General features: G+C 42.7%; 44 protein-coding genes, 2 tRNA genes and 2 pseudogenes. 18 read left to right on the top strand and 30 right to left on the bottom strand.

Annotation, left to right across the window (positions count from 1 at the left end):
• Nucleotides 1-65: 65 nt before the first annotated feature.
• Both PY364_RS27810 and PY364_RS27805 read right to left on the bottom strand, forming a co-directional pair.
• The gene (locus PY364_RS27810; RefSeq protein WP_275570937.1) at nucleotides 66-362 is read right to left on the bottom strand and encodes a DUF3288 family protein; all 297 of its coding nucleotides are present in this window, start codon (nucleotides 360-362) and stop codon (nucleotides 66-68) included.
• Between the two features lie 2 nt (nucleotides 363-364).
• Nucleotides 365-487 carry a hypothetical protein gene (locus PY364_RS27805; RefSeq protein WP_275570936.1) on the bottom strand — a complete coding sequence of 41 codons (123 nt, stop codon included), beginning with the start codon at nucleotides 485-487 and terminating at the stop codon, nucleotides 365-367.
• A gap of 47 nt (nucleotides 488-534) precedes the next feature.
• Here PY364_RS27805 and PY364_RS27800 point away from each other — a divergent pair, with 47 nt between their 5' ends.
• The gene (locus PY364_RS27800; protein ID WP_275570935.1) at nucleotides 535-1,743 is read left to right on the top strand and encodes an AI-2E family transporter; all 1,209 of its coding nucleotides are present in this window, start codon (nucleotides 535-537) and stop codon (nucleotides 1,741-1,743) included.
• A gap of 172 nt (nucleotides 1,744-1,915) precedes the next feature.
• Here PY364_RS27800 and PY364_RS27795 read toward each other — a convergent pair whose 3' ends face one another.
• Entirely contained in the window at nucleotides 1,916-2,176 is a 261-nt protein-coding gene (locus PY364_RS27795) for a translation initiation factor (protein WP_275570934.1), read from the bottom strand.
• Between the two features lie 81 nt (nucleotides 2,177-2,257).
• The gene (locus tag PY364_RS27790; protein ID WP_275570933.1) at nucleotides 2,258-2,746 is read right to left on the bottom strand and encodes a hypothetical protein; all 489 of its coding nucleotides are present in this window, start codon (nucleotides 2,744-2,746) and stop codon (nucleotides 2,258-2,260) included.
• Nucleotides 2,747-3,104: 358 nt separating this feature from the next.
• On the opposite strand from PY364_RS27790, the gene PY364_RS27785 reads away from it, so the two are divergent.
• From PY364_RS27785 to PY364_RS27770, 4 genes are all read left to right on the top strand, one after another.
• Complete coding sequence (locus PY364_RS27785; RefSeq protein WP_275570932.1) at nucleotides 3,105-3,323, top strand: hypothetical protein; 219 nt, start codon at nucleotides 3,105-3,107, stop codon at nucleotides 3,321-3,323.
• A 375-nt stretch (nucleotides 3,324-3,698) separates the two neighbouring features.
• Entirely contained in the window at nucleotides 3,699-4,916 is a 1,218-nt protein-coding gene (locus tag PY364_RS27780; RefSeq protein ID WP_275570931.1) for a HAMP domain-containing sensor histidine kinase, read from the top strand.
• 168 nt (nucleotides 4,917-5,084) lie between these two features.
• Nucleotides 5,085-7,208, top strand: a complete 2,124-nt coding sequence (locus PY364_RS27775; protein WP_275570930.1) for a VWA domain-containing protein — start codon at nucleotides 5,085-5,087, stop codon at nucleotides 7,206-7,208.
• 113 nt (nucleotides 7,209-7,321) lie between these two features.
• A complete protein-coding gene (locus PY364_RS27770; RefSeq protein WP_275570929.1) occupies nucleotides 7,322-7,567 on the top strand; it encodes a DUF2283 domain-containing protein in 246 nt (81 codons plus the stop codon).
• 27 nt (nucleotides 7,568-7,594) lie between these two features.
• Here the strand turns inward: PY364_RS27770 and PY364_RS27765 are convergent, their stop codons facing one another.
• The 10 genes from PY364_RS27765 to PY364_RS27720 all read right to left on the bottom strand — a co-directional run bounded on the left by PY364_RS27765 (nucleotide 7,595) and on the right by PY364_RS27720 (nucleotide 15,548).
• Nucleotides 7,595-8,959, bottom strand: coding sequence for a glycosyltransferase family 39 protein (locus PY364_RS27765; RefSeq protein WP_275570928.1), 1,365 nt, complete (start codon nucleotides 8,957-8,959; stop codon nucleotides 7,595-7,597).
• A gap of 49 nt (nucleotides 8,960-9,008) precedes the next feature.
• Nucleotides 9,009-9,572, bottom strand: a complete 564-nt coding sequence (locus PY364_RS27760) for a hypothetical protein (protein ID WP_275570927.1) — start codon at nucleotides 9,570-9,572, stop codon at nucleotides 9,009-9,011.
• Nucleotides 9,573-9,585: 13 nt separating this feature from the next.
• Nucleotides 9,586-10,425: an FAD-dependent oxidoreductase gene (locus PY364_RS27755; protein WP_275570926.1), complete on the bottom strand. Its 840-nt coding sequence runs from the start codon at nucleotides 10,423-10,425 to the stop codon at nucleotides 9,586-9,588.
• Between the two features lie 82 nt (nucleotides 10,426-10,507).
• Nucleotides 10,508-10,807, bottom strand: coding sequence for a PEP-CTERM sorting domain-containing protein (locus tag PY364_RS27750; RefSeq protein ID WP_275570925.1), 300 nt, complete (start codon nucleotides 10,805-10,807; stop codon nucleotides 10,508-10,510).
• A gap of 555 nt (nucleotides 10,808-11,362) precedes the next feature.
• A tRNA-Thr gene (locus PY364_RS27745) sits at nucleotides 11,363-11,434 on the bottom strand.
• Between the two features lie 65 nt (nucleotides 11,435-11,499).
• Nucleotides 11,500-11,584 (bottom strand) — tRNA-Tyr (locus tag PY364_RS27740).
• A 371-nt stretch (nucleotides 11,585-11,955) separates the two neighbouring features.
• The gene (locus tag PY364_RS27735) at nucleotides 11,956-13,782 is read right to left on the bottom strand and encodes an ABC transporter ATP-binding protein (RefSeq protein WP_275570924.1); all 1,827 of its coding nucleotides are present in this window, start codon (nucleotides 13,780-13,782) and stop codon (nucleotides 11,956-11,958) included.
• Between the two features lie 190 nt (nucleotides 13,783-13,972).
• Nucleotides 13,973-14,113, bottom strand: coding sequence for a hypothetical protein (locus PY364_RS27730; protein ID WP_275570923.1), 141 nt, complete (start codon nucleotides 14,111-14,113; stop codon nucleotides 13,973-13,975).
• 184 nt (nucleotides 14,114-14,297) lie between these two features.
• Entirely contained in the window at nucleotides 14,298-14,609 is a 312-nt protein-coding gene (locus PY364_RS27725; protein WP_275570922.1) for a DUF4351 domain-containing protein, read from the bottom strand.
• Nucleotides 14,610-14,657: 48 nt separating this feature from the next.
• A complete protein-coding gene (locus PY364_RS27720) occupies nucleotides 14,658-15,548 on the bottom strand; it encodes a DUF4351 domain-containing protein (protein ID WP_275570940.1) in 891 nt (296 codons plus the stop codon).
• 128 nt (nucleotides 15,549-15,676) lie between these two features.
• On the opposite strand from PY364_RS27720, the gene rimO reads away from it, so the two are divergent.
• On the top strand, nucleotides 15,677-16,990 hold the full coding sequence (gene rimO, locus PY364_RS27715; RefSeq protein ID WP_275570921.1) for a 30S ribosomal protein S12 methylthiotransferase RimO: 1,314 nt from the start codon (nucleotides 15,677-15,679) through the stop codon (nucleotides 16,988-16,990).
• Between the two features lie 46 nt (nucleotides 16,991-17,036).
• Here the strand turns inward: rimO and PY364_RS27710 are convergent, their stop codons facing one another.
• The 6 genes from PY364_RS27710 to PY364_RS27685 form a co-directional block, all read right to left on the bottom strand.
• The gene (locus PY364_RS27710; RefSeq protein WP_275570920.1) at nucleotides 17,037-18,659 is read right to left on the bottom strand and encodes an ATP-binding protein; all 1,623 of its coding nucleotides are present in this window, start codon (nucleotides 18,657-18,659) and stop codon (nucleotides 17,037-17,039) included.
• A gap of 519 nt (nucleotides 18,660-19,178) precedes the next feature.
• Nucleotides 19,179-19,373: a hypothetical protein gene (locus PY364_RS27705; protein ID WP_275570919.1), complete on the bottom strand. Its 195-nt coding sequence runs from the start codon at nucleotides 19,371-19,373 to the stop codon at nucleotides 19,179-19,181.
• Nucleotides 19,370-19,630 (bottom strand): hypothetical protein, encoded by a 261-nt coding sequence (locus PY364_RS27700; protein ID WP_275570918.1) that lies wholly within the window; start codon nucleotides 19,628-19,630, stop codon nucleotides 19,370-19,372. Before PY364_RS27700 ends, PY364_RS27705 begins: the two co-directional genes overlap by 4 nt.
• 112 nt (nucleotides 19,631-19,742) lie before the next feature.
• Nucleotides 19,743-19,973: a type II toxin-antitoxin system HigB family toxin gene (locus tag PY364_RS27695; RefSeq protein WP_275570939.1), complete on the bottom strand. Its 231-nt coding sequence runs from the start codon at nucleotides 19,971-19,973 to the stop codon at nucleotides 19,743-19,745.
• Nucleotides 19,974-20,196: 223 nt separating this feature from the next.
• A complete protein-coding gene (locus tag PY364_RS27690; RefSeq protein ID WP_275570917.1) occupies nucleotides 20,197-21,792 on the bottom strand; it encodes a hypothetical protein in 1,596 nt (531 codons plus the stop codon).
• 4 nt (nucleotides 21,793-21,796) lie between these two features.
• Nucleotides 21,797-22,750, bottom strand: a complete 954-nt coding sequence (locus PY364_RS27685; RefSeq protein ID WP_275570916.1) for a glycosyltransferase family 2 protein — start codon at nucleotides 22,748-22,750, stop codon at nucleotides 21,797-21,799.
• Nucleotides 22,751-22,890: 140 nt separating this feature from the next.
• On the opposite strand from PY364_RS27685, the gene PY364_RS27680 reads away from it, so the two are divergent.
• The 7 genes from PY364_RS27680 to PY364_RS27650 all read left to right on the top strand — a co-directional run bounded on the left by PY364_RS27680 (nucleotide 22,891) and on the right by PY364_RS27650 (nucleotide 29,307).
• Nucleotides 22,891-25,074 (top strand): ATP-binding domain-containing protein, encoded by a 2,184-nt coding sequence (locus PY364_RS27680; RefSeq protein ID WP_275570915.1) that lies wholly within the window; start codon nucleotides 22,891-22,893, stop codon nucleotides 25,072-25,074.
• Nucleotides 25,075-25,262: 188 nt separating this feature from the next.
• Nucleotides 25,263-25,400 carry a hypothetical protein gene (locus PY364_RS27675; RefSeq protein ID WP_275570914.1) on the top strand — a complete coding sequence of 46 codons (138 nt, stop codon included), beginning with the start codon at nucleotides 25,263-25,265 and terminating at the stop codon, nucleotides 25,398-25,400.
• A 26-nt stretch (nucleotides 25,401-25,426) separates the two neighbouring features.
• Complete coding sequence (locus PY364_RS27670; protein WP_275570913.1) at nucleotides 25,427-25,711, top strand: hypothetical protein; 285 nt, start codon at nucleotides 25,427-25,429, stop codon at nucleotides 25,709-25,711.
• Between the two features lie 146 nt (nucleotides 25,712-25,857).
• The gene (locus PY364_RS27665) at nucleotides 25,858-26,100 is read left to right on the top strand and encodes an addiction module protein (RefSeq protein WP_275570912.1); all 243 of its coding nucleotides are present in this window, start codon (nucleotides 25,858-25,860) and stop codon (nucleotides 26,098-26,100) included.
• Between the two features lie 23 nt (nucleotides 26,101-26,123).
• Nucleotides 26,124-28,355 (top strand): P-loop NTPase fold protein, encoded by a 2,232-nt coding sequence (locus tag PY364_RS27660; protein WP_275570911.1) that lies wholly within the window; start codon nucleotides 26,124-26,126, stop codon nucleotides 28,353-28,355.
• Between the two features lie 68 nt (nucleotides 28,356-28,423).
• A complete protein-coding gene (locus PY364_RS27655; protein ID WP_275570910.1) occupies nucleotides 28,424-28,645 on the top strand; it encodes a hypothetical protein in 222 nt (73 codons plus the stop codon).
• Between the two features lie 5 nt (nucleotides 28,646-28,650).
• On the top strand, nucleotides 28,651-29,307 hold the full coding sequence (locus tag PY364_RS27650; RefSeq protein ID WP_275570909.1) for a hypothetical protein: 657 nt from the start codon (nucleotides 28,651-28,653) through the stop codon (nucleotides 29,305-29,307).
• Between the two features lie 5 nt (nucleotides 29,308-29,312).
• On the opposite strand, the gene PY364_RS27645 is transcribed toward PY364_RS27650, so the two are convergent.
• Nucleotides 29,313-29,447: a hypothetical protein gene (locus PY364_RS27645; RefSeq protein ID WP_275570908.1), complete on the bottom strand. Its 135-nt coding sequence runs from the start codon at nucleotides 29,445-29,447 to the stop codon at nucleotides 29,313-29,315.
• A gap of 31 nt (nucleotides 29,448-29,478) precedes the next feature.
• Here PY364_RS27645 and PY364_RS27640 point away from each other — a divergent pair, with 31 nt between their 5' ends.
• On the top strand, nucleotides 29,479-31,056 hold the full coding sequence (locus PY364_RS27640) for an NAD(P)H-hydrate dehydratase (RefSeq protein ID WP_275570938.1): 1,578 nt from the start codon (nucleotides 29,479-29,481) through the stop codon (nucleotides 31,054-31,056).
• A 213-nt stretch (nucleotides 31,057-31,269) separates the two neighbouring features.
• On the opposite strand, the gene PY364_RS27635 is transcribed toward PY364_RS27640, so the two are convergent.
• The 6 genes from PY364_RS27635 to PY364_RS27610 form a co-directional block, all read right to left on the bottom strand.
• Nucleotides 31,270-31,836 carry a DUF2059 domain-containing protein gene (locus PY364_RS27635; RefSeq protein ID WP_275570907.1) on the bottom strand — a complete coding sequence of 189 codons (567 nt, stop codon included), beginning with the start codon at nucleotides 31,834-31,836 and terminating at the stop codon, nucleotides 31,270-31,272.
• A 270-nt stretch (nucleotides 31,837-32,106) separates the two neighbouring features.
• Nucleotides 32,107-32,637: a hypothetical protein gene (locus tag PY364_RS27630; RefSeq protein ID WP_275570906.1), complete on the bottom strand. Its 531-nt coding sequence runs from the start codon at nucleotides 32,635-32,637 to the stop codon at nucleotides 32,107-32,109.
• Between the two features lie 141 nt (nucleotides 32,638-32,778).
• Nucleotides 32,779-33,480, bottom strand: a complete 702-nt coding sequence (locus PY364_RS27625) for a CsgG/HfaB family protein (RefSeq protein WP_275570905.1) — start codon at nucleotides 33,478-33,480, stop codon at nucleotides 32,779-32,781.
• A 275-nt stretch (nucleotides 33,481-33,755) separates the two neighbouring features.
• Nucleotides 33,756-34,346 (bottom strand): zf-HC2 domain-containing protein, encoded by a 591-nt coding sequence (locus PY364_RS27620; protein ID WP_275570904.1) that lies wholly within the window; start codon nucleotides 34,344-34,346, stop codon nucleotides 33,756-33,758.
• A 140-nt stretch (nucleotides 34,347-34,486) separates the two neighbouring features.
• Nucleotides 34,487-35,146, bottom strand: coding sequence for a sigma-70 family RNA polymerase sigma factor (locus tag PY364_RS27615; protein WP_275570903.1), 660 nt, complete (start codon nucleotides 35,144-35,146; stop codon nucleotides 34,487-34,489).
• 122 nt (nucleotides 35,147-35,268) lie between these two features.
• Entirely contained in the window at nucleotides 35,269-35,757 is a 489-nt protein-coding gene (locus PY364_RS27610; protein WP_275570902.1) for a molybdenum cofactor biosynthesis protein MoaE, read from the bottom strand.
• Between the two features lie 329 nt (nucleotides 35,758-36,086).
• Between PY364_RS27610 and PY364_RS27605 the strand changes: the two genes are divergently transcribed.
• Both PY364_RS27605 and PY364_RS27600 read left to right on the top strand, forming a co-directional pair.
• Nucleotides 36,087-36,488 (top strand): SH3 domain-containing protein, encoded by a 402-nt coding sequence (locus PY364_RS27605; protein ID WP_275570901.1) that lies wholly within the window; start codon nucleotides 36,087-36,089, stop codon nucleotides 36,486-36,488.
• Nucleotides 36,489-36,617: 129 nt separating this feature from the next.
• A pseudogene (locus tag PY364_RS27600) lies at nucleotides 36,618-36,953 on the top strand (hypothetical protein); the annotation flags it as partial.
• Between the two features lie 107 nt (nucleotides 36,954-37,060).
• Here the strand turns inward: PY364_RS27600 and PY364_RS27595 are convergent.
• Nucleotides 37,061-38,050: an aspartate carbamoyltransferase catalytic subunit gene (locus PY364_RS27595; RefSeq protein WP_275570900.1), complete on the bottom strand. Its 990-nt coding sequence runs from the start codon at nucleotides 38,048-38,050 to the stop codon at nucleotides 37,061-37,063.
• A gap of 97 nt (nucleotides 38,051-38,147) precedes the next feature.
• Between PY364_RS27595 and PY364_RS27590 the strand changes: the two genes are divergently transcribed.
• Together PY364_RS27590 and PY364_RS27585 are read left to right on the top strand one after the other, a co-directional pair.
• Nucleotides 38,148-38,687 carry a hypothetical protein gene (locus PY364_RS27590; protein WP_275570899.1) on the top strand — a complete coding sequence of 180 codons (540 nt, stop codon included), beginning with the start codon at nucleotides 38,148-38,150 and terminating at the stop codon, nucleotides 38,685-38,687.
• 314 nt (nucleotides 38,688-39,001) lie between these two features.
• Nucleotides 39,002-39,220 carry a DUF4327 family protein gene (locus PY364_RS27585; RefSeq protein WP_275570898.1) on the top strand — a complete coding sequence of 73 codons (219 nt, stop codon included), beginning with the start codon at nucleotides 39,002-39,004 and terminating at the stop codon, nucleotides 39,218-39,220.
• A 9-nt stretch (nucleotides 39,221-39,229) separates the two neighbouring features.
• Here PY364_RS27585 and PY364_RS27580 read toward each other — a convergent pair whose 3' ends face one another.
• Both PY364_RS27580 and PY364_RS27575 read right to left on the bottom strand, forming a co-directional pair.
• Entirely contained in the window at nucleotides 39,230-40,483 is a 1,254-nt protein-coding gene (locus PY364_RS27580) for an FHA domain-containing serine/threonine-protein kinase (protein WP_275570897.1), read from the bottom strand.
• Between the two features lie 243 nt (nucleotides 40,484-40,726).
• Nucleotides 40,727-41,196 (bottom strand): annotated as a pseudogene (locus tag PY364_RS27575) (hypothetical protein); the annotation flags it as partial.

The raw sequence follows: 41,196 nt of genomic DNA, 5'->3' as shown, positions 1-41,196 counted from the left end.
AAGATGGCGGCGTTACGTGAGGGTTGCATAAGTCCTATTTGGTATGAGAAAGTACGATCGCGCTCTTAAATCCAATCTTCCTCCTCAGTTTTTTGGCGCTTATAAACCTGACCAGCAGCATGAATCTGGCGGGTTTTTTCGTAAAGCGCTTCCTCATCAGGATAACCCCATTTCTGCATTACTCTATCTAAATCTCTCTGGATATCCCTAGCACCGGGAAAGCCGCGATAGCGAATTTTTAGCCGCCCTAATTCAGCTAAATTGTAGTCAGTTGATTCTCCTGCTAATAGATTAGTAACAATGACGCGATCGCTCTTATATTGAGGATGCTGCTGTTCCTGATTTGTCTGTGCTGATTTCATGTTTATTCCATCCGTGCTAGAGATCCGTTAGCAGTTGAGCTAGGGGAGTGCGATCGCGGCCCTTGACATTTCCCAGCAGGCGATCGCATAAAAATCATACCTATTGAAGGTACAGCTCTAGCCAAAGCTGAGGATAATAACCAATATGAGTCTTAAAAGTTGACAGGATTTCATGGTTAATTCTTGGCCAAAAGCACCCAAAAGTCGTCTGCTGAGCTGGTGGGAATCCCTTACTCCCATGAGTCGCCTGCTAGCGATCGCCCTAGCATCACCACTCACCGTACTCAATGCTTGGGCATTCTCTCAAATTTTTGGTTATTTTCAATCGCTCTTTGTCATCCTCTTAGTCGCCTCCCTGTTGTCCTTCCTGCTCAACTATCCCGTCAGATTGTTCGAGCAACACGGAGTACAACGAGAGCAAGCCGCAATTCTAGTCTTTTTAACAGCCCTGTTGATCCTCCTGGCCCTAGCGCTGACACTGTTCCCCCTCGCCTTCACTCAAGCACAGCAGCTCGTCGCTCGCTTACCAGAATGGATTGATTCTGGACAGCGCCAGCTCCTAATCTTCGACGATAAAATCAATGCTCTCGGCTTACCCGTTAACCTCGACGGCTTCATTGCTCAGATTAATACCCGACTCAAAGGCGAACTACAGCTCGTCGCAGGACGAGCTTTAAATATCACCTTAAACCTGACTGTTTTAACTGTTGTCAGATTATTGGATTTACTACTAACAGTAGTTTTAACCTTTTATTTGCTCCTGCATAGTAGTGATATCTGGGAAAGCTTAATTGAGTGGTTGCCCCCTCGATTTCAAAAGCCCTTTTCCGAGACACTAAGACTAAGTTTTCAAAACTACTTTACAGGGCAGCTCATAATTGCAACTTGTATGGCTTTTGGACTAACTTCAGCCTTTGTTTTCCTAAAAGTTCCCTTTGGTCTACTATTTGGCTTAACAATTGGTCTAATGGCATTAGTGCCTTTTGGTGGCTCTGTCGGCATTGCCCTTGTAACTGTACTTGTGGCGCTACAAAACATTGGATTAGGGCTGCAAGTTCTAGCCGTTGAATTAATTGTACAGCAAATAGTAGAAAATTTAATTGCTCCCAGAGTTCTTGGTTCCGTGACCGGTTTAAATCCATTTTGGGTATTTGTTTCTATCTTGACAGGAGCGCGAGTCGGAGGCTTTTTGGGAGTTGTAATCGCAGTACCAGCAGCAGTAGTTATAAAGGAGGCATTAGCTGCGGTGAGATCGGAAAAAGTTACAGATGAATCAGCCCACGATCTCTCTACCAATGAACCTTCAGAAGTTATTCATCTTAACCCCGATCTAGAAACAAAATTGACACTTCCACCTCTAAAAGGAGATGGGATTCTCTAATGGCTAATAAACCTCTCAGAAATCAAAATTGCTAAGCGATCGCTTTGCTCAGTTAAAGTAAAATCAAATAACCAAAAAATGAGTTTCAAACAGCCAGAAACACCTCACGTCAATGGCTTGGGCATTGTCGGAGATGTCTTTTTAGTCAAACTGCTTTACTTGCTTAAACCCGCTACCGATCGGCGGGATCGCCGTAGGGATCTTCGCTGGCTGGGCGAACATTGCCGAATTGTGGATAATCGGCGGGATCGCCGTAGGGATCTTCGCTAGCAGGGCGGACGTTGCCAGATTGTCCATAATCGGCGGGATCGCCGTAGGGATCTTCGCTAGCAGGGCGGACATTGCGATCGTCATAGTTGCCATTAGGATCTATTCGCCCGCCGCTAGGCCCCAGGATTGCCTCTTTCAACTGTCGTAATAACCCGTCGAACACGATCTTTCTCCTTTTTTTATAGCTGAGGAAACGGCTGTATCAAAAGCATTTGCCTATTGCACGCCGTTGTTATCTTTGTGGTTACTGTACCGGGGCTGCGGTTCTGGCTTCTTCAACGCTGGTGAGATCTCTGCCGGTAGGACTATTGTTGTAACCCTGGAATTCACGATATTGCTGTGCTTCGGACTCTGGAACTTTAATTCCTTCAGGGGGCGGTGTTACCCAGTGAGCGCGGTGCTCAGCATCGCGGTAGTAAACCCGACCATTTTTGGAAAGGTAGTATTGCCCCTGTGACCCCTGTTCTTGTTTGTTTTTATGCTGGTTGTAGATATAGTAAAGTGCCGCTGCTCCAGCTAAAATTGCTACTTTCTGAGTATTTGACAATCCCTTTTTCACTTCCGGGGAACGGTTGGGATCTGAGACTGTCTGTCCAGCACGAGTGTCATCAACTGGGGGCGGCACTGAAGATTGTTTTGAGCCACAGGCTGTCATTAAGGGAAATGTTAGCAGCACTGTTAGTAGCAGAGACATCCAGTAAGATTTTCTTCGATATGGATTGATTTTATTCATCACACACATCTCCTTTGTTTCTTTCAATGTTGATAGTTTTTGTAAATATATACATCAGTATTTAGATATAAAAATATTTGTTATTTCATACCAATGGCATATACAAATAGATTGATTCTAATAAATTAGAAGATTCGTAGATGATGTCTAGTAGTTAGTCTAGTAGTTAATAGCAATAGGGTAAGTTTTCTCCCAGTCTTCCTTTCTTCCCCCTTATTCTGTGACCCTGCTCACACAATCTTAGAGGTTTCAGTCACACTATGCCCTAAGTAGAATCACTGATACTAACCTCGTTTCATCACAGGTTGGAACAAAAAAATGGATAATACTGTAAGTATAGAGTTCAAACTAACTAGCCATGCAAGCTCCCATCTACTTGATTCACTCTGCTATCAGCGAATTATTCGCCCAAGCTAATGCCACCAACACCATTACTCTAGCCGATCGCTACGGACTCATGGCCGCCGTTTTTGATGAATCTCTCGGTGACGATGAAAGGCGCTCCATCAATAGACTGCTTCGCTCGGTACGTCGGGGACGGATTAAATTGGTTGCAGAACTTTCGGCAGTTCAGTAGATTTACCTATTTTGAGTTTGATTTTTAATTTAATTTTTAATTTTTAATTTTTAAATTAACATTTATTTTAATAGGACTTACGCACTTACTAGATTTTAGATTTTGGATTACAAAATAAATCCAAAATCCAAAATCCAAAATTTAATGTGCAGGTACAGCCGCCTCAAGCATCAATTGATTTACAGTTTCTTCACTGTAAAAACCCTCGTGGGAATAAAGCATGGAGGGAATACCTAACACTGAGCAAGGGAAATCATAACCTAATCTGTTTCTTTTGGGGGTAGATATTGCTCAAGTTTTGATTTGCCAGTTTGCGGTAGGTCAACTACAATAATCCAAAGGGAATATCTGCCCTACCCCACCCCCACCCTAACCATGCTGGACTGTAGCAAACTGCTAACTGATAAAACTGAAGCAATCCTCACCAATTGGATTGAAGCCGTTCGGCAAGACAGACAGATCGAAAGTGCCGACACTTTACCGCCTTCAGCGGTAAAAGATCATATTCCGCACGTATTAGTAGCAATGACAACCGTACTTTCCAAAACTCAAGAAAGTGAAATTAGACTGATAGTAAGTGCAAGTTTAGAACACGGCTTGTTGCGGGCTGAGCAAGGATACGATCCCTCAGAAGTAGCCCAGGAATACCGTTTATTGCGGCAAGTGATATTTACTCATTTAGAAACAGATTTGCTAACGGCCACCGTACCAGAAGTAATGCGAACTGTACGTCTAATTGATGCTGTATTAGACGAAGCGATCGCACAATGCTTTAAAAGTTATGTTGACGAGCGACTGCGAGAATTGCAGCAGATTCAAAGTCAATTAACATTGACAAATCAAGAACTTAATCGTTTAGCTCACGCCAATCAAGAAACCCTCGCCCATTTAGCTCACGAACTCAAAACACCTCTCAACTCAATTATCGGTTATTCCGAGCTATTCTTACGTAAAGAAAAACGAGTAACAGAGGTGAGAGACACTCGCGGCCAGATCGAACATATTGAGCGAGTATTGCGGAATGGCAGACAGTTACTCCGGTTAGTAAACGATGCCTTAGAACTGTCCCGCGCCGAAGCCGGAAAAATCAAATTGCGGTTGATATCAATCAATGTCATCTCTGCAATTAATGCCGTGATAGACACTATGCAGCCCTTAGCGGACGACAAGGGATTAAAAATCACATTAAAAAGCGATCGCGCACCTGATACAATTATTACAGACCCCCAACGATTCCAGCAAATTATCACGAATCTCATCAGCAATGCCATTCGCTACACAGAAGTTGGCAGCATCGACTTAAATTGCGAAATATTGCCTGATGAACGCTGGGCAATCGCAGTAAAAGACACCGGAATAGGCATTGCAACCGAACATATAGAACGAATTTTTGAACCTTTCTTCCAAGTTGGAGAAACTAATCGCTACCAATTTCCTCCCGACAGCACCGGACTCGGGTTAGCAATAGTTTCTCGGTTAGTAACACTTTTACAAGGTAAAATAAAGTTAGTCTCTCAGGTAGGTGTCGGTTCCACTTTTACTGTAATTTTACCATTAGAAATTAAGAAAAATGAACTCGTAAGTGTTAATTGATATATCGCAGTCGCCACGATCGACAGAGCAAGTTACATTTCTTTGCAGAACTACGTAACGCCGCCCTCTGGGCGGTATTTACCGCCGGGAGGAAGCAGGGAGTTTGTGCGTGGTCGCGTTTTCCTTTAAAGTGGTAATAGGCTAAACTAATTAAAAATAATAGAAATAATGACTCAATTTACATCTACAATGACAGCTTTTCCCCTCACCGCCGTTGTGGGGCAAGAAGCAATTAAATTAGCACTACTTTTAGCAGCAATTGACCCCGGATTAGGAGGCGTGGCGATCGCGGGCCGTCGAGGTACGGCTAAATCCGTCATGGCAAGAGCTTTACACTGTTTATTACCTCCCATTGAAATTGTTAAAGATTCTATCTGTAACGAGGAACCAATTGACGGGGAAGAAATAGCAACTAAAATCATTCCCGCCCCCTTTGTCCAAATTCCTTTAGGAGTTACAGAAGACCGACTTTTAGGTTCAGTTGATGTTGAGCAATCTGTCAAATTAGGTGAAACCGCATTTCAACCAGGATTGTTAGCCCAAGCGAATCGCGGCGTGCTTTATGTCGATGAAATTAATCTGCTCGATAATAATATTTCTAACCAATTATTGACAGTTTTAACAGAAGGAAGAAACCGCATTGAACGAGAAGGAATTAGTTTTGAACATCCCTGCAAAGCCCTATTTATTGCTACCTATAATCCCGAAGAAGGCCCGCTGAGAGAACACTTATTAGATCGAATTGCCATCGCTCTTTCTGCCGATGCTATTTTAGGATTAGATGAAAGAGTGCAAGCTGTAGAATCTGCCCTTTCCTATTCTATTTCTCCCCAAGCTTTCCTCAGTCAATATACAGAAGATATTGATAACCTTAAAACCCAAATTTTACTAGCGCGAGAATGGTTAAAAGATGTACGTATTCAACGCGAACAAATTGCCTATTTAGTAGAAGAAGCAATTCGCGGCGGTGTACAGGGACATCGAGCCGAACTATTCGCCGTGCGTGTAGCTAAAGCGGCGGCGGCTTTAGAAGGGCGTACCGATGTCACGGCTGACGATTTGCGCCGCGCCGTAGAATTGGTAATTGTCCCCCGCGCGACGATTGTGCAAACTCCCCCAGACGAGTTACCCCCGCCACCGCCACCGCCGCCACCCCCTCAAGATCAATCGGAGGAGGAGCAAGATGAGGATGAGGATGAGGAGGAAGATCAAGAGCCGCCAGAAGAGGAAGAAATGAGCATTCCTGAAGAATTTTTGTTCGATCCAGAGGGGGTAGTGCTCGATCCGACGGTGCTTTTATTTGCTCAAATGGCCAACCGTCAGGGGAAATCGGGGAGTCGTAGCGTGATTTTTTCGGAGGATAGAGGCCGCTATGTTAAGCCGATGTTGCCTAAAGGCCCCGTGCGACGGATTGCCGTTGACGCAACGCTGAGAGCGGCTGCACCTTATCAGAAGGCGCGGCGGGAAAGGGATGCAGCGAACCCCCCCCAACCCCCCCTTGGTAAGGGGGGGAGTTCATTGCAGGTAAATTCTCAATCTTCCCTTGGTAAGGAGATAAATCCTCAATCTCCTCCCCTTGGTAAGGAGATAAATCCTCAATCTCCCCCCCTTACCAAGGGGGGGCAAGGGGGGGGTAAGCGCGTATTTGTGGAATCTGGAGATATTCGGGCAAAACGCTTAGCCAGAAAAGCGGGGGCTTTAGTCGTGTTTGTAGTGGATGCTTCCGGCTCGATGGCTTTGAATCGGATGCAGTCAGCGAAGGGTGCAGTTATGCAGCTTTTGACGGAAGCCTATCAAAGTCGGGATCAAGTGGCTTTAATTCCGTTTCGGGGCGAGCAGGCTGAGGTTTTATTACCCCCCACTCGTTCGATCGCTTTGGCCCGTAACCGTTTGGAAAGATTACCCTGTGGGGGCGGTTCACCTTTGGCTCACGGCTTGACTCAGGCGGTACGAGTAGGTGTAAATGCTCAGAAGTCGGGGGATGTCGGCCAAGTTGCGATCGTGGCGATTACTGATGGCCGGGGGAATATTCCTTTGGCTCGATCTTTGGGGGAACCGATGTTAGATGGGGAAAAGCCGGATATTAAGGCGGAATTGTTAGAAATTGCGGCGAAAATTCGGGGTTTGGGGATGCAGTTGTTGGTGATTGATACGGAGAATAAGTTTGTTTCGACGGGGTTTGCTAAGGAGTTGGCGAAGAATGCGGGAGGGAAATATTATCATTTGCCGAAGGCGACGGATCAGGCGATCGCTGCAATGGCGAGGGGTGCGATCGCATCTTTGAAATCTTAATCAAGCTTGTAGGGTGCGTCAGACGAAATGATTGATTGATATAATCAGGATTTTAGCGCCTGACGCACCCTACTCTATGTGCCAGTTGCATAACTCCTATTAATATCTTATTAATGTTAAAGGCATTAGGTGATTTTTTGAATAATGCTAAAATGGCGTATTTTGAAAAAGAGGATATTCTTCATTTAACCCTTTCTGATGAACGGGAATCCCAAAGTGTCGAAATCAGCCCTAATATTACGGTAGAAGTCAATGAAGCGGGAGAATTAATTGGGATAGAAATTATTAAGGCTAGTTCTTTTATTCTAGATTCAATTTTAGAATCTGTGCAAGCGAGATTATTAACAGTCATGCGTTAAAAAAACGATCGCATCTCTGTAACTATTTCAATTGTTGGCTGATGGCGAGAATTGATGCTTGATTCGGTTAATAATTAGAGATAAGCCATAGCCGGCCAGCAGACAAATAATTGGCGTAATGGCCAGGCGAAACCTATGGCTGCCAACATCACCACCTGATACAGTCAGGAAATAGACAGCGACGCTAACAAGCGTAATCATTGACAGATTATTCAGGAATCTCTTTGATAGTAAGGCTGTGGTAACACCTAAAAGATACACGCCTAATAATAATGATAGGTTTAAATTAGTCCAAAATACGATATCTTTGTATTGATATAGATTTTTATACGAAGGAGTGATTGATGGCTCAAACATCCCCATTAATAGTAGTACATACCGATTTGTAGGTGTCTGAATTAGAGTCCTAAACATCCCTTCTAAATGAACTATTGAGTAGGTTAAAGGATCGCTCATAATAATCTTTTTTCCTTCTTTGCCCATGTAACGGTAGATTTGACTCTGACTCCATTGGCGTTGTTCTGGATAAATCTGAAAATACTTTTCCCTATCAGTACATCCTAACTGTTCATGGACTTCTTCGGAGGAAACTTTTTTTTGTCTGGCAATTAAAGAAGCACCATTATAGCAATACAAATTGTAATCAGAAACAGCAGCAATCCCTGAATATCCTGCTTTTACATAGTTTCTGATTTGCCAAATACCAACGCTACCCATTGCTACTACCAAAAAAATACAGGTGTGAATAATTAAAAATTTCCTTGCTTGCATCTTTTTAAAGTTCCAGACTAGAAGAATAGCAGTTATCAGCAAGGGCAAATAATATCCGATAGGTCTGACATAAATAGATGCTGCTAAAGTAATAGCTGCCAAAGCTAGGTTTTTTCCTGAATTATTCTTGAAGTATTCTAACAGAAGCTTCAAAAACAAAGTTAATAAAGTTGTATGTAAAGTCTCAGACATTAAAAAACTCGATCTGAGTATTGGCAAAGGTTCAATAGCATATAGTAAAGCACATACAATGGCAATTTCATCTCTTTTAAAGAGGAGTAAAGCAATTTTGTAGATTAGATATACAGTTAAACAATCTAATATTATCTGAATAAAAATGGTCACAATTTCCACATTACCTGCTAATAGTCCGGGAATTAGTAGTAAAGGATAGCCAGGAGTGCGAAATAGTTCTGGTTGATTGTCAATGTTTAAAAACTGACCTAATTCTATTAGCTTTTTTGCCGGAATTGTATATGATAATGTATCTCCTCTATTAAACAGTTCTAAATCTTGGGTAATAATCAAAGCTAAAACAGGCAGTAATAACCTCATCAATAAAGCTACTAACAGCACTGCCACAATGGTAATATTAGCTGTATTTTTTTTTGTGTTTTTCATATTAATTATTTCAAAGATGCACAATAAAATTACGCTACCGGAAAACAGGTTATCGCTCAGCCTTAGCTTCCTCCAGATACTCACTATCAGAATTAACTCCCCAAAGGTCATGCTTCCCAGGGTTCAACACATTCTCAGCCGCTAAAATCCCCATCAGCAAACTGTGGTCTTGATTGTTATACTTAAAAGCACCATAACGACCCACAACTTGCAAATTCTCAAACTGCTTGATATAACTTTGAATCTCTGCTAAAATATGCTTATAATCCCCCGCATAAATTGGGTAAGTACGCGGCAAACGCACGACAAAACCTGCCGCAATCTTTTCATTGCAAAGCAACCCAATTTTTCTCAATTCTTCTTCGGCCAAACTCAAAAGATCAACTTCCGGCAACTGCCACATCGGTTCGTCAAAGTTGCACCAATATTCGCAGCATAAAGGCGTTTGATGCTGATTCGATAGCATCTCTGGCGACCAATTAGCAAAATTAGTCACCCTTCCTAGCCTTACACTGGGTTCATTGATATAAAGCCAGTTGTCCGGGAATAACTGACTACCTTCAACTATTAAATAAACGAGAACTGTGTTGCGAAACTGAAGCGATCGCGCCAATGATAAGATTTGCTTACGGGGGGGGTGAAATCATTTGTTCTACTAATATATTCAGCGGCACTGAGGAAATCACGGCACTACAGTCAACCGTTAACTCTACCCCGGTTTGGCGATTTTTCAAGGTGAGTTGAGTGACGCGGTTATTATGCTCATGCAGCCGCACTACTTCTGTATTCAGGAGAACTTTCTGATTTTTGCCCAGTAGATAATCGCTGATTTTGTCGTATAATTGCCCTGAGCCTAAGCGCGGAAATTGAAACTGACCAATCATGCTTTTAACCTTGCCATCGCTACCTAAAAAAGCCGTGCGAATTGCTTTCAGCAGCGACAGTCCTTTAATCCGTTGGGCGGCCCATTCAGCACTAATTTCAGTACAGGGAATCCCCCAAAGTTTTTCCGTATAACCTTCAAAAAATATCTCAGATAAACGCTTGCCAAATTTAGCAACCACCCATTCTGAAAAATTTTTCGGGTGGCGGTTAGGTAGCATCTTTGCTACTAAATAAGAAAAAAAGATGCGGATATTTTCCACAATTCCCAAGGCAAATAAGACTTCAAAAGCTTTGAGGGGATAGCTAAAGTATTTGCCACTATAATAAATCCGGGTGAGACGAGTAACCGTAACTTGATCTTTGCCCAAAACTTCGTTCCAGAGTTGGATTACGGGAGCAATTTTAGTATAAAAGCGGTGGGGGCCGAGGTCGAGAATAAACCCTTGGTACTCAATGCTCTTAGCAAGTCCGCCAACTTTTGAGTCTCGCTCAACTACAACAACTGTTTGACCTTGCTGTGTGAGTGTATAAGCAGCCGCTAGACCCGCAGGCCCGGCTCCAAGTATGTATATTGGCGGCACGTTTTGGTGTTAATGAGGTTTTTATAACTAACGCTTGACTATACCACAACCTGTCAATGCAACAACCCATCTATGTGAAATTTTACAGTTCTTTTTTCTCTGGACGGCGGCGAGTCAAAGCAAAAGAACCCGCAACTAAACCTAAACCAACTACCATTGCTGGCTCTGGGACTCTAGCTGGGCTTGGGTTTGTGGGTAATTGCTTATCAAGCAATGGCGGTGCATCTGAAGCTGGCTGAATCTGGCCTAGAAAAGAGTTTCCAGAATGCCACACTCTAGCTAATGAACTTGTTTGTAAGTTGGCAGCGAAGGCAGTTTCTCCCCAAGCAATAGCTGTTGCTATACATAAGACCCCCGCACCAGAAGTCAATAATTTGTTCATACAAAATTCTACCATTAATTATTATTATTTTTTGTTTTGGGCAATTGGCGAGTAACAAAATCTGTGCATTGCGATCGTCTTAACCTCTTTTGTCTAAGCTACCTCAACTAATTTACTTAAGTTTGTGGAAGAGAAAAGATAAAAGTTAAGATTTTCTAGGCACTAGATGACACCCAACTTATTTAGCTATAGGGCAGCTCTGCGGTGTTAGGCAATGCTTAGAGGCGATCGCTCAAGTATGCAGACATCTGATTTCTATTATACGCAAACATTCTGAACATTTGAATAAGTTGCCCTAGGTTCTTTACACAATCTTTAAGATTGTCGATTTTACTACAGTATATTGTAAAGGTTGTGTAAATATGATTACGTAAGGTAACAAATAGCACTCAGCAGAAATACGGTGGCACAGAATACCAAGATCCAATGTCGATAAGCTTTTACGAATTTAACGTAAGTTCGATGGAGTGCGATGCCGACCGCTGGCTTCGCCTACGCCACGAAACAAGCTAGGATTAGAAGGCGATCGCCAAGAAACAAGCGACTATTAATTAAAGCCCTTGATGAGGATTGAACTCATGACCTCACCCTTACCAAGGGTGTGCTCTACCACTGAGCTACAAGGGCAGTTAAAATTAAAAGTTAAAAAGTTTAAATCTTGAATTTTTAATTTTTAATTTTCTATAAAAATGTGGTGGGCCGGGCTAGATTTGAACTAGCGTAGGCGTAGCCAGCGGATTTACAGTCCGCCCCCATTAACCGCTCGGGCACCGACCCATTTGCACCCACAATCATTAATAGTAGCAGCACTACCTCTACTTGTGCAAGGGGGTAAACGAGATTTTTGGCAAAATTAACAAAACTTCACATATAGCAACCGCTTTCAGCGGTTAGGGGCTAGGGGCTAGGGGCTAGGGGCTAGGGGGAAAGATGGGGGAGATGGGGAAAGAAGGGAAAGGGGGGAAAGAAGGGAATAGAATCAGGGAGTTTCAGTAACTCAGAACGTCCTAACTACCAAGAAGGTTGCTATAACGAGATTTTCTCCCAGACTCAACAGGCAAAAGTGCTATCTTTACCGGATAGCACTCTAGCTCAACTGCATCCTATACTCTTGTAGGCATACAGCCTCCAAATCCAGCGAGAAAAACCTAAGCAATTAGTTCGCCTGTTTCTTGCAGGGAGTGCAATCGTCGGTAAATCCCCCCTTGGGTTAATAATTCATCATGGCTACCAACTTCCACAATCTGGCCTTGGTCAAGAACTACAATCTGATCTGCTTCCCGAATCGTACTCAATCGGTGGGCAATAATAATCGTCGTCCGCGTGCCTAAGATATTCTTCATTGCTAGCTGAATCGATCGCTCTGACTCATAATCCAGACTAGAAGTAGCTTCATCAAAGATTAGCACATCTGGATCGACCAATAGCGCCCTCGCAATTCCCAACCGTTGCCGTTGGCCACCCGACAACCGCACACCGCGTTCACCGACAAATGTATGATAACCTTGGGGCAATTGATGGATAAACTCGTCTACTTTCGCAATCCGACAAGCATCCTCAACTTGTTCAAAGGTAGCTTTCCGATTACCATAAATCAAGTTATCCAACAAAGTACCATTGAAAACATCAACTTCCTGATGAACGATCGCCAAACGCTGGCGGTAAGCAGTTACATTTAACGTGCGAATGTCATCGCCATCGATCAGAATCCGGCCTCCTTTCGGTTCAAAATACCGAAATAGTAGCTTCACCAAAGTAGACTTACCGGAACCCGATTTACCTACTAATGCCACAGTTTGACAGGGATGAATCAATAAATCAATATCTTGTAAAACAGGTTTTTCCGGGTCATATCCAAATGTCAGGTGAGAAAACTCAACCTTGCCAGTAAATTTGTAGGATGGACGTATTGACTCCTTTGGAAACGCCGTTTCTAGCATTACCTTATCATCACCATCTGGTAACTGCATAAACTCGTGAAACCGCATCATTGAAGCATAGCGGCGAGCAAATACTTCCGCAAGATTAGTAATCGGAGTTAGTTCTGAATAAGCCATACTCGCCAGTGTATAAGTCGTGACGAAGTATCCTAGAGAAATTTGACCGCCAGCCGTTGCTGCTACACTAAAACCCAGCACCAAAAATAGACAAAACTGAATAACGGTCTTCTGGGACATTCCCAATGTTACATATCTTCGGTGGATACGGTGAAGTCCAATTTTTAACTCGCGGTTTAGGCGTGTTGTTTGCCTTTCAAATTCTAAATTTTCGGTGGCAAACGCTTTGACAGTTTTGATATTGGTGATAATTTCTGAATTGTGGCTTTCTGTATTTTCGATGTATTCATCCAAAATTTCTTCTCTGTCAATTAGATGTTTGAGTTCTTTCAGAGTGAAGCTGAGGATAAATAGGAAGGAAACCAGGATTAATAAGCCGATTCGCCATTCGATTAGCCAAATTACGACAAAAATACCAAGTAAACGCACGACTTCGGGAATTAGTTCGCCTGCAATTTCTGGGTATGTCCAACTGTGGTTTGCTAGTCCTTTAGCTATGCGGCTGGCAATGCGTCCGGGGTTGTTTTCGTCGTAGAATTCTAGGGGTAAGGTGAGGATTTTGGCGATCGCGCCTTGGGTGCGATCTCGACGTGCTTTTAAGGAAATTAACCAGTGAAACCAGGAACCAAGCCAAGGCTGTACTGGTGCTTTACAGACGGTGGCTAGGAAAATTAAGCCCAGCAATACGGATAGGGATAATGTCTGATTGACGGGTTGTTGAGTGGCGGAGGCGATCGCATTTATTAAATTTTGCGCGATCGCATCTGGCGGTTTACCCGACAAAACGTTTAAAGTTTGACCAATTGCGTAGGGAACAATCAGATCGATTAGTTCAAAGGCGCTGGATGCTCCTATACTGATGACAGAAGTTTTCCAATAGTCCTCGTAATATTTGAGGATGTCCCGAAAGGTTGCCATAGGTTTTACTTGTAATACGGCCCATCGGGCCATCAAAAGTAAAGACGCACTATTGCGCGTCTTTACTACAACTATATTACAAGAGTATTACCGCTGGCAGCCTCCAACTTCATCCAGATGACTCACCCGACTGGGTGATTGGGGAGTTTAGGGTTTGGATAGTCATTAATACAGATAAGCTTACCCCTCATTAGCTTAAAGTGTAGGCTGATTGTAGTGCCCACCAGATCAGGAAACTGATGCTACCCAGAATCGCGATCGCTGAGACTGCGATCGCCGTTGGGCTATCGGCTCCCTTAAACTTCATAATTCCGCGATTTAAGTCAGACATAGTACGGTCATCCTAATTCTTACGCTGATTTTAGCAAACAATCTATTTTCTAACATCTAACTAAGAGTATATTTGTAAAATAATAATTAAGATTGCGTTAAACGTAGGGTACACAAAGCTGCAAGAAGCTGACATTGAATAGTTATAAATGGTTGTCGGCTTTGCCCACCCTACTTACTGGTTACTATTGCTGATGAGTATTTAGCCAAGCAACTAAATCATTAACATCAGAAAAATCTAATAACGCCTCACCCAAATTTTCCAATTGAACAACAGATAACAGACGAATTCTTGCTTGTAGCTGAGCGTTAATCTCCCCAAAACGACGATTTAGCAGACGCATCGTATATGCTAACGCTTCCTGTCTTAGTCCTTGTTGCAATCCTTGTTGCAATCCTTGTTGCAATCCTTGTTGGAGTCCTTGTTGGAGTCCTTGTTGGAGTCCTTGTTGGAGGCCTCGCTGGATGATTTCTTGATAAATTACAGACTCACGCATAATGTCCTCTCTGAATCATTAGCGAACAACTGAAAAACTTGGTTATTCTTAATGATTAGTATCTAGCCAAGCAACTAAATCACTAACATCAGAAAAATCTAATAATGCCTCACCCAAATTTTCCAATTGCACAACAGATAACAGACGAATTCTTGCTTGTAGCTGAGTATTAATCTCCCCAACACGACGATTTAGCAGACGCATCGTATATGCTAACGCTTCCTGTCCTAGTCCTTGTTGTAGTCCTTGTTGTAGTCCTTGTTGCAATCCTTGTTGCAGTCCTTGTTGGAGACCTTGTTGCTCTCCTCGCTGGATGATTTCTTGATAAATTACAGACTCACGCATAATCTCCTCTCTGAATAGTTGGCGAATCAATGCTGTATTAAACCGCAGACCTGCTAAAATCTCTATACAAGCTGAAAGATTCTGCCGTTCATCCGGTGCTTCAATGCTAGCAACTTGTTCTGCTACTTGTTGTAGCAAAATATTAGGATTATCCGATCGCGCTAACACAGCTAACGGTAAAAGTTCTGGGTTAGCCAGTAAAGGTGCGGGGTTTTGTTCCCACATTCGGATGACTCGGTAGCGGTGCTGGGTATTACGAGCAGTAAACTGATTAGTAAAGGCAGCTTGTGAACTTGTGCGCGTTAAAAAAATCACGACTTGTTCGATGTCGCACCGATATTGACGATGCAGCCTCACCCAATAGTCTAACATTCTTAGCGGCATTGGTGGCTCAGAAGCAGGCTCTGTTTGAAATTCTAGGTGTAGAATTTGGTTTGCTACTTGCAAGAATGTCACCGAGTCTGCTCTAATAGGTTCTAGGCTGAGTTCAGTTTTGAGTACCTGAATTTCCTCGGTGTTAGTTGGCAGTAGCCAGCGGACAAAGGAAACCGGATACTCTTCAGCTAGATATTTACAAATGTTGTCGTAAGTCACAGGCGATCGCTTAAAAAGTTTTGCACTTAATATAGATTTTTCAGGTAATCTTCCCTCATTTATTGTCAATTGTCAACTTGTGTGCTATAGTAAAACGTTTGTAGAAATCTCCTAAAGATAAATCCTATATGGCAACTAAGCCAACGATCGCATTTACTCACCTCGGTTGTGAAAAAAATCGCATAGACACCGAACACATGATTGGCTTGTTGGCACAAGCAGGCTATCAAGTCGATGCCAATGAAGAGTTAGCCGATTACGTTATTGTTAATACTTGCAGTTTTATCCAAGCAGCGCGGGAAGAGTCCGTTCGCACTTTGGTAGAATTAGCTCAAGCTAATAAAAAAATTGTGATTGCTGGCTGTATGGCCCAGCATTTTCAACAAGATTTACTCAATGAATTACCAGAAGCAGTGGCATTGGTTGGCACTGGGGATTATCATCAAATTGTTGGTGTAATTGAACAGGTGGAAAAAGGCGATCGCGTTACCTTAGTTTCTGCTGAACCTACCTACATCGCCGATGAAAATACCCCCCGTTACCGAACTACACCGGAAGCTGTCGCCTACTTGCGAATTGCCGAAGGATGCGACTATCGCTGTGCATTTTGCATTATCCCTCATTTGCGGGGAAATCAGCGATCGCGCACCATCGAATCTATTGTCGCCGAAGCCGAACAGTTAGCTGCCGAAGGTGTAAAAGAAATTATCTTAATTTCCCAAATTACTACCAATTATGGCAAAGACATCTACGGCGAACCCAAATTAGCTGAACTGTTACAAGCATTAGGTAAAGTCGATATACCTTGGATTCGGATGCACTACGCCTATCCTACAGGTTTAACGCCAAAAGTGATGGCGGCAATTCAGGAAACACCCAATATTTTGCCTTACTTGGATCTACCCTTACAACACTCCCACCCGGAAATTTTGCGGGCCATGAATCGACCATTTCAAGCAGGCGTAAATGATAGCATCATTGAGCGGATTAAAGCCTCTATGCCTGATGCTATTTTGCGGACAACTTTTATCGTCGGCTTTCCTGGCGAAACCGAGGAACACGCAGCACATTTATTAGAATTTGTCAAGCGTCACGAATTCGATCACGTCGGAGTATTCACATTTTCCCCAGAGGAGGGAACACCTGCCTACAATTTACCCAATCAATTACCGCAAGAAGTCATGGAAGCGCGGCGAGAGGCGGTGATGGCGGCGCAGCAACCGATTTCGCTGAAGAATAATCAAAAGTCGGTAGGTAAGATGGTAGATGTATTGCTGGAACAAGAAAATCCAGAGACAGGAGAGTTAATAGGGCGATCGGCTCGTTTTTCCCCTGATGTCGATGGTTTAGTATATGTTGAGGGAGAGGCCTCTTTGGGGTCTATGGTGCGTGTAAACATTACTGATGCTGATGTTTATGACCTTTATGGTCAGGTAGTTTGATTGAGAGGGCGGGCACGGGGGCACCGCCCCTACGAATTTAACCCTGTTATTCATCGACACTAGCTTTAAGTTTATGAGTTTCATTCAATAATGGTGACAGTAGATTTACACCTAAATCCTCTGCACAATTCCATTGTTGCATATACTTGTAAACTTCAGCAATTATCGCCTTTGCAGCATCCAAATCTTCTGCCTGAGACGCATGATAGTGCGCTCTGATTAGTGGTTTAATATCCTCAATATCTTGCCATTCAGATTCAGGTTTGAGGGGAATGCTGATAAAATAATGGTACGCTTTACGATGTGCAGCGCGAACATTTTCATGGTTTTGATTTAGTAAGGGATAGCCTTTTTCTTGGACTAGGGGATGCAATTGATAAGATTCTCTTTGACAATCATAACATAGCAGTTGCCGACGCTTGAGAGCCAGGATAATATTTTCTTTAAGTTCATATTTACTTACTTCTGGCATTTGAGTAGCAATTGCGGCAAAAGATAGGGGATATTCTGAAGTTTGATAGATAGAAATTCGGCTGAGGCAAGTTTGTTCTAAGTCGCTAAGTCGGAGTATCATTTCATCAATTAAGCTCTCAATATCTCGAATGAGTAGCCAATCTCTATCCTGCAAAAACTTTCCGACATTTCCCTGAAACTCGTCATCATCTCGAATTAACGTAGCTACCAGTTGCAAAGCTTTGGGATGTCCTTGGTAGCGATGGGAAAGTTCGGCTAATTCTTCACGATTTGCAGTCAGATTTAAAGATTGCAATAGGGTAATTGCCGCATCTTGATTTAGTCCGTTTAGCTGGATTTCACGGGTAACAGTTGGTGGCAATTCCGCTAAGCTTTCGCGACTGGTGAATAGGATTTTGCTTTGATGTTCTGTTTCTAATAGTTGTTTGAATAACCAAGGGTATTCGGCACTGTCGTCTGCGAAATAGCCAGCGGTTTGTGCTTGTTTGGTTTTGAGGAGAGTTTCGGCGCGATCGAATATGATTAAGCAAGGTTTAGCCTTGATAATTTTTATCAGTTTTTCTATCTTTTTTAAAGAGTCATCTTGAGGAGTGACGGTTGTTGTGATGTCGCCGTTGGATAGAGTGAATAGCAGGGAATCAATCGTCCAATCAAAGGGGGGTGCTTTGCCTGTTGCCGATTGTAACGATTGCCAAGCGGCGGCGGTGAAGGGGGTATTTTCTGTGTGAAGTTGGCGAATTAGTTGGCTAATGAGGGAGGTTTTGCCGATGCCTGGTAAGCCGACTATTGAGATGGCGGTGATGTCTGAGTTAATCAGTGTAGCTTTTATGATGTCGAGTTCTTTTGTGCGATTTACCCAATTTCTCACGGGGGGTAAATTTTCAGGGAGGGGGAAGTTTTTATCGTTTTGAGAGTCTAGGGGGATATCTGCGATCGCGGCAGCTAAAAGTGGTTCTGTTGTCTTGATTTTGTAGCCTTCAGCTATGTATTCCCAGTTTTCTATTTCTACTGCTTTGCAAATATTGATAAAGTTCTCTCGTCTAATTCCTATTCTTGCCCAAAACCGCTTTAAGGTAGCTGTTGAAACTAAGGCTGCGAGACACCAAGTATCCTCAGTTTTATTCCATCCGAGATTGCGTCTTACCATGTCAATGATTTTTAGCCCCTCTTCAGATGCTCTGAGTAAACCTGCCATTGCTCCTCGCACATTACTATTTTGTCTTGAGCCGATTTTAGCTCAAGTGTTCATGCTCAGGATGGACAAAATCCAAGAGATAGGGGATGTGACAAAGATTCAGAAACGCTTACATCGACATCAGGGGGAGACTACGGCCCCCCCTGGGGACGACGAGAACTAAAAATTGAATTGCGAAAATCAGAGAATTGTAAAGCTAATTGGGTTAAAGCTGATGTTCCAAGTGGTACAGTTCTATATTTAAAAGATGAGCAGGGCAATACCTATGTTCCGTACACAACTCGAGTTAACGGATCGAATTTTGGAGATATGATGAACTACAATAGGAAATTCAGAGCCTGCGCTAAACTCCCTGATAATAGAGAAGTGTGTACAAATCTTGTCTAATTCATATTTTTCGCCCTTCATATTTTGCACCCTTTTCAAAAAGCTGTATGGGAGGGTTCGCCAATGCGATCGCTCTTTCCCAAAAAAGCGCGATCGCGCTCCATAAACTTTTGGCTACTTTTGCTAATAATTTTACAATTCTGCTGTTGAGTTACTGAGCGATCGCCTGACTCGCTTCAATCTTTGCTCGCGAAGCTGTTCTGCCAGCATCGCATTAATTTCTCCTAATTCTAAATTGACTTCTTGAACCTCCATCCGAGAGCGTCGGAGGTTAGCAAGCAAACGTTTAGATGTTTCTGGAGCGGGGATATGGGGTTGTTTATTCATGGCAAGTTATATTCCATTTTAACTTCTTCAATACTACGCTCCAACGCCGGAATCCTTGCTTGGGTTCGTGCTATAGCTCGTTCTAGTAATTGTAGCATATCACGAGAGGCATCATGTTGAGATTTAGCAATTTGAAGCTGGATATTAGACAGTTGAGAGTAGGAAGATTCAGCATCTTCGGCGGCACTTTTCATTTCATCTAGTGCCGGAATCGTTACCTCTGTCTCTCCAAATAGCTCAAAAATAGTTAATTCCAAGGCTGAAGCTTTATTAACAATGTCTAACGCCTGCTATTTTAATTGATTGAGAACTTCCGTTGTTTTTGATGGTAAATCAGCCATGATTACACCATTTTATAAGTTATTACAATTAAAATTTAACATAAAATAGTACAATTTTTTGACAAGTATCGCTCTTGAGCCATCCACATCTATTTGTGGTTAAAAAAGCGCGTAGGCGTAGCCAGCCGCAGGCATCACTAACTATTAATCTATAATTATTACCTTTGATGTTAAAAACTGTAAAATTTCCCACCGCTTCGGCTTTAGGAAAAACAGATTGCACCTCAACTAAATTTGACCATTTGGCTTTGGTAGCAATTTTAAACCAGTTATAGCAACCGCCAAGGCGGTTAGGGGCTAGGGGCTAGGGGCTAGGGGCTAGGGAAAGAAGGGAAAGAAGGGGAAGAAGGGGAAGAAGGGAATAGAATCAGCGAGTTTGGTGGAACTCAGAACGTCCTAACTGCCAAGAAGGTTGCTATAACATTCTTCGGGAAAATTATATCCTAGAAAAGCGCTGCGATCGCCTCTAACTCGCCAATCGCTTACAGATAGCGTTTCACTTTCAAAGGTTGACCAGGAGTAAGTTTTTTAACTTCATCACTCAAGTCAAGCCAAGGTAACAATTGACCTCTTTGAAACGTGCGACTCATCACCACATAAATAGAAGTTTGATCGCAACCAATCCCCGCACTAATCACCCCTTCCCAAGAATTAGCATACAGTTCATCGGTAATGTGCCATTGTTTATTTTCCCATTGTAAGCGGCGACAAAAGCGAAACGGTGCATCTTGTTTGCCAGTAATCAACATTTTCTGCAAAATTTTCCGAATTAAATTAGGGAAAAAACGCCCAAATGTCAGCATAACAACCCGCAAAATCAGTAATTTTATCGGTGTCATTTGCGTTTGTTTTGCCCATCCCATTTGTCCAGAAATAGTAATTTCATCCTCATCAACTTCTACGGCACAATCACCTATTAAATGGCTAACTGCATTCTTAATTTTACCTTTTTTACAGAATTGGAGCGAAAATTGAGTATCAGAAGCAACTAACTGATTGTTGCGAAATAGCTTGAAAGTCCCGCCTTTATTCAAAGCTATATAAAGCTCAGTATCCCCACATCTTTTAATCAAAAGTTTAGCTTCTTTTAGCCAAATACTAGCAGCATTTTTTGCAATAGAGTGTGGTCTATCCGGTACGAAATCCCGCCAAGCTAGTAAATAATTCCAAGTATGATGACCGATAATATGATCGTCAGCATAACAAGGAGCTAAACCATTAGTTAATCCCGTCAAAAAACGATCGTTAATTTGTAAAGCTTCCGGCATCCATTGACCAACTAATTCAAAACCATGCGGAAAAAAGTTATAGGTATTGCGACTAGCATATTCTCCACCATAAGAGCCATCAGGATGAATGAATTGAGCGGCTAATTCCACAGCCTTTACAATCGTATCTTTCAATCTATCATCTGGCTTGAGTTGATAAATACGCGCTAAACATGATATTGTTAAAGTGTGATATCCAGGATCGCATCCTTCATATTCCTGAAACCAACCTTCGGGGTTTTGCCACTCAAAAACTCGCTTTAAACGCAGTTTTTTTGCATTCTCCCACTTGGAAGTATTCAATAATTTTTCTAGCAGTTCTAAACACAAGACAATTAAAGCTTGGTGATTGGTAAGTTTACCGCTTTCGTGGTGATTTGCTAACCAGTTAGCTCTCCTCTCAAAAAAATGCAAAGTTTCATCACTATGCAATTTTAACAGCGTGTAACTTTCGATGCAAGCTAATAGAGAAAATGCCGCCGCCCCGGATGCTCTTTCATAGGGGAAATAGTCATCGCAGGAACCATCACGGTGAGCACTACGGGCAGCATAGATAATCCCAGCTTCTACCCATTTGCGAATCATTGGTTGTTGATAGAAAGGGTTATAGGGAATATTTGTATGGTAAGCTAAAGCTAAGGGCCAAACAAATTCTTGAGCCATTCCGCTGGGAAAATCTATGATTTTATAATGCCAAAAATTGCGGTCAAAACATCCGTAAGTAGGACTATGAGGATTGCGATCGCACAGCGTCAAAATTTTAGGAATTTGTGCTATTGCCTCACGAGCAAACAAATTTTTACTATCCATAATTTTAATCTTCTTTCTTAGTATCAAACCGTCGCAGCCGCAATTGAATCTCTTCCACCAATTTGCGATTAGCTGCCATTAAATCAGCAATTAAACCCAACATCCACAACTGAAAGCCGATCAGAATTAAAATCGCAGCTAAGATTAAACTAGGAACTCTAGTTCTGAGAGTACCCTGTAAAACAAAGAAAAATATCCAGCGGATTCCTAATATTACACCCAGACTAAACGGCACACTTCCTAACATTAAGAAAAACCGTAGGGGTTTGTAAATCATGAAAATGCGGAGGATTGTAAACAACGATCTTACCACATAAGAAGGCGTACTTTTTACCAACCGCGAAGGTCTTAAAACCCCATTAGTGCGAATCGGAACCGAAGTAATTGCCATGCCTTTTTGTCCAGCTTGAATAATTGTCTCCAGAGTATAAGTATATTGATTAAACACATTTAACTGCATTGCTGCTTCTCTGCTAAATGCTCGAAACCCGCTGGGAGCATCAGGAATATCCGTCTTACTGGCCAGACGAACCACCCAACTACCTACTTTTTGTAGCAGTTTTTTAGTAGGAGAAAAATGCTCAATTTCGAGAATAGGTCGAGCACCTACAACTATTTCCGCTTGGCCCAACAAAATTGGCCCAATCAACAAAGGAATATCATCAGCACAATATTGATTATCCGCATCAGTATTGACAATAATATCAGCTCCCGCCTTCAAACAAGCATCCAAGCCCGCCATAAAAGCTTTAGCTAAACCTTGGTTACTTGAAAAACGAACAATGCGATCTACACCCCACTCTTTTGCTACTTCAACAGTTCTATCTTGGCTACCATCATCAATAACCAACCATTCAATAATATCAATACCAGGCAAATGACGAGGCAATGCCGCAAGTGTAACACCGAGACTGCCTTCCTCGTTATAACAAGGAATTTGGATAATCAGCTTCTTCATCGTGAGAGTAAAAATTTAGGAAAATCAAGGAAACTTTGAGATTGCGGTTTACCTTTTCTGTTATCATATACTCCTATCTGCACATTTTGAACCAGCGAAACACAAATTACACATCTTAATCGTTAGCGAGGTCAATATCAATGCCTGTTGGAATGGAAGATCAGGGTCGCAAATTTATCACTACAGAGCCGTTAGACAAGAGTACAGAATCGGGCGAACAAATAGTTTGGGATGCAGTACGTAGTGCCTTTGCCGATCGCGCCTGCATTGGTTACTCGCGCTATCCTCTTTTCTCAAAGTTTGGAGAAATTCGTAAAGAACCTGACATTTTGATTGTCGATCGCGAATTAAGTTTAGTAATTATCGAGGTCAAATCTGTTAAGATTGACCAAATTGTTGCCGTTAACGGTCAAGAATGGGAATTTCAAAACTTTTCCACCGCAGAAACTAACCCCTATCAGCAAGCGGAAAATCAACTTTACACCTTATTGGGATATTGCGATAGAGAACCTGCTATTCGCCGGAAAGTCGACGCTAGAGCGATGATAGCACTACCTCTAATTACAGAGGGAGAATGGCAACAAAAAGAATTTGATAAACTTCCCAATTGTCCGCCGATTATCTTCAAAGATCACTTAGGGAAACTTGCCTTAACTGAGCGGATAAAAAGAGCGCCTGTAGTGGTTGAAGGTGAGGAAATTGACGATGAGCAATGGGAATTATTGTTATCAGTTATCAGCGGCGGCCCTATTTTGAGAAAAGCGCCCCGCGTTCTTCAATCTACTAACAGTAAAACTCGTTCTAGTACGATTGCAACATTGCAGGAACGGCTCTACGAATTAGATTTTCAGCAAGAACACATCGGCAAAGAAATTCCCCCTGGTTTTCAGCGAATGCGGGGCATTGCTGGGTCAGGAAAAACTGTGTTATTGTGTCAGAAAGCAGCGCATATTCACTTGAAACATCCTGACTGGGATATTGCCTTAGTATTTTTCACTCGAACTCTTTACGATTTGATGATTGGGTTAGTAGATCGGTGGTTGCGTCGCTTCACAAATGGTGATGTTCAATACGATCCTAAAACTAACAGAAAACTGCGGATTCTTCACGCTTGGGGTGGGAAAAATCAACCGGGACTTTATAGTACAATCTGTGAGTTCAACGGTGTGCGATCGCGGAGTGCGGGAGAAACACCGGAAAGACAGCCTAACCGGGGATTAGCTGAACTTTGTAAGCGCCTATCCGAAGAAATCAAAATTGAGCCCGTTTTTGATGCAATTTTGATAGATGAAGGTCAAGATTTAGTCTCGGACGACGATCTAAAGTTTCAGGATAAACAGGCGATTTATTGGTTAGCTTATCAAGCTTTAAAACCAGCAGATCCAGAAAAGTTAGAGCAGCGGCGCTTAATTTGGGCCTATGATGAAGCTCAAAGTCTGGATAACTTAAAAGTACCAACTACTAAAGAATTGTTTGGCGAAAGTTTAAGCAATTTATTAAGTAAAGGAACCCAATATAGCGGCGGCATTAAAAAATCAGAAGTGATGCGCCGTTGTTATCGCACTCCTGGTACAATTCTAACAGCAGCGCACGCGATCGGGATGGGGTTATTGCGACCGGAGGGAATGTTAACAGGAATTACCCGCGCTGACGATTGGAAAGCTATCGGTTATGAGGTGACGGGTAAGTTTATTGCTGGTCAAAAAATCACCCTACATCGGCCACCTCAAAATTCACCAAATCCTATTGAGCAATTGTGGGGAAAGCCTGTATTAGAGTTTGAAACTTACGGTTCTCGCCAGGAAGAAATGACGGCTTTAGCTGATAAGATTTTGTACAATATCGCCCATGACGATCTCAAGCCTAGTAGGGATATTTTAGTCATCGTTTTGGGTTCTGTTTCTGATGCGATAGAGTTGGAAAGTCAGGTGGCTAGTTTCTTGAGCGATCAAGGGATTGATATTTACATTCCTACTGCTTTGGGTTTGAATGAATTAAACCCTAAATGGCCGAATCATAACCCTGATTTGTTTTGGATGGATGGCGGGGTAACAGTGTCTCGCGTTACTCGCGCTAAGGGGAATGAAGCTGATATGATCTATGTGGTTGGCTTTGATAATATTGCTCGAAATGAGGCTGATGTAAGTCTGCGTAATCAATTATTTGTTGCTTTGACGAGGGCGCGGGGTTGGGCTAATTTGAGTGGGGTTGGTGATTATCCAATGTATGAGGAAATGCGGCGGGTGATTGAGAGTAAAGATACTTTTACCTTTACTTATAAGCGACCTTTGAAACGAGATATTGGGGAGGCGGAAGAAGTTTAATCTCATTAACAATATCCCGGCGATTGAAATCGCGGCTACACAAACAAAGTCCGCCTACGCGGACTTTCAAAAGAGCGATCGCTTCTTTATCCAACAGGACTTACGCACCCAACCAAAGAAACCGGGTTTTTACGAAAATACTTCGTTGTGACCCACAGATTCTCTAAAAAACCCGGTTTCTGGGGCCCATGCGTAAGTCTTATCCAAAAAGAGCGATCGCACCTTTTTCATCCCCTAATTTTCACTCTCGCCTACTGGAAGTAACTGTTGAAAATCCAACACAGAAGGAATTGCGATCGCCGACCTCAGCTCATTTCAGCACGTAAAGCAACTCGTCAAGAGCGAACAGAATATGAAAGTTGAAGCATTAAAAAAGCGACTCGATCGCAATCGTCCCATGACTAGCGTAACAATTCGCATTCCTGAAGATGTCATAGAAGACCTCAAACGGATTGCACCACTGTTAGGCTTTTCAGGATATCAGCCATTGATTCGTGCCTACATTGGTCAAGGATTACGTATAGATTTAGAGCGAGTTGAGAGTGAAACGATCGCAGCCTTGATTTCCAGTTTAAAGCGTCGGGGTGTCAGCGATCAAATCATTGGTGAAGCCTTAAATGAAATCGCTCAGAATTAGGTGACTGGAAAAGATTTTTAGGCATATTTGTTACAGCGATAAATCGCACTTTACCCCAATCTCTGCACATCTTCCACTGAAGATGGCCTTCTATTGGTCTAAAATCTGTTACATTACGATCGTAATTAAGCATTTGGCGAAGAGTTATGCGGTCAATTGAACAACTGACAGAAGAGCTTTTATCTCTGCCTATTGCATCAAGAGCACTTTTGGCAGAAAAACTCGCAGAAAGTTTAGAATTCGATATCGACCCAATAATTCAGGCAGCTTGGACAACTGAGGCTCATAAACGGCGTAACGAGATCCAAAGCGATGCTGTGCAAGCAATTCCGGGGGATGAAGCCTTAGCTCAAGTAAGGCCATTAGTGTTAGACTTTGAAGTAGTATGAAAAAGTTTTTCAAGAGATTGTTTGTGAATAATCAACAGCATCAAGATAAAGTAAATGCGCTTGCACCCGATTCAAATGTTCTGGAGCCAAATGATATCTATACCATTGACGCTCCTGTTAATAACCCGGAACAAGACAAGTTTAAGCGCTGGTCTTTTTCCCAAAGAGTTGCACAAACGATTGCTTCTCGAAACGATCCAAGCAGCCTTGTTATAGGAATTTATGGTCCTTGGGGTGACGGTAAAACAACAGTCCTTAATTTTATTGAAAGGAACCTTAAAGAATCGGATGAAATCATTTGTGTCAAATTTAATCCTTGGCGATTTACTGATGAAGCCAGTTTGATCAAAGGATTTTTTCAAGCCTTGGCAGAAGCAATTGGAAAATCTATAGCTTCTCACTCAGAAGAGGTAGGCAAATGGCTTGACAAGTATTCAAGTGGACTTGGACTTAATGCGTTAACTTTCAATTTTGGTGTTGTTCGAGTTAATCTCGGTCAAGGGATTCAAGCAGTAGGTAAAGGACTTTCATCTGTTGAACTAGAGGAATTGAAAAAGAGAATCGAGTCCCTTCTTAAAAATGAGGGGAAGCGTGTAGTTGTCCTAATGGATGATATAGACAGGCTTGATAAGAACGAGATTCAAGCTGTATTTAAACTTGTGAAATTATCTGCGGATTTTGACTATACAGCCTATGTTTTAGCCTTTGATGAGGAGATGGTAGCTTCTGCTCTCAGTGAAAGGTATGGCTCTGGAGATATTAAGGCGGGAAGAAATTTTTTAGAAAAGATAATTCAGGTTCCGTTAAACTTACCCAAGGCCGATCGAGTAGCTTTGCTTGAATATTGTATGGTAGGAATAGAAGAGGTTCTAAAAGATGCAAATATTCAAATTTCTGAGGAGCAATTTCGATATCACTTCCTTAATCATTTCATTGACGGTTTAGAGATACGGGTTAAAACACCGAGAATGGTAAAACGCTATATAAATGCCCTTGCGTTTTCTTTACCTATATTGAAAGGAGAAGTTAATTATCCCGATTTAATGCTGATTGAGGGAATGAGACTATTCTATCCAGCATTATACGAGGTCGTGAAAAATAATCCTGATATTTTCTCAGTTTCACCGTTTACTTACAATGGTGAAGATTACAAAAAGCGCAGTCTTGAAATTATCAACAAGGGGATTCAGGGTTTAACTACTGATGAAGAAAAATCTGCAAAAAATCTCTTGAAAGCTTTGTTTCCCTGCGTAAACCAGACTCTTGGCAATAGTGATTATGTTTCTAATGGTTGGAGAGGAGAATGGGATATAGATCAAAGAGCCTCTTCTTCTCACTATTTTTCTCGATTTTTCTCCTACTCAATCTCAGATCATGATATTTCCGATCAAGAACTTACGTCCTTTCTATCTCAGATACAGGATAACTCTGTTGAAACGACTATATCGAACATCCATCAAATTGTTGGAGATCAACGAGCCGACCTATTTATCCTGAAGCTAAATAGTAGAATAGAAAAGCTTTCTTCGTCAAGTTCCCAAAATCTTGCTCTTGCAATTTCTCTGAGTGGAGATATTTTCTCAAAGGAGAAGACTTTTTTGAGTAGATATTTGTCTAGTGCTGAGATACTTATCGGCAAACTTGTTGAAAATATTTCGGACGATCAAATAAAAGTCAACGTTGCCAAGCAAATAGTTTTAGATGCAAAGCCTATTTCATTTGCAATTAAGTGCTTTAGATGTCTGGTTCCACTTAAAGAAAGAGAGGAAATAGAACGGCATTTTTCTGTCGATCAAGAGCGTATTATCGGTGAAGCTTTCAGTCAAAGAATTAAAGAAATATCTCAAATATCTCCCCTCTATATTCAATTCCCTGAAGATTTTAGCAGCTTATTATATGTATGGTCTCATTGGGGAGATAAAGAGGAAGTAAAAAAGTATCTTTTAGAAGCCTTAAATCAGAATCCGAAAAGTGTCGTTGAATTTCTGAAATGTTATCTGCCGACACTGTATAGTTTACCAGATTATAGAGCGCGTAAATGGGATTTTGAACGAAATCAATATAATAGCTTAGCTGAATATATAGAGCCTAGTCTCATATATCAGTTACTTCAGAATATCTATGGTTCAAAACTAGATAATCCAGAATACTACGAGTCAGATAATCAGCAGCGATCGTTAGACGAAAAAGTTGTAAGTCAGTTTGCTTTTATTCACCAATTTGTAATCGAAGAGGTTGGCAGCAGTAACAACTAATCCAATTCGTGAAGAGAATATGTTATAATTAGTTATAATGTCTTTTTCATTGTCAAAGTGTGTTAGCTATGACTGAGTTACTTGAACGAGCGATCGCGCGATTGAAAACTTTACCTTCTAATGAGCAAGATGCGATCGCAACGATGATATTAGAAGAACTTGAAGATGAGCGTCGTTGGGATGAGTCGTTTGCACGTTCCCCAAATTTGTTGGCTAAACTTGCAGCCGAGGCAATGACTGAACACATTGCAGGCAAAACACAAGAGTTAGAGCCAGAGCGATCTTTTTAAAACAAATGTATAATTATCGCACCATTTTAAAACGAGTAGGAATTGCACTGATCGCGATTGGCATAGTCGATATCGCGTATACGATCTATTCAATATCACAACATCAGAACCATTCATCCAGCTTTAGTATCTTAGCTGTTGTAGCTGGTGTATCTCTCATCAGAGGTAGCCTGCGTGCCGTTTCTATAGTCACTTGGGTTGCCGCCTTCGGGATTTCTAACTTCATCAGCAACCTATTCATACTAATTCCCTTTTTGAAGCCAGCAGAACTTTGGGAAATTGAATTTCGCCTCGATCCGGTCGGTCTTTCTATGTCATTTTTAGTTAAAATTATATCGATCGCACTTCTCTGGTGGATTTACACACAACTGCGCGATCCCTCTGTAGTATCCGCCAGCCTTAAATCTGGTCATTCTGCCTCAACTCCCAAGCTTGCATTCATTCTTGGAATAGCCCTCGTTGTATTACTTACTGGCATCATGCGCTTCACAGTAGATGGCCCAGCGGGCGCTAAAGCAGTTGAATTAGCCCGCTCAAAATACGGAGATAACTATAAGTATCATGTCCAAGGCATGAGTTGGTCAAATGGGAATGTAAAGGCCAACGTCGCCGCTTACAACGAACAGGAAATCAAGTCTGTTCAAGTAGAATGGAACCAGTGAGTAGTTTAGCAGTCCCAAAAGCGTGTTTGGACGTTACATTTTTTCCCGACAGGTGAAACGCGATCGCCAAGCACATCAACCCCGGCTCGATGACCTTCTATTGGTCTAAAATCTGTTACATTACGATCGTAATTAAGCATTTGGCAACGAGCTATGCAGTCAATTGAACAAATGACAAATCATATTGAGCAATTTCTTGTCACTGCTAACGAAATGCGGGAGATTGAAAAACGCATCTTTGTTGCTGGAATGCCAGTGCCAGCTTTAATGGAAAAAGTGGCTGGACTGATTGCAAAACGGATTCAAGAAATTTTAACGTCAAGAGAAAAAAATATTACCCATTCTTCTTCACCGATGATTGGCGTATTAGTTGGCCCTGGACATAATGGCGGCGATGCTTTAGTTGTAGCCCGCGAGTTACACTTCCAAGGGTATCAGGTAATTATCTATTGCCCTTTTTCTAAACTTAAAGATTTAACAGCTTGTCATTCTCAGTATGTGCGCTCTTTAAATATTCCCTATTTTGAGGATATTGAAAATTTAAAAAAATGCGATGTGCTGATCGATGGCTTGTTTGGGTTTGGTTTAGAACGAGAAATAGTTAACCCAGTTGCGGCTGCTATTGATGAAATTAATAGCTGGAAAAAACCAATTTTTAGTATTGATATTCCATCGGGATTGCACACAGATACCGGAGCAATTTTAGGGACAGCTATTCGTGCTACTAATACCTTTTGTTTGGGTTTGTGGAAGTTGGCATTTTTGCAAGACCAGGCTTTAGAATATATTGGTACAGCAGAATTAATTGATTTTGATATCCAGATCGCAGATATAACTGCTGTACTCGGCGAATCTCCGGCGGTAAAGCGCATTGTGAAAGCATCTGCGATCGCACACCTTCCCCTCCCTCGCCGCCCCGACTCTCACAAGTATACTAACGGCCATTTGCTCATCGTTGCAGGTTCCCGCCGCTACACTGGTGCAGCGATTTTGGCGGCCCTGGGAGCTCGTGCTAGTGGTGTGGGAATGCTCTCCATTGCCGCCCCAGAAAGCCTTAAACTGCTGGTAGCCGCTCAATTGCCGGAAGCACTGGTTATAGGCTGTTCAGAGACGACAGAAGGCGCAATTAGCCAATTGCCACTAGGTTTAGATTTCGGTGCTTACGATGCGATCGCCTGCGGCCCTGGCCTCACATCCGAACCCGCACTTATAGTAAAAAGTATATTAGAAAGCGATCGCCCCCTGATTCTAGACGCTGACGGTTTAAATATCCTCGCCCAATTCGGCACAATTCCCACCTTATCGACACGGAAAGCCCCAACAGTTATCACGCCGCACCCAGGGGAATTTAAGCGTTTATTTCCAGATTTAGCCCATAAAATGGGCGATCGCATAGTAGTAACTCAACAAGCGGCTGAACTCAGCGGTGCTGTAGTATTATTGAAAGGAGCTAGAGTTTGCATCTCTTGGAAAGATGCGATCGGCAAAGTCTCAACCGTAATTAATCCCCAAAGCACTCCCGCCCTAGCCAGAGGAGGTAGCGGCGACGTACTCACAGGTTTGCTAGCAGGGCTTTGGGCTCAAGCAGCCGCTAAGAATGAGCCTGTAGAATCAGTAGTAGAAACAGCAGTTTGGTGGCACGCACAAGCCGGAATAGTTGCAGCAAATGAGCGCACAGAGTTAGGAGTAGACGCTTTTACCTTGACACAATATTTAATTTCGGCCCTCCATAACGATTTCAGCCATTAACAATTAGCCATTAGCCATTAGCAATTAGCAATTAGCCATTAACCATTAGCCATTAACAATTAGCAATTAGCCATTAACCATTAGCCATTAACAATTAGCAATTAGCCATTAGCAATTAGCCATTAACAATTAGCCATTAGCAATTAGCCATTAACAATTAGCCATTAGCCATTAGCCATTAGCCTCCTATCCTACAACTAAAAACTCCCACAATCACTTGTTAATTGTGGGAGTTTTTCCGATTTCATCTTCAACAATTTCTTTCATAATATTCATCATTTCCGGGAGTAACTTTTCATTGAATTGCTGCATAGACTCCGCAAACAGTCGAGGCATAACGTCAATTGTTTTTCTTCCCGTTGAAGTACGGTAGAAAGCTATCAAGTCTTTGAGTTCGCTTTCGCTAAAATATTTAGCATACAGTGAGTAACTAACTTCCTGTACATATTGAGCCAAATTAATTTTCTGAGGCAATACTTCTCGGTATCGACGGATGACGCGCCTCGCCATTTCAATGCTTTGCTGCTGCAAATCATCATTGCTTTGGTTAGATGTAGTTTTCAATGCGTTAGAGATAATAGTTGGTAACTGTTGCTCTAACTGAGCTAACATTGAATCCATGAGTTGGTTGATATTTTTGTCAGCTTCAGTAATAGCTAAAAGCTCTTCAATTAAAACCCGCTTCTCTGGCGATATCGCTTCATTTGCGAACGCACTTCCCACTGGTAATAAGAGGATTAACCCGGAGATACCGAGGGCAATTGTTAATTTCTTAAGCATATTTTTAGAACCTCTGAATTTGGATTGTTTGTGCTAAGTAGTCGGACATAAATAAACGTAATCATGTCATTGCGAGCCAAGCGAAGCAATTCGCTTGCGCTTTGAGATTGCTAAGCCCTAACGGGCAGGCTTCGCCAACGCTGGGCTCGCAATGACATTCTTTATTTTTGTCCAGCTACTTACACTCAGGTCATTAGATATTTTTAGCATATATAGCAACCGCCACGACGGTTAAGACATTTTCAACTAAGCAGCTACGCATCTAAGCTGTTAATCATTAACTACGCTCTCTTCTTTTGGTGAAGATATCTTGTTAGTAGGATCGACCACCAACTTTTGCTGCTTAGCAATTATCAGGTTTTCTTGAATTTCACTTAATACATTTTTTGCATCAGCGCTGAGATAATTAATTTGAGAAAGCGTGTCGTATTTAATACTGTCAATTTCTTGACTGCAAACCTCTGTTTCTTTAGCTAATTTTCCGAGTAATAGCCAAATCCATGCAACTCCGCCTGTAGACAACATCAGCAGAATAATTAACCAAGTATTGAAAATCGGTTTTAGTCTTCTAAAAGTGCGATGTACTTCATCTTGAATTGATTGTTGTAGCGAGGTTTCCAACAAGTTATAGTTAGTATTTTTACTGACTTTTATTTCGTTCAATCCCCGATTTTCTAGGTTGATAATTGTTGACAACTTTGCCAATTTTAAAAAATTATAAATAAACTTGCTCTGGTTATTTGTGGTATTTACTAACAAGATGTAAATTGAAAAATATAATGCAAAAAGGAATTTTAACATAGTATTTTCCTAATTACTAATTGCAACTTAAGCTGTTGTGCATTTAAACTGATTCAATAAATTAAGTTTCTATTATACCTAATTTAAATGCACAACAGCTTACCAGTTAACAGTTAACAGTTAACTATTAACTGTTAACTATTAAGGGATTTTGGTAGAAACTTCAGACAATTTAGTTACCATTTGTGCTACTGCTTTTTGAACGGCAACACTTAAAAGATCGTCCTCATTACTGCCACTGGAAGAACTACCGCTAATACCCCTTACAGAAACACTGCTTTCGCTTTGATCTGCTTCTCCTATGCCTTTAGCAGTAGCCAGGATATCACCAGTAGTAGTGCTAATGAGCCGCGCATCAATCTGGACATTGGCTTTAGTTTTAGAAGAACTGCCGCCTATTCCCATAAAACCACCGCCACCACCTGACTGCTTATCGACGTTAAATCGGGTAATAGTACCGATGAGTACCGCGTCTACACCTAGTTCCTTGCCGATTTCTGCTGCTGTGGCAGCATCAACTGATGCTACGCGGTTTTTCTGTCTGAGAACCTGCTCTAGTTTGCTGCGATCGACTATGGTGTATGTGCCATTATTCACAAGTTCATTAATCAGCATTTCGCTAATGCCTTTAGCTGCTCCTACGCCTCTGTAAGAGCTGTAGTAACTATTACTGGTACCATAGTCAAAGTCCATAACTACGAGGCGCTTTTTCTGGCCTGCTTGAGCTTGTCTCTGTGCAGGTTCGCTGGCGGCAGGTGCGAGTGTAGCTGGTAAGGATGCAGCAGTGAATAGTAGAGCTGCAAGAGAAATTCGCATTAAACGAGTCATCCAGGTGACTTTCATCTATCTTTACTCCTCTGAGGTGAACTTTACTAAATTCCAGAATAATTCACCCGCTAGCCGGATGTCAGGCTAATTTTTATAAAAAATACCCTAAAAACGCCGCGACTTCCGTTGAATTACAAATCATTACGAGATCGCTAATTTTTAGCGATCGCTTAAAACAAAATCTCCATATAGTGATTAATTACTTTACCTCCAATTAGCAATTAGCAATTAGCAATCAGCCATTAGCCATTACTGTTAACAGTTAACAGTTAACCGTTAACAGTTAACTATTACTGCCTTGTCGAGGTTCCTGAACGCGGCTTGGGAATTTCTACCACAGGCTCATTTACAGTTAGCATCAAATCATTAGGATTCACTATATCAACCACAGGCTCATTCAAAGCGAGCATCAAACCGTCAGCAGTCGCAGGTACCGGAGCTCCGGCCAACTGGGGAGTAAATAATTTTTGGTCAGATACCACACCCGACATCATCGCTACAAACATCGCTGCGATCGCACCTCCCGCCCAAACCAGAGTCCGATTCCGCCTGCGGTCAACTTGTTGGAAAACCAGATTTGCCAAATCTTGTGCAGGTTGCTGTACAACCGGTACAGGCATCTCCTGCAAGCCGTGTCGCAAAGAAATCAAGCGATCGTACAAGCCGCGAACCGAGGGATCGGCGGCCAGCCACTCTTCAACTTGGCGGCGTTCAGCAGCCGTCACTTCACCATCAAGGTAAGCACTAAGCAATTCAAACCGATCTCGCATCATGGTATTTATAGCACCCTGCCGCTGATTGTTAGGAGCTGAATTCCCAGCGAGTGAATCCCGTAGGAAGTGCTGTTTGTGATTTTTATCAGACTCAAAGTTAGAATTCATAGCCACACCACCTCATCAGATTTCGGAACTCACACGCTTGTTACTCAGCAAAATATCCTTTAGTTACGATCTTAAAAGAGAAGTTTGGAGTCAAAGGAAAACTTTACCAAAACCTCACACTACCGTCTCAAACACCTAAACTACCGACCATCCAGATACTTTTGCAATTGTTGCTGAAGTCTCTGGCGAGCACGAGCAATTCTTGACTTCACAGTTCCCAGGGAAACACCAGTAATTTCCGCTATTTCCTCATAGGCTAACCCTTCGATTTCCCTAAGAACAATAGTCGTGCGGAATACTTCTGGCAAATCTGCGATCGCTTCGTGTAACTGATCGTAAAATTCCCTAGTTGTCAAATCTTCATCAGGCCCCGGAGAGTCCGCTGCAATTTCCCAATCCATCTCCCCATCTTCTAGGAAGCGGGGAGCATCCAGAGACATTGGGGGACGAACCCGCTTGCGTTTTCGCAACTCATCATAAAACAAGTTTGTGGCAATGCGGCTGAGCCAACCTCGGAATTTAGCAGGCTCTTGCAAGCGCTTAATATTCCGGTAGACTCGAATCCAGACCTCCTGAGCCAAATCTGCCCGATCTTGCCAATCCGGTGCCAAGTGGTATAGAACCCTCTCGACGTGAGACTGATAGCGACGCAGCAGTTCGGAAAAAGCCACGCGATCGGGGCGCAGCCCTTCTTGGCAACGCAAGACCAAATCATAGTTAGAAAGTTTTTCGGCTGGCAATTGCACTTGAGGAACGGTCGCCTCAACCGTAGACCAGGGTACAGAAATAAAATGACTCATGGGCGGAAATTCGCTTGTCACACTTTCCGCTTTTAATGACGCACCCCTGAATGCGTGAGTTCCCTAATTGTCGCAAACCTTGATATCTCGGTTGCAGTTTGCTGTCAACAAGACCTCAACATCTAACAATTAGCTTCGCACGCTCCTATACTAACCCAACTGCTTGAACCGTCACTAGAAAATTCTTTTTTCCAGATCGGGGCATTGTGTTTCAAAGTATCGATCCCGTATTGGCAAGCTGCAAAAGCTTCTGAACGGTGGGGACAGCCAACAGCCACCAATACACTGATTTCGCCAATCTCCAATCGCCCAACGCGGTGGTGAATTACCACCCGATTGACATCTGGCCACTGATGGCGAATCTCGGCTGCGATCTGCTGGAATACTCGGACAGCCATCGGTTCGTAAGCTTGATACTCCAAAGCAACTACAGGTTTACCATCAGTTTGATTGCGTACAGTACCGCTCATCATTACCACAGCTCCATTAGCCGCGTCATCTGCTAAATTATATATTTCTTCCACTGATAACGGAGCAAAAGTGATGGCAAAACTATCTTTGGAATGGCGATCTGAGGAAATAGTGTTTAGGGAAATTGTGACTGTATTCATGGGTTAGCAATGGTGGTGATGCAACTGAGCTTGAATTTATTTTGAGCGATCCTGTATCAATCGCTCAAAATCAGTGCTGATAAAAATCGTAGTTGTCGGTTTTGCAAATTGATCTTGAGGATTTGTAAATTTTATTGGATTTTTATTTGCAAGAAACAAGGTAAGTGTTATGGTGTTGTCTGTCGCTCCTCAGTAAAATTCCCTAAAATTCAAAAAAACAAACAACAAGCAATTTTGCTAATGTGTCCTCTGACCCATAGGCAATTCTTTTGAAATAAGGATTTTTACGTGAGTTTAGCTAGACCAATGTAACGTTAAATCAGGAAATTATGGAAACATTAGCATTTACCCATTCCTACGTTGCCTACGAAAATCTGGACTCGGAGCCTAAGCTAAGATCCCTTGAGGAGTTAGGCCTGAAAATTCCTAGTTCTGCATGGATCGGTCTTGCAGGTCTTGCAGTTGCAGTATCCGTAATGGCCGTACCTGCTGAAGCCCACGCCGCCTATGTCAGCACTAATGGCGGTCGCCTCAATGTCCGCTGTGGCCCTGGAATCGAATATTGCGTAGGGCGTAAACTACACAACGGCACTCATGTCCGCCTAACTGGTCGTTATAAAAATGGTTGGGCTCAAATCAAAGGTGGTGGCTGGGTAGCTTCCCAATGGCTAGGCTACGGTCACGTTTCTTCTTCCTGCGGTGGGTATAAATGTCGCCCCTGCTATAACTAATTGAATTGTCAGAATTAGTTGAACTTTGCTAAGCCCACTCAGTGGGCTTTTTTTGTACAATAACTAGCAATTTGAGTTAATGTTAGTATAGACAAATTTGCACAAAATTTTTGGTTGAGGGTTAATATAATGGTACTCGAAGCCCCATCTATTAAAACACCAAGCGTCACCTGGGAACCCCTACCAGCTAACTTCGTATTACCCGACGATCCGGTGGAAAATATTCAACAACCTTCTCTCGCGGCTGGCCTCACCGATGCACTGGGAGCCGCAGGACATATCCAGTCAGAAATGCTAATTGGCTCGAATTTGGGGCTAGTCGCCACTGTCAATAAAAAGATTGTAGTCAAAGCTCCAGACTGGTTTTATGTGCCTCAAGTACATCCTCTCGCAGCCGGGGTAATTCGCCGTAGTTATACCCCTAATACTGATGGTGCTAATGTCGCGATCGTGATGGAATTTCTCTTCTTTCTTTATTAGGACTTACGCAAAGTACCCGTAACGCCGCCATCTTGGCGGTCAAGTCACCGCCAAGATGGCGGCGTTACGTTAAGTAATACGTAAGTCCTGAATTAATGAAGCTTACCTCCCCCCATCAAATAGAGTAAAGCCATCCGCACAGCAACGCCGCTGGTAACTTGTTGAGAAATCAAACTAAATTGGGCATCATCCATTAAGTCTGAGCTAATTTCCACACCTCGATTAACAGGGCCCGGATGTAAAACTTTAACATGAGGTTTGCAGAGTTTAAGGCGATCGCGCGTAATGCCAAACAACTGATGATATTCCCGCAAACTCGGCAACAAATGCTGACCCATCCGTTCCTTTTGCAGCCGTAGCGCCATCACAAAATCGGCATCTTGCAAAGCAGGTTCAACTTTCCAATGCAAAAATAATTTGCCTTCCCTACCATTCCCACACTCACCAAATAATAATGGTAACAAAGTAGGTGGCCCCGCCAAATGAACTTCCGCTCCCGTTGCAGTTAAACTCCAAATATTAGATCGAGCTACCCGCGAATGCAGAATATCGCCAACAATAGCAATTTTTTTACCAGCTAAAAGTTCTAGACGAGGGCTTTCTGCATCTAAGAGCGAACAGATAGTAAATAAATCTAACAAACCTTGAGAAGGATGTTCGTGCTGACCATCTCCGGCATTTAGTACGCTAACTTTCGCTCCTAAACGATCCATTTCCTGCGCGATCGCCATCGGTACTCCAGCCTGCTCGTGGCGAATTACCATCATATCCGTTCCCATCGCCAAATAAGTCTTCGCCGTATCTAAAATAGTCTCCCCCTTACTCAGAGAAGAACTTCCTGGCGTAAAATTCAACGTATCCGCCGATAAACGCTTCGCCGCCAACTCAAAACTATTACGAGTCCGAGTGGAAGGCTCAAAAAATAAATTAGCCACTACTTGACCTTGTAGCGCCGGCACCTTCTTTGTGCGGCGACCAAGCACTTCTCTAAAACTCGCAGCAGTTTGTAGTACCCCGTCGTATTCATTGGGAGTAAAATCAGCAAGAGAGAGAATGTGGCGACGAGTCCAAACCATAGCCATTTTAGATTTTAGATTTTAGATTTTGGATTAACTACTTTTTCCTGCGGAGCTGTTGAAAACCCCACCGAATCCATGTAAAGAGTTTGGTGGTTTATTTATGAACAGTATCCAACAATACCAGGCGGCCTTTGCCGCCAGCCTGATTATATTTAGCTTAAATAGTTGCACGGCGCTACCCCCTGAGATCGGAGAATCTATCCCCCCCATCCCATCACCCACAGCCACGCCAAAGCCTGAAAGTTTTCCTCCCCAAATCCTGCCAGAATTTGAGGCTCCAGCGGCTCCCGATACTGTGACAGCCAAGATTTATGAAGTAGACAGCCAGTGTCAAGCTTTGATTTCTGAAAATGTCACTCTTCCAGTAGAACACTCCATTGAGGCAGCAGTGGCAAAGGTGCTAGAACAACAGTACACTACCGACTTTGACTTGAGTTATCGGGTAATTCTGGATCGGCATAAAAGTTTAGCTATAATAGATTTACGTATTCCTCCCAACTCCAAACGCCAATTAGCCTCTCTCTCCAACTGCGAACAGTTAGCCTTGTTTGGTGGTCTGCGCCAAACCCTAATCGGGAATCGAGGATGGCAGATTAAACAGGTACGGTTTACAGAGGAGGGTAAAGAAATTTGGCTCTAGTACCCAGTAGTAGGATGGGCGCTGCTGGTATCAACTTAAGCTTAAACCGACCGTCCGGCAGGGTTGAAACCCCCGCCTCACAGCAAAAGTTCTCTCAAAAGGACTAAAAAGTTTAAAAGTTTTCTTCTCAGTTCCATGATTAATTCTTTGAGGTTAGCCTTTAATCTTCAGTCTTACTTATACCTACTTGTCAAAAGTAACGGTAGTACGCTAAAAGATTAGATGGTGACTTCTCAACAAAAATCTACACATCGGCAAAAAGTGAGAGCAGAGAAGTCTTGATTACAGAAGATTTAAAAAATTCAAGAGGTACTATGACCCAGCAGGTTTTACACCCGATGGTCAAATTTCAGCGTCAGGTGCATTCACTTGTGAAATCGAATATCATCAAACCGACAGATAGTCTGTGGAAAATTGCTTTACTGTACGGAGACGATTGGCCGTACTGGAAACAACAACTCCAAGAGTTTGATTTTTCAATGCAAGACCCCGTTAGCGAGTTGCTAGTTGTCGAAGGTTGGGATGAAGACTAAAAAAGTTTTCTAAAGGCAGCCTGTTAGAGCTTCAGCCAGTTTTTTAGCTGTAGGATAGCGATCGCCTGGTTTCGGCTCTGTTGTCCGCGCAATTAAAGTCCGTAATTTCGGCGCGATCGTTGGAACCCTTTCCACGTTGAACCCGAAATCCCGACCTCTCTTACCGTAAAACTTTTGGGGGCTTTCCCCCGTTAGCAAAAAAATTAGTGTTGGGCCAATAGCATACAAATCCGATTGAGTTAGCGGCTGACCCCGGTCTTGTTCCGGGGCGGTGTAGCCCTCAACACCGATGCGAGTACCAGCGGGCGTGCCTATTTCTTTGACAGCACCAAAATCGAGTACCGTGATGCCGTTGTCACGGTGGCGTACCAGCAAATTAGCAGGCTTGATGTCTCGATGAATAATCGGGGGCTGTTGCGAGTGGATGTACTCCAACACCTCGCAGGTTTGAATCATCCACTCGATCCCCTGTTGGGGAGTTACAGGCCCCCGCTGATAAATGCGTTTTTCTAAATCTTGACCGTGAAGCATCTCCATTGCCAAGTATTTCTTTCCCCCTTCCACGAAAAAGTCAAAAAACTGAGGAATACCGGGATGATTTAGTGCTTTAAGGGTGCGGGCCTCCCTTTCAAAAAGTTCTTGAGCTTTGGCGATTTGGGCCATGTCCGCATTCATTTCCTTGAGGACTACCAAAGATGCGGCGGGGGGAACTCCGGGCTGTTGCGATCGCGCCTTATTACTATCCCAGGCTAAAGTTGTAGTCCCCATCCCCCCTTGACCTAAAGTTCGCAATACTTGATATTGGCGAATCGTGCGTTCCACGCTAATTGGTTTACCGCAGTGGATGCAGAATAAAGTTCCCGGCGGGTTGCCAATGTGATGACAAACAGGGAGGAGTTTAGGAGTGGGAATGGGGGATTGGCGATTCGGCAAATTAGCCAATATGTCTGAACTCACCTGGAATTTCAGGATGGGCCCACCTCGCGCTAGCTGGATCAGGGAATCGTTCGAGACTGTACCTTGAGATATCAAGACACCATTAATAAAAGTCCCATTTGTACCCTGATTAACGAGCAACCAAGTGCTGTTAGATGCAGAATTATCAATTTTTCGCAATTCTAGGTGTTGCCGAGATACTAAGGGATCGGGAATAACAACGTGATTTTCTGGGGCTCTGCCAATGCGAATGATTGACTCGCTATCAAAGATCCAGCTTTGCAGAGGAGTCTGTTTTTGGGGGTCTAAGAGAGTGAGAGTCAACACATTTATAGCTAGAGGAAGAAGGGGTTAGGGGCTAGGGACTAGGGACTAGGGGAAGAAGGGAATAGGGGAATAGGGGAAAGGGGCTACGATGCTCCAATGCTCTGATGCTCAGGGAAGAAGGGAATAGCTAATCAAAGTCCACACTTTCTATCAAGAATTATGGTTTAGAAGCCGCTTTTAAAAATCTAGGCAAACCTAGCAAGACTCAGCGGTTTAAGTTTCTTAAGCAATCTTTCCTATCGCTTACGCTTCCTCAATGTCGAGGTTGCCCAGGAAATCCCAGTTAGAGTTAGAATAATAACCGTGTCTATTAGTTATTATTCCAGATTGCTTGATTTTTTTATTAAGTTGATTCCACAGGCTCCAAACGTGCTTACTTGAGTTCACCTCAACAAAGGCGGTTAAGGAGCCTGGTATTTTTTCCGATAATTTCATTCCCCTACGGCCGATAACTAACGCCGCCGATTCATCACTAGCCAATCCATACATCCTGAGATATTTGACCAAGCCAATAATACTAGAATAAGCAGGATTGACCGTTAAAAGCTCGACACCCCTGTTAGAAAGTATTGAGTTTAACAACTTAAAAAACTCAGAATAAGCCCAACTTGATAGCATCCGAGCGTATTTATTGCCACGCTCCCTAAGTTGCTCTTTCTTGGTTGTAAAGTCTAATTCTTCACAGACTATTGGACATTGAAACTTGATAGCTA

Source organism: Kamptonema sp. UHCC 0994 (genome assembly GCF_029167235.1).
Classification (GTDB): Bacteria; Cyanobacteriota; Cyanobacteriia; order Cyanobacteriales; family Microcoleaceae; genus Kamptonema.
Note: the sequence above shows the minus strand (reverse complement) of the source record. Positions and strands in the feature narration are given on the sequence as shown.

Excerpts from the sequence above, each read along its gene's own strand:
- PY364_RS27810 (WP_275570937.1), bottom strand. The coding sequence starts at position 362 with ATGAAATCAGCACAGACAAATCAGGAACAGCAGCATCCTCAATATAAG.
- PY364_RS27800 (WP_275570935.1), top strand. The coding sequence starts at position 535 with ATGGTTAATTCTTGGCCAAAAGCACCCAAAAGTCGTCTGCTGAGCTGG.
- PY364_RS27790 (WP_275570933.1), bottom strand. The coding sequence starts at position 2,746 with ATGAATAAAATCAATCCATATCGAAGAAAATCTTACTGGATGTCTCTG.
- PY364_RS27785 (WP_275570932.1), top strand. The coding sequence starts at position 3,105 with ATGCAAGCTCCCATCTACTTGATTCACTCTGCTATCAGCGAATTATTC.
- PY364_RS27780 (WP_275570931.1), top strand. The coding sequence starts at position 3,699 with ATGCTGGACTGTAGCAAACTGCTAACTGATAAAACTGAAGCAATCCTC.
- PY364_RS27775 (WP_275570930.1), top strand. The coding sequence starts at position 5,085 with ATGACTCAATTTACATCTACAATGACAGCTTTTCCCCTCACCGCCGTT.
- PY364_RS27770 (WP_275570929.1), top strand. The coding sequence starts at position 7,322 with ATGTTAAAGGCATTAGGTGATTTTTTGAATAATGCTAAAATGGCGTAT.
- PY364_RS27765 (WP_275570928.1), bottom strand. The coding sequence starts at position 8,959 with ATGAAAAACACAAAAAAAAATACAGCTAATATTACCATTGTGGCAGTG.
- PY364_RS27750 (WP_275570925.1), bottom strand. The coding sequence starts at position 10,807 with ATGAACAAATTATTGACTTCTGGTGCGGGGGTCTTATGTATAGCAACA.
- PY364_RS27735 (WP_275570924.1), bottom strand. The coding sequence starts at position 13,782 with ATGGCAACCTTTCGGGACATCCTCAAATATTACGAGGACTATTGGAAA.
- PY364_RS27730 (WP_275570923.1), bottom strand. The coding sequence starts at position 14,113 with ATGTCTGACTTAAATCGCGGAATTATGAAGTTTAAGGGAGCCGATAGC.
- PY364_RS27725 (WP_275570922.1), bottom strand. The coding sequence starts at position 14,609 with ATGCGTGAGTCTGTAATTTATCAAGAAATCATCCAGCGAGGCCTCCAA.
- rimO (WP_275570921.1), top strand. The coding sequence starts at position 15,677 with ATGGCAACTAAGCCAACGATCGCATTTACTCACCTCGGTTGTGAAAAA.
- PY364_RS27710 (WP_275570920.1), bottom strand. The coding sequence starts at position 18,659 with ATGGCAGGTTTACTCAGAGCATCTGAAGAGGGGCTAAAAATCATTGAC.
- PY364_RS27705 (WP_275570919.1), bottom strand. The coding sequence starts at position 19,373 with ATGAATAAACAACCCCATATCCCCGCTCCAGAAACATCTAAACGTTTG.
- PY364_RS27690 (WP_275570917.1), bottom strand. The coding sequence starts at position 21,792 with ATGGATAGTAAAAATTTGTTTGCTCGTGAGGCAATAGCACAAATTCCT.
- PY364_RS27685 (WP_275570916.1), bottom strand. The coding sequence starts at position 22,750 with ATGAAGAAGCTGATTATCCAAATTCCTTGTTATAACGAGGAAGGCAGT.
- PY364_RS27680 (WP_275570915.1), top strand. The coding sequence starts at position 22,891 with ATGCCTGTTGGAATGGAAGATCAGGGTCGCAAATTTATCACTACAGAG.
- PY364_RS27675 (WP_275570914.1), top strand. The coding sequence starts at position 25,263 with ATGCGTAAGTCTTATCCAAAAAGAGCGATCGCACCTTTTTCATCCCCT.
- PY364_RS27670 (WP_275570913.1), top strand. The coding sequence starts at position 25,427 with ATGAAAGTTGAAGCATTAAAAAAGCGACTCGATCGCAATCGTCCCATG.
- PY364_RS27665 (WP_275570912.1), top strand. The coding sequence starts at position 25,858 with ATGCGGTCAATTGAACAACTGACAGAAGAGCTTTTATCTCTGCCTATT.
- PY364_RS27655 (WP_275570910.1), top strand. The coding sequence starts at position 28,424 with ATGACTGAGTTACTTGAACGAGCGATCGCGCGATTGAAAACTTTACCT.
- PY364_RS27650 (WP_275570909.1), top strand. The coding sequence starts at position 28,651 with ATGTATAATTATCGCACCATTTTAAAACGAGTAGGAATTGCACTGATC.
- PY364_RS27645 (WP_275570908.1), bottom strand. The coding sequence starts at position 29,447 with ATGCTTAATTACGATCGTAATGTAACAGATTTTAGACCAATAGAAGGT.
- PY364_RS27640 (WP_275570938.1), top strand. The coding sequence starts at position 29,479 with ATGACAAATCATATTGAGCAATTTCTTGTCACTGCTAACGAAATGCGG.
- PY364_RS27635 (WP_275570907.1), bottom strand. The coding sequence starts at position 31,836 with ATGCTTAAGAAATTAACAATTGCCCTCGGTATCTCCGGGTTAATCCTC.
- PY364_RS27630 (WP_275570906.1), bottom strand. The coding sequence starts at position 32,637 with ATGTTAAAATTCCTTTTTGCATTATATTTTTCAATTTACATCTTGTTA.
- PY364_RS27625 (WP_275570905.1), bottom strand. The coding sequence starts at position 33,480 with ATGAAAGTCACCTGGATGACTCGTTTAATGCGAATTTCTCTTGCAGCT.
- PY364_RS27620 (WP_275570904.1), bottom strand. The coding sequence starts at position 34,346 with ATGAATTCTAACTTTGAGTCTGATAAAAATCACAAACAGCACTTCCTA.
- PY364_RS27615 (WP_275570903.1), bottom strand. The coding sequence starts at position 35,146 with ATGAGTCATTTTATTTCTGTACCCTGGTCTACGGTTGAGGCGACCGTT.
- PY364_RS27610 (WP_275570902.1), bottom strand. The coding sequence starts at position 35,757 with ATGAATACAGTCACAATTTCCCTAAACACTATTTCCTCAGATCGCCAT.
- PY364_RS27605 (WP_275570901.1), top strand. The coding sequence starts at position 36,087 with ATGGAAACATTAGCATTTACCCATTCCTACGTTGCCTACGAAAATCTG.
- PY364_RS27595 (WP_275570900.1), bottom strand. The coding sequence starts at position 38,050 with ATGGCTATGGTTTGGACTCGTCGCCACATTCTCTCTCTTGCTGATTTT.
- PY364_RS27590 (WP_275570899.1), top strand. The coding sequence starts at position 38,148 with ATGAACAGTATCCAACAATACCAGGCGGCCTTTGCCGCCAGCCTGATT.
- PY364_RS27585 (WP_275570898.1), top strand. The coding sequence starts at position 39,002 with ATGACCCAGCAGGTTTTACACCCGATGGTCAAATTTCAGCGTCAGGTG.